This window comes from Kosakonia cowanii JCM 10956 = DSM 18146 (assembly GCF_001975225.1).
Lineage (GTDB): Bacteria > Pseudomonadota > Gammaproteobacteria > Enterobacterales > Enterobacteriaceae > Kosakonia > Kosakonia cowanii.
Genome location: NZ_CP019445.1, coordinates 2,765,238 through 2,821,590, shown reverse-complemented (window position 1 = coordinate 2,821,590; position 56,353 = coordinate 2,765,238). Strand labels below are relative to the sequence as shown.

The window sequence follows — 56,353 nt, the reverse complement described above, 5'->3', positions numbered from 1 at the left end:
CCTTTTTTATTTACACCAACGTTGCGTCGCTAATAGTACCTTTCACGGTGCTTTTCTTTTCAGCCCTTAAAGTGGATTAATATACAAGAATGCTCTCGGATAATTTTTGAATAATCGCATTAAGGCGAAAGGGTAAATAATTTATTTGGATTAGGATAATTCACGTGAATTAATAACTTATTAAATTACATTTTAAATCACTGGTAATTAAGGTTTGTATTGCGCAACAGATAGCTGGGGAATAGCCATATTCGAGACCTGCATCACATTTTTTTACCATAGCGTTAACTGTTTCAAAAAATTGATGCGCTGTCTCCCAGAATGCTTGCCAAATACTTGACGCATTATACGAATTATCTAAATTGTAGAGTCGTGAGTTGGCGAGGTTTTGAACAACCCGCCGCTCCGCCACCGGTTCATTCCATCTTACTTAAATAAGTTTTACGAAGGATGTCGAAGCATGGAAATGGGTACTGTAAAGTGGTTCAACAATGCCAAAGGGTTTGGCTTCATCTGCCCGGAAGGCGGTGGTGAAGATATCTTCGCCCATTACTCCACCATCCAGATGGATGGTTACAGAACGTTAAAAGCCGGGCAGACGGTCCGGTTTGATGTACACCAGGGCCCTAAAGGCAATCATGCCAGTCTTATCGTGCCAGTAGAACTGGAAGCGATAGCCTGACGCCTGTGACTTCGTTGTGTACAAAGTGCAGTGAAATGCCAGCCCGGTGGGCTGGCATTTTTATTACTCGCGCGCCAGCGCATCCACCGGATCGAGCCGCGCGGCATTGCGGGCAGGAAGCCAGCCAAACAGCACGCCGGTAAAGGTGGAGCACAAAAACGCCGTTAACAGCGCAACCGGCGAGAAGCCAATCTCCCAGCCGGGCAGAAAGAGTTGCAGAGTGAAGGCGATCAGCATCGACAGCATCACGCCCAGCGCACCGCCCACCAGGCAGACAAACACCGCTTCAATCAGAAACTGTGACAGCACGTCGCCCGCACGTGCGCCCACCGCCATTCGGATGCCAATCTCCCGGGTACGCTCGGTGACCGACACCAGCATGATATTCATCACGCCAATCCCGCCTACCAGTAGCGAGATCACCGCCACCAGCGTTAAAAAGAGCTGCAGCGTACGAGTCGTTTTCTCTGCCGTTTTCAGCACCCCGTCCATGTTCCAGACAAAGAAATCCTTTTTACCGTGGCGAAGATTTAACAGCTGCGTCAATTGCTGCTCGGCTTGTTCACTGCTGTAGCCCTCATTTACGCGCACGGTAATGGAGTTGAGCCATGACTGGCCCATAATCCGCCCGGCAATGGTGCTGTAAGGCAGCCAGACGCGCAGGATCTTGCTGCTGCCGAACATCGACTGCTTCTCCTCCGCCACACCAATCACCGTCGCCGGCATATTACCGACCAGAATCACTTCACCCACTACGCTGGCTTTATCCGGGAAGAGCTGCCGCCGGGTATTGCTGTCGAGCACCACCACCTGCGCGCGCCTGCCCTGCTGCTCGGCGTTAAACGCGGTGCCTTCGCTAAAGGTCATACCGTAAACATTAAAATATTGCCCGCTGACGCCGTTCGCGCTGGCCGCCACGTCGATATTGCCGTAACGCAGACGCAGGTTTTGCGACACCGATGGCGTAGCTGAGCGCACCCACGGCTGCTTTTGAATGGCAAGCAGATCGTCATACTTCAGCGCCTGCTGGTTTTGTGGCTCATCATCACCAAAATCTTTACCGGGGTAGACATCGATGGTGTTGGTGCCGATGGAGCGGATATCTGCCAGCACCAGTTGCTTGGCCGCATCGCCCACTACCACAATCGACACGACCGAGGCGATACCGATAATAATGCCGAGCATGGTGAGCAAGGTGCGCATTTTGTTGGCCGCCATCGCCCGCCAGGCCATGGTCAGCGCTTCCTGGAAACGGCTGGTGAACTGCCGCCAGCCGCCGACGGAGGTGACAACGCTTTCATGCTTTGCCGCAGAGGCGGCGGTAGTTTTTGCCGGCGGATTGGCAATAATTTCGCCATCGCGGATCTCAATGATCCGCTCAGCCTGCGCGGCAACCTGCGGATCGTGAGTGACGATAATCACCGTGTGGCCGCGATCGCGCAGCTGATGGAGGATCGCCATCACCTCTTCGCCGGAGTGGCTATCCAGCGCGCCGGTTGGCTCATCGGCGAGGATCACCTGCCCGCCGTTCATCAACGCACGGGCAATACTGACGCGCTGCTGCTGGCCGCCGGAGAGCTGCGAGGGTTGATACTCGCTGCGATCGCCAAGCCCGAGGCGCGTCAGCAACTCTTTGGCGCGGGCCAGCCGCGCTTTGCGCTCCGTCCCGGCATAGACTGCTGGCACTTCAACATTCTGTGCGGCGGTCAGATGGGAGAGCAGATGGTAGCGCTGAAAGATAAAACCAAAGTGCTCGCGGCGCAGCTGCGCCAGCGCGTCGCCGCTGAGGGTCGAAACATCCGTTCCCGCCACGCGATAGGTGCCGCGGGTCGGCTTATCGAGACAGCCGAGAATGTTCATCAGCGTCGATTTACCGGAGCCGGACGCGCCCACAATCGCCACCATCTCGCCTGCGTTTATGGTGAGCGTAATGCCTTTCAGCACTTCCACCATGCCGTCGCCAGAGGGGTAGCTGCGGCGAATCTCCTTCAGTTCAAGCAGGGCGGTCATTGCGCCGCGCCCTCTTTCCGCTCGCCGATCACCACTTCATCGCCCGCGTCCAGCCCTTTGACCACCACTACATCGGTATCGTTACGCGCGCCGAGGATCACCTCCCGCTCGCGGGTCTCGCCATTGCGCAGCACTTTGACCTTATAGCGGTTATCGCCAACCGGCTCGCCGAGCGCCGCCAGCGGAATGGTCAGCACGTTTTTCTGCCCGGTGAGCTGGATCTGCACCTGCGCGGTCATCTCCAGACGCAGCACGCCCTGCGGGTTGGGCACTTCAAAACGCGCGTAGTAGAAGATGGCGTCGTTGACCTTCTCCGGGGTCGGCAGAATATCTTTCAGTACCCCTTCATAGCGGGTACCCGGATCGCCCAGCACGGTGAACCACGCTTTTTGCCCCGGTTTGAGATGAATGACATCCGCTTCGGAGACCTGCGCTTTCACCAGCATGGTACTCATGTCGGCGACCGTCAGAATGTTCGGCGCCTGCTGCATGGCAATCACCGTCTGCCCTTCCAGAGTGGTGATTTGCGTCACCTCCCCGTCCATCGGCGCGAGGATGCGGGTGTAATCGAGATTGGTTTTTGCCGTATCGAGCGTCGCTTGGTTACGTTTGATCTGCGCATCGATGGTGCCAATCTGCGCCTGTTTTACGGCGACATCCGTGGCCGAAGTGTCAAGATCCTGGCGCGACACCAGGTGGCTCTGCACCAGCTGCTGCTGACGTCCATAAGTCACCTGCGCCAGCTTCAGCTCGGCCTGCGCCTGGCGGCGCTGCGCCCGCAGCTCCATCAGCGTCGCTTCCACTTCTTTAATCTGGTTTTCCGCCTGCGCCGGGTCAATGATGCCCAGCAGCTGATCTTTCTTCACCTTATCGCCGATGTTGACCGTCAGGCGCTGTAACTCACCGTTGACCTGCGCGCCGACGTCAACTTTGCGAAGCGCGTCGAGTTTGCCGGTTGCCAGCACCATTTGTTGCAGCTCGCCCGGCTTAACAATCAGCGTCTGATACTGCACCACCGGCGCATTTAACTTGCTCCAGAGCCAGAAAGCCGCCAGCACTATGATGACGATCAGCACAAACAACCCTGTCCTGCGTTTTCCCTTCAGTTTCATAAAATTTCCAGATAATCGGACATGCGATGGAGAGAGCAATTTTAACTAAACAGCGGCTCAACGAAACCTCATCTTCGCATTTTCTCCCTTATCCATTGAAGAGGCGTTGAGTCAGCACCTGATGAAATTGAGATCTCTTAATGAAATGTGAGTTGCACCATGTCCGTTATCGCTACTGTTTTTGAACCTCAACGGCCGCTCCCGAAAACGGCCTGGCAGCTATTCGCTTCTCTGCTTACCGGCGATCTGGTGCCGGGCCCCGCCTGGGAGAAAGGCTCCCACCGGCGTAAATTCCTGCTGCGCTCGCTGGCGATGCCTTTTGCCACCGCGCACTTTTTGTCACGTCTCGTTGACCAGCCGCACCTTGCCCGCAAGCTGCATATGCAGCCGGGTCTGCCGTGCCGGTTACACCGCCCCTGGCTCTCCGTCAACCTGACGCGTCAGCAAACCAGCGAGGCGATCTGCTGGCACTACGACACGTTTAATCGTCTGCTGCCCGAAGGGATGGTGAGCAGCTATCTCACAACGTCGGGCTGCACGCTGGCCCGGCTGACCGGAAAAGATGAGCAGAGTTACTCCATCCGTCTCTGGTCAGACGCCGCGCTGGATAAAGAGGGCGAAGCGACGCTCACCTTTTATGACGCGCTGGAGACGCCGCTGGCGCGCCTCACCTTCACCATCTGCCCCTTTAACGGCTTGACCACGCTCTATATTGGTGGGCTGCAAGGGCCAAAATCCCATGTGCCGCACGAAGCGATCCAGGGCGCGACCAAAGCCTGTCACGGGCTGTTCCCGAAGCGGCTACTGGTCGAAGCGGCAATGATGCTGGCGCAGTACCTCGACGTGGAAGCGATCCGCGCGGTAAGCAATGAAACGCACATCTATCAGAGCCTGCGCTATCGCAAGAAAAAACTGCGCCAGCTGCATGCGGATTACAATAGCTTCTGGGAATCACTCGGTGGCGTTGTCGATGGTCAGAGAGACTTCGTGCTGCCACTGATGATGCCACGTAAACCGATTGAGGAGATCGCCAGCAAAAAACGCGCAGAGTATCGCCGCCGTTATGAGCTGCTCGATAGCCTGCAAAGCCAGACTGCCGAACGTTGCCAGCGCTAATCGGCTCTCCCGCGCGCCAGCCACAGCACGCGGGAGAGCATTTTACGCAGCAGCGGCGGGATCGCCTCCACGCCGCGCCTGCCCGCTTCCATCGCCACCTCAATCGCCAGATCTGGTTTTGACGCGCGGTGGATCGCTTTGGTGATCACCCGGTGCGCGTTCATCGGCACGTTTGCCGGCAGCTGCGCCACGCGGTGATAGACATCATCAAACCCTTCGCGATACATAAAGTGCTCCATGTCGCGCGCCGGCAGTTCGGTTAAATGAACCCGCACTTGGTCGGGATGGTTATCGAGTACGCCGCGCACGGTGGCGGCATATTTTTTCCCCGCTTCGTCGCCATCCACCAGCACATGCCACTCAATGCCCATCCGGCGGGCAAATTTGATCAGCGGCTTCAGGCCGCACTGCGCGAACTCAATCACCTTTATCCCTTCAGCATCAAAGTGGTGCCCACACTGGCGCGCAAGATCGTTAATCACCCAGGTTTCCGTCTCCCCTTCGACCAGCAGCCAGCAACGGGCAAACAGTGATGAGGGGCGGTTGACGCGAATATGAAATGCGATGCGCCGCCCATCCTCTGCGCTCAGCCCGCCCGGCCCGAGGCGCCAGGCCGCAACGCGTGACGATTCGCGCACCAGCCGGCAGACATGCTCAACGGGCGTCAGCGACAGCAGTTCACCGGAGTTAGTGGTGGTAATGCGTTGCAGCGGCAGCAGGTTTAACAACTGCCAGGCGACGGAGAGCATAATCGGATGCAGCCGCGTTTCGGGATCTTCCACCAGCAATAGCGGACGCGCATCGCGATCGAGGTGCACAGAGCCTTTGGCCTGCAATAGCGTGGAAAAAAAGCCCAGCAGAATTACCCGGTACATGCGCCCGCCGGGCTTATCAATCATGCGGTTGATGGTGTCGAGATAGCGCCAGCTACGCTGCTCATCATGGGAGCGGCGGCGCATCAGGCGCGGCAGCGACGTACCGCTGCCCTGCTCGGCAAAGTAGTGCTCCAGCAGTTGCACCATCGCCGATAAGCCGTGGCGGATCTGCGCATCGGTCAGGTTTTGCGGCCGTGATACCAGTTCGCGGGAGAGAAAATCGAGCTGGCGCGCGGTGCTCTCCAGCAGCGGTGTTTCCGGCGTGCCGCCGCTGCGCAGCCGGCGCATAAAACGCGCATCGCGCAGGCGCAGCACCGGCGAGAGGCGAATCAGGTGGCGCGCCATCTCATCACTGTCACGCAGCGGCAGCAGCTCGCCTTTGGTGTCGAGAAAACCGCGCAGCGTCCTTACTTCGCCCCCGGCAGAAAGCTCCCCTTCATGGCGGTAAAAGAGGCGGTGATAACCATCGTCACTGGGCACCCAGCAGTCGGCCAGCGGTCGGTAGCGCCGCGTTTTATACCGCCCCGGTTCAGATTCACGAAAGGTGAGAATAATGTGCAGATGGTGCTCGCGGCCGTTGATATCCCCCGGCGGGAACCAGAAGTCATCGCGCACAAAATGGTAGAGATCGTTTTGCGGCGACAGCAGCAGGGTGAGCGCATCCAGCAGGCTTGATTTGCCCCATGCGTTCTCACCAATTAACACGTTGTTCTGTTCAAGCTGCAATGAGAGGCGATTAATACCCCGAAATCCCACAACCTCAACTCGCTCCAGAATCATCTCTCATCCTCCGGGTGTGTTGCCCTCTCCCTGCGCCAACAGCATAACGGCAGGCGGGAAGCGCCATTGAAATCTGCATTTGCATAAAATCGCTCACTTTTCGCAGCTTTACTCACTTTCAGCCTTTCTGTAGTGTGTTTCAGTGCATATAAATTTACGTAAGGATTCGGGCTATTCATGTTTTCAGGATTGTTAATTATTCTTCTGCCGCTGGTGGCGGGCTACCTCATTCCGCTGCGCCACGCCTCCGCGCTCAAACTGATCAATAAACTGCTCAGCTGGATTGTCTACGTGATCCTCTTTTTTATGGGTATCAGCCTCGCCTTCCTTGATAACCTTAGCGCTAACCTGCTGTCGATATTGCATTATTCCGCGGTCAGCGTGGTGATTATTTTACTCTGCAACGCCTGTGCGCTGCTGTGGCTGGAGCGATCCCTGCCGTGGCACCATCACCACCAGCAGGAAGTGCTGCCATCTCGGCTGGCGATGGCGCTGGAGTCGTTGCGCCTGTGCGGCGTGGTGCTGCTCGGTTTTGTGATTGGCCTGAGCGGGCTTGCGTTTTTACAGCACGCGACCGAAGCCAGCGAATACACACTGATCTTCCTGCTGCTGCTGGTCGGTATTCAGTTGCGTAACAGCGGCATGACCCTGAAACAGATTGTGCTGAACCGCCGCGGAATGATTATCGCGGTGGTCGTTTGTGCCAGTTCGCTGGTGGGCGGTGTGATCAACGCGCTACTCCTCGATTTGCCGCTGAGAACCGGGCTGGCGATGGCCTCCGGCTTTGGCTGGTACTCCCTTTCCGGCATTCTGCTTACTGAATCCTTTGGCCCGGTGATTGGCAGCGCGGCGTTCTTTAACGATCTGGCGCGCGAACTGATCGCCATTATGCTGATCCCCGGGCTTGTTGGCCGCAGCCGTTCAACCGCACTCGGGTTATGCGGCGCAACGTCGATGGATTTCACCCTGCCGGTGTTGCAGCGCTCTGGCGGGCTGGAGATGGTGCCCGCCGCCATTGTCCACGGGTTCGTACTCAGCCTGCTGGTGCCGCTGTTAATGGCGCTCTTCTCTGCCTGATCCCCTTCGGCGGTGGGTTTCTGCCGCCAAACTTGCGCTAAATCAATCTCGGCGTAAATAGCCGCTAAAAGACCTTTCACGCCTTCGCCCGCCCTATTAATCTTAAACATGTATTTTAAATATAACTTTAAAGAAGGTGTGACCATGTTTTGTGTGCAATGTGAACAAACCATCCGTACCCCGGCAGGAAATGGCTGTTCTTACGCGCAGGGGATGTGCGGGAAAACCGCTGAAACCTCCGATCTCCAGGATCTGCTGATTGCCGCCCTGCAGGGGCTTTCCGCCTGGGCCTGCAAAGCGCGCGACTACGATCTGATTGACCATGAGATTGATAACTTTGCGCCGCGCGCCTTCTTCTCCACCCTGACCAACGTTAACTTCGATTCCGTGCGCATTATCGGTTACGCCCGCGAAGCGATTGCCAAACGTGAAGCACTAAAAGCCCTCTGCCTGGCGATCGATCCGCAGGCGCAGGTAGATAACCCGATGGCAGATTTACAGCTGGTGAGCGACGATCTCGGTGCGTTGCAGCGCCAGGCGGCAGAATTCACCCCAAATAAAGACAAAGCGGCGATTGGCGAAAACATTCTTGGCCTGCGCCTGCTCTGCCTGTATGGCCTGAAAGGCGCGGCGGCCTACATGGAACATGCCTACGTGCTCGGTCAGTACGATAATGATCTCTACGCGCGCTACCACAACATCATGGCATGGCTCGGCACCTGGCCGGCGGATATGAACGCCCTGCTGGAGTGCGCGATGGAGATCGGCAAGATGAACTTCAGCGTGATGAGCATTCTCGACGCCGGGGAAACCAGCCTCTACGGTCACCCGACGCCAAGCCAGGTGAACGTCAAAGCGGTGGCGGGCAAATGTATTCTTATTTCCGGTCACGACCTGAAAGATCTCTATAACCTGCTGCAACAGACCGAAGGCAGCGGCGTCAACGTCTATACCCATGGCGAAATGCTGCCGGCGCACGGTTACCCGGAGCTGCGTAAATTTAAACATCTGGTCGGTAACTACGGCAGCGGCTGGCAGAACCAGCAGGTCGAGTTCGCCCGTTTCCCCGGCCCGATTGTGATGACCTCCAACTGCATTATCGACCCGACCGTCGGTTCCTATGACGATCGTATCTGGACGCGCAGTATCGTTGGCTGGCCGGGCGTTAACCACCTTGAAGGCGACGACTTTGCCCCGGTGATCCGCCAGGCGCAGCAGATGTCCGGCTTCCCGTTTAGCGAGATCGAACACCTGATCACCGTTGGTTTTGGTCGCCAGACGCTGCTCGGCGCGGTCGATACATTGATCGATCTGGTGAGCCGCGAAAAACTGCGCCACCTCTTCCTGGTCGGCGGCTGTGATGGCGCACGCGGGGAGCGCAGCTACTTCACCGATTTTGCCACCCAGGTGCCGGATGACTGCCTGATCCTGACGCTGGCCTGCGGCAAATACCGCTTTAACAAACTCGACTTTGGCAATATTGAAGGCCTGCCGCGTCTGGTCGATGCCGGGCAGTGTAACGACGCCTACTCGGCGATTATTCTGGCGGTGACGCTGGCCGACAAACTCGGCTGCGGTGTTAACGATCTGCCGCTCTCGCTGGTGCTCTCGTGGTTTGAACAGAAAGCGATTGTCATTTTGCTGACTCTGCTCTCGCTGGGTGTGAAAAATATTGTCACCGGCCCCACCGCACCGGGCTTCCTGACGCCGGATCTGCTGGCGGTGCTGAACGAGAAGTTCGGCCTGCGCCAGGTGACCACCGTCGAGCAGGATATGCAGCAGTTACTGAGCGCATAAGGAGCGAAAAATGAGCATGCCAACCCCTCAATGCCCGTGGCGGATGCAGGTGCACCATATCCACCAGGAGACGCCGGATGTCTGGACGCTTTCGCTGCTGTGCCATGATTACTACCCCTACCGCGCCGGGCAGTATGCGCTGGTGAGTATTGGCAACAGCGCCAACACGCTGCGCGCCTATACCCTCTCCTCGACGCCGGGCGTCAGTGAATACATTACGCTGACCATTCGCCGTATTGATGAGGGCACAGGCTCGCAGTGGCTGACGCGTGAGGTTAAGCGCGGCGATTATCTCTGGCTCTCCGACGCACAGGGAGAATTTACCTGCGATAACGAACCGAACGAAAAGCTGTTGCTGCTGGCAGCAGGCTGCGGCGTGACGCCGATTATGTCGATGCGCCGCTGGCTGGCGAAACACCGTCCGCAGGCGGATGTGCAGGTGATTTTCAGCGTGCGCTCGCCGCAGGATGTGATCTTTGCCGATGAGTGGCAGAACTACCCGGTGACGCTGGTGGCGGAGCACAACGCTACCGATGGCTTTGTGGCGGGGCGTTTAAGCCGCGAGCTGCTGAGCGCAGTGCCGGATCTGAGTGCGCGTACGGTGATGACCTGCGGCCCGGCGCCCTATATGGCATGGGTTGAGCAGGAGGTGAAAGCGCTCGGTGTCACACGCTTCTTTAAAGAGCAGTTCTTTACGCCGGTTGCTGAAGCCGCCACCAGCGGGCTGAAGTTCAGCAAACTGTCGCCGATGAAAACCTTCTATGCGCCGGTGGGCAGCACGCTGCTGGAGGCGCTGGAGAGCAATAAAATGCCGGTCAACGCCGCCTGTCGCGCAGGCGTTTGCGGCTGTTGCAAAACGCAGGTGCTTTCCGGGGAGTATTCGGTCAGCAGCACCATGACGCTGACCGAGAAGGAGATTGCCGACGGGTTTGTGCTCGCCTGCTCCTGTCACCCGCAGGGGGATTTGGTGTTAGCGTAAGGTGCCGATGATGATGCCGGATGGCGCTGAGCTTATCCGGCCTACAAAACAAGCCGTTATGCCTTTGTAGGCCGGATAAGGCGACCGCCGCCATCCGGCAATGCAGAACATGCGCTGAACCTGTAGGCCGGATAAGGCGCTAGCCGCCATCCGGCATTTTTACATCACCATTACTTCCACGCGGGCGCGACGGAATATCGCCCTGCCCCCATAAACGCCACCGCCAGCGCGCCAAGGAAGAAGTAGACAATACTTTCAATCGCCCACGCCCCGGTCACCTCCAGCGAACCGGTTTCGCCGATACCCACCATCAGCCAGGCGACAACCATGGTAAATGCCAGCACCAGCGCCGCCGGGCGGGTAAAAATACCGAGAATAATCAGCACCGGACAGAGCACTTCCCCCACCAGCACGCCGTAAGCGATAAACCCCGGCAGCCCTTTTGCCGCCAGCATCCCGGCTATGCCATCAATCCCGCCAATCAGCTTATGCACGCCGTGAAACAGCATCAGCCCGCCGACCGCGAGACGCAGCAGCACGCGCCCCAAATCCTCATGCGAAAACATCTTATTAACTGAATTTAACAATGATTTAACCATCTGAAAGTATTCCTGTTTTCGTTGTCTGACACCAACCTATGCCTGTTCATGGTCAAAATAAACCCCTGTTTCACTTATGGGTATAATATTCCCGCCTCGTTACCTGTTGATTGTCTAAGCTTGTAAGCGTGATCACAAAAAGGAGCCTCAATATGAAACAGACAGTGGCCGCGTATATCGCCAAAACCCTCGAACAGGCGGGCGTAAAACGGATTTGGGGCGTCACCGGCGACTCCCTCAACGGGCTGAGCGACAGCCTGAACCGCATGGGCACCATCGACTGGATGCCCACCCGCCATGAAGAGGTGGCCGCTTTTGCCGCAGGCGCCGAAGCGCAGGTATCGGGCGAACTTGCGGTGTGCGCAGGCTCCTGCGGGCCGGGCAACCTGCACCTGATCAACGGCCTGTTTGACTGCCAGCGCAACCGCGTGCCGGTGCTTGCCATCGCCGCGCATATTCCGTCGAGCGAAATCGGCAGCGGCTATTTTCAGGAGACGCATCCACAGGAGCTTTTCCGTGAATGCAGCCACTACTGCGAGCTGGTCTCCAACCCGGAACAGATCCCGCAAGTGCTGGCGATTGCCATGCGTAAAGCGATCCTCAACCGTGGCGTCTCCGTCGTGGTGCTGCCCGGCGATGTTGCCCTGCAGGCGGCACCGGAAAGCGCCAGCAGCCACTGGTATCGCGCCCCGCAGCCGGTGGTGGTTCCCGCCGAGGAGGAGCTGCAAAAGCTGGCGCAACTGCTGCGTTACTCCAGCAATGTCGCGCTGATGTGCGGCAGCGGCTGTGCCGGTGCGCATAAAGAGCTGCTGGCCTTCGCCGGTAAGCTGAACGCACCGATTGTTCACGCCCTGCGCGGCAAAGAGTACGTTGAGTATGACAACCCCTTTGATGTTGGCATGACCGGGCTGATCGGCTTCTCATCCGGCTTCCACGCCATGATGAACGCCGACACGCTGGTGCTGCTCGGCACCCAGTTCCCTTACCGCGCCTTCTACCCGAGTGATGCGAAGATCATCCAGATCGATATCAACCCGGCGAGCCTTGGCGCGCACAGTAAAGTCGATATGGCGCTGGTCGGCGATATCAAAGCGACGCTGGCGGCGCTGGTGCCACTACTGGAGCAGAAAACGGATCGCGCCTTCCTCGATAAAGCGCTGGAGAACTACCGCGATGCCCGCAAAGGGCTGGACGATCTGGCGAAGCCGAGCGACAAGGCGATCCACCCGCAATATCTGGCCCAGCGTATCAGTGATTTCGCCGATGATGACGCCATTTTCACCTGCGATGTCGGCACCCCGACCGTCTGGGCCGCGCGCTACCTGAAGATGAACGGCAGACGCCGGTTGATTGGCTCCTTTAACCACGGCTCAATGGCTAACGCCATGCCGCAGGCGATTGGCGCTCAGGCCACCTACCCGCAGCGCCAGGTGGTGGCGATGTGCGGGGATGGCGGTTTTAGCATGTTGATGGGCGATTTCCTCTCCGTGGCGCAGATGAAGCTGCCGCTGAAAATTGTCGTCTTTAACAACAGCGTGCTCGGCTTTGTGGCGATGGAGATGAAAGCGGGCGGCTATCTTACCGATGGCACCGAATTGCAGGCAACAAACTTTGCCCGCATCGCCGAAGCGTGCGGCATCACCGGCATTCGCGTAGAGAAATCCTCCGACGTTGACGAGGCGCTACAGCGTGCCTTCGCCATTGATGGCCCGGTACTGATTGACGTCACCGTCGCCAAGGAGGAGCTGGCCATGCCGCCGCAAATCAAGCTTGAGCAGGCGAAAGGCTTCAGCCTCTATATGCTGCGCGCGATCATTAACGGGCGCGGCGACGAGGTGGTTGAACTGGCGAAAACCAACTGGCTCAGGTAAAACAGAGGGCATTACCCATCGCAAGATAAGGAAATGCCGTGATTGATTTACGCAGTGACACCGTGACCCGACCTGGACGCGCCATGCTGGAGGCAATGATGGCCGCCCCGGTCGGGGATGATGTGTATGGCGATGACCCAACGGTTAACGAACTTCAGGCCTACGCCGCTGAACTGAGCGGCAAAGAGGCCGCCCTCTTTTTACCTACCGGCACACAAGCTAACCTGGTCGCCCTGCTCAGCCACTGCGAACGCGGCGAAGAGTACATCGTCGGCCAGGGCGCGCATAATTATCTCTACGAAGCGGGCGGTGCGGCGGTGCTCGGCAGTATTCAGCCCCAGCCGATTGATGCTGCCGCCGACGGCACGCTGCCGCTGGATAAGGTCGCGGCCAAAATCAAAGCTGACGATATCCACTTTGCCCGCACTAAACTGCTGAGCCTTGAAAACACCCATAACGGCAAAGTGCTGCCGCGCGACTACCTGCAACAGGCCTGGAATTTCACCCGCGAGCACGGGCTGGCGCTGCACATTGACGGCGCGCGCATCTTTAATGCGCTGGTGGAGTATGGCTGCGATTTGAAAGCGATCGCGCAATATTGCGACTCCTTCACCATCTGCCTCTCCAAAGGTCTCGGCACGCCGGTTGGCTCGCTGCTGGTCGGCGATAAAGCCTATATCGCCCGCGCTAACCGCTGGCGCAAGATGACTGGCGGCGGTATGCGCCAGGCGGGCTTTCTTGCCGCAGCCGGGCTCTATGCGCTGAAAAACAACGTTGAGCGGCTGAAAGAGGATCATGAGAACGCCGCCTGGCTGGCGACACAACTGCGCGAACTCGGCGTCGACGTGATGCGCCACGACACCAATATGGTGTTTATCCGCGTCGGGGATAACGCCCAGGCGCTGGGCGCGTTTATGCGCGAGCGCGGGGTGACGATCACCGCAGGCAGCGTGGTGCGGCTGGTGACGCATCTTGATGTCAGCCGCCAGCAGCTTGGCGAGGTGGTTCACCACTGGCAGGCCTTTTTGCAGCGCTAAGGAGAAAATGTGGCGCAGCGGATAGCAGTGCTCGGTGCCAGCGGCTATATCGGGCAGCGGCTGGTAACAGCCCTCAGTGAGCAGGGTCATCAGGTTAAAGCCGCGGCGCGGCGCTTAGGGCGGCTGCGAAAGCTGGCGCTGGCGAATGTCTCGCTGCATGAGATTGACCTCTTCTGGCCGCAGGCGCTGCCCGCGCTGCTGGAGGATGTCGATACCCTCTACTATCTGGTGCACAGCATGGGCGAGAGCGGCGACTTTGTCGCCCATGAGCGGCAGATCGCCCTTAATGTGCGCGATGCGCTACAGGGCTCCGGTGTGAAACAGGTGATCTACCTCAGCTCCCTGCAAGCGCACGAGGGAAGCGACTCCGATCATCTGCTGGCCCGCCAGTACACCGGCGATCTGCTGCGCGCCGCGGGCGTGCCGGTCACCGAGCTGCGCGCCGGGATCATTGTTGGTGCCGGTTCGGCGGCGTTTGAGGTGATGCGCGACATGGTCTTTAACCTGCCGGTGCTGACCCCACCGCGCTGGGTGCGCTCGCGCACTACCCCTATCGCGCTGGAAAATCTGCTGCACTACCTGCTTGAGTTGCTCAACCATCCGGCCAACACGCACCGGGTGTTTGAAGCCGCGGGGCCGGAGGTGCTCACCTATCAGCAGCAGTTTATCCGCTTTATGGCGGTGAGCGGCGTCAAGCGCCCCCTTATCCCGCTACCGCTGCCGACGCGGCTTATCTCGGTGTGGTTTTTACACCTCATCACCTCCGTGCCGCCCTCTATTGCGAAAGCGTTAATCCAGGGGCTGAAACATGACCTGCTGGCGGATGACCGCGCCCTGCGCGCGTTAATTCCGCAAACGCTGATCCCCTTTGATGAAGCGGTGCGCCGGACGCTCAAGGAGGAGGAGAAGCTGGTGAACTCCAGCGACTGGGGCTACGATCCGCAGGCTTTCTCCCGCTGGCGTCCGCAATATGGCTACTACCCGAAGCAGGCCGGTTTCAGCGTCACCACCCAGGCCAGCGCGCAGGCGTTATGGCAGGTGATCAACGGTATCGGCGGCAAAGAGCGCTACTTTTTTGGCAATCCTCTGTGGCAAACCCGCGCCGCGCTCGACAGGCTTATCGGCCATAAACTGGCGCACGGGCGGCCGCAACGCCCTTATTTGCAGGTTGGCGATGCAGTAGACAGCTGGAAGGTGATTATCGTTGAGCCGGAGCAGCAGCTTGCCCTGCTGTTTGGCATGAAAGCGCCGGGGCTTGGGCGGTTAGTTTTTACCGTGACGGATAAGGGTGATTGCCGGGTGCTGGATGTGCGCGCCTGGTGGCATCCGCACGGTATGCCGGGGCTTTTTTACTGGCTGCTGATGTTTCCGGCGCATCTGTTTATTTTTCGCGGTATGGCGCAACGTATCGCCAGCCTTGCGGAAAAAGGCAGTGAAAAAGTCTGAGCCCATCGCCTTTCTTTTAACAATCCCATTGCATCAGGACGTGATTCACGAAAGAATGCGCGCGATAAACGCTTAACACAGTGGATTGCTATGAAGGTTCTGGTCACGGGCGCAACCAGCGGTTTAGGCCGAAACGCGGTCGAATATCTGCGGCAAAAAGGCATTGCAGTCCGGGCGACGGGCCGCAACGAAGCGATGGGCAAGCTGCTCTGCAAGATGGGCGCTGAGTTTGTACCGGCGGATTTAACCCAGCTGGTCTCTTCGCAGGCGAAAGTGATGCTCGCGGGTATCGACACATTGTGGCACTGCTCGAGTTTTACCTCGCCCTGGGGTACTCAGGAAGCGTTTGATCTCGCCAACGTGCGCGCCACGCGCCGTCTCGGCGAATGGGCGGTTGCCTGGGGCGTGCGTAACTTTATCCATATCTCCTCGCCGTCGCTCTATTTCGACTATCACCACCACCGCGACATTGACGAAGCCTTCCGCCCGCGGCGTTTCGCCAACGAGTTTGCCCGCAGTAAAGCCGCCGGTGAGCAGGTTATCGATCTGCTGGCGCAGGCGAACCCGCAAACCCGCTTCACCATTTTGCGCCCGCAGAGCCTGTTTGGCCCGCACGATAAAGTCTTTATCCCGCGGCTGGCGCAGATGATGCAGCACTACCGCAGCGTGCTGCTGCCGCGCGGCGGGGATGCGCTGGTCGATATGACCTATTACGAAAATGCGGTGCATGCGATGTGGCTGGCGAGCCAGCCGGAATGCGACGCTCTTCCCTCCGGGCGCGCTTTTAATATCACCAACGGCGAACCGCGCTCGCTGCGCACCATTGTGCAGACACTGATCGATGAGCTGGGCATCGACTGCCGTATTCGCTCCGTGCCCTATACCATGCTGGATATGGTGGCCCGCAGTATGGAGCGCTTCGGCGACAAGCGCGCGAAAGAGCCCGCCTTTACGCACTATGGCGTCTCGAAGCTCAATTTTGATTTCACCCTGGATATCAAACGCGCGCAGCAGGAGTTGGGCTACACGCCGATTGTGACGCTCGATGAGGGCATCAGACGCACGGCGTTCTGGCTAAAAGATCACGGCAAGCTGCACCGCTAAGGGACTTAAAACGGCCCGGATCTGATCTCGGAAACCCGCTGGCCGTTTTTATTAATGTAAAACCACTCACCGCCGCCCAGCGCCATATGTTCTCCCTCGCGCTGCGGCTTGCAGCCGTTACAGACCAGCGCTTTACCCTCCTGAAACTGCCAGGCGTAATCAAACTGCGGCGCAATATGGTTGCGGAACGAATCGTCCCAGTAACCCACCTTGCCATTCTGCCGGGCGCGTACCAGCCCTTCGACAAACCAGTCCGGCCCGTTATCGAAATGCACTACCGGCAGGTAGCGATCCGGCGCGCGGACATAGTAATCGGCATCCGGCAGCCCGGCCTGGCGGGTGTAGTCATATAAGCCAACCCACGACATGCCATCCACAGCCTGGCTCTTTTCGAACAACTCCGGCAGAAACAGCAACTTGCCCTCCTGCAGGGTGGCGCAGTTAGCGAGGGTCTCGACGTTGTCCGTTTTTTTATCCCAGTAAGCACAGCTAAAGGGCGGTGTCGGCGCACTGTGGGCGGTAAAAGCCGCCATCAGCAGCGCGCCGGTAAGGATGCGTAAACCCATCTCCATTGACCTCGTCATAAGCCGGTCGGCAGAGATCACTCTGCCTGACCATATTTTTCCAGTAAAGCCTCGGCGATCGCTAAGCTTTCGGCGTCAGCTACGCCGTCCCACTTCGCCGGGCGAAAATGCATTTGAAATGCCATGATGACCCGCTTTTGTTGCAGCGGTGTCATATACGATTTGACGTCATACCCGTAACGCGCCAGCAGGTCGAGCAGTGCCGCGTTGCTGACCCGCGTGTACTCCGCGCGGCCATTGAGGTAAAAGGCCACCCGCGCCGGATCGGGCCATGCGCCAATCCCCTGCGCGGCTAGCACCTGCCAGGGAAACTGCGGGCCGGGATCGTCTTTGCGCTGCGGGGCGATGTCCGCATGCGCCACCACATTCTGCGGCGGGATGTTGTAACGCGCGACGATATCTTTTACCAGCGGAATCAACGCATTGATTTGTGCCTGCGCAAAAGGAACGAAGGTTTTGCCGCCCGACGTCTTCTGCCAGCCGCGGTTTTCCAGCTCAATGCCGATTGAAGTGTCGTTAATGCGCGTCGATCCACGCCAGAAGCTGGCCCCCGCATGCCACGCCAGTTTCTGCTCCGGCACCAGCTGCCAGATGCGCGGTTTACCCTTTTCTCGCGGCGGATTGGCCGGGATTAAGTAGTGCGAACTGACATCTTTGCCGAGCAGTGTAGTCAACGAGACATCAAAATCATCTGCCGTATAATGGATCACCAGCACCTTGATGCGGGGATAAGCCGCTTGCGCCTGATAACGGGTCACCAGTTGATAGCCAGGTTTCTCAATAACGCCTTTGTTGTCATCTTTTTTATCGCTGGCACAGCCTGCCAGTATCAGCGCCAGTAGCACTATTCCCCACGTTTTCATGCTTCTCCTTTTAACCATCAATGCGTTACCAGACACATTATGAGAGCAATACACTATTCTTGAAAGGTTGCGACTTCTGAACAGAAATAAGGAAATCATTATGCGCTATTCAGTTTTGACTCTTGTTATGCCGTGCGCGCTGCTGTTAAGCGCTTGTACCACCGTTGAGCCCGCTTTCAAAGATACCGGCGCACGCGTCGGTGCCTGTGTTGAAGGCGGCCCAGACAGTGTGGCACAGCAATTCTATGACTACCGCATTGAACATCCGGGCGCTAACTGGTCTTCGCTGCGTCCTTACCTGAGTGACGACCTGAGCAAAATGCTTACCGCCGCCAGCCGCGACGCGCGCAATAACGTGCTGCTGAAGGGCGACCCCTTCTCCAGCCGTAACCTGGCACCGGAGAAAGCGGATGTTGCCAGCGCCTCAACCATCCCCAACAGCGACGCGCGCAACATCCCGCTGCGCGTGACGTTGACCAAAGGCGATCAGCGCTGGCAGGACGAGGTGCTGATGATCCGCGAAGGCCAGTGCTGGGCGGTCGATGATGTGCGCTACCTCGGCGGCACGGTACATGCCCCGGCCGGCACGCTGCGCCAGTCGGTCGAGCACCGCTAAGTATTGACTAAACTCATCAATAACCCCCGTAAAATGTCTGGCATTCTGTGAGGAATGCCGACATTTATGCCTGGTTCCCACACCGACCAGTGATATGTGCTAACTTTATGTAGTAACTTGGTTTATTTTTAAGTTTTAACGCACAAATATTGCATAACTATTCTGTCAACGTTACTATTTGCGGCCTCAATTGCTATCAGACTGCTTCGATGAGTATTAAATTAAACAGCATCAATTGCTTCTACGGCGCACACCAGGCGCTGTTCGATATCACACTGGAGTGCCCGCAGGGTGAAACGCTGGTGCTGCTCGGCCCAAGCGGCGCGGGGAAAAGCTCGCTGCTGCGCGTGCTTAACCTGCTCGAAATGCCGCGCTCTGGCCAGTTGACCATCGCAGGCAATCATTTCGATTTCGCCAAAACCCCTTCTGATAGTGCGATTCGCGAATTGCGCCAGAATGTGGGCATGGTGTTTCAGCAATATAATCTTTGGCCGCATCTCACCGTGCAGCAGAACCTGATTGAAGCGCCGTGCCGCGTGCTCGGATTACGCAAAGATGAGGCGCTGGCGCGCGCCGAAAAGCTGCTCGAGCGTTTACGCCTGAAGCCCTACAGCGATCGCTATCCGCTGCACCTTTCCGGCGGCCAGCAGCAGCGCGTGGCAATTGCCCGCGCGCTGATGATGGAGCCGCAGGTGTTGCTGTTTGATGAGCCAACCGCCGCGCTCGATCCAGAGATCACCGCACAGATCGTCAGCATCATTCGCGAGCTGTCGCAAACCGGTATTACGCAAGTTATCGTGACCCACGAAGTGGAAGTGGCGCGCAAGACGGCCAGTCGCGTGGTGTATATGGAAAATGGTCACATTGTTGAGCAAGGGGATGCGGGCTGCTTTGCCGCGCCGCAGACCGACGCGTTTAAATACTACCTATCTCACTGAAGACTCGGGAATAATGACAATGAAAAAATTACTGATCGCCGCACTTGTTGCCAGCATCAGCCTTAGCGCTACAGCAGCCCAGACCATCCGTTTCGCCACCGAAGCGAGCTACCCTCCGTTTGAATCGACCGACGCCAATAACAAAATCGTCGGTTTCGATGTCGATCTGGCGAACGCCCTGTGTAAAGAGATCGACGCCACCTGTACCTTTACCAACCAGGCCTTTGACAGCCTGATCCCGAGCCTGAAATTCCGCCGCTTCGACGCGGTAATGGCCGGGATGGATATCACGCCGGAGCGTGAAAAACAGGTGCTGTTCACTACCCCGTATTACGACAACTCTGCGCTGTTCGTTGGCCAGAAGGGTAAATTCACCGGCATCGATCAGCTGAAAGGCAAGCGTGTCGGCGTGCAGAATGGCACCACGCACCAGAAATTCATTACCGATAAGCACCCGGAAATCACCACCGTGCCTTACGACAGCTACCAGAACGCGCGTCTGGATCTGCAAAATGGCCGTATCGATGCTGTCTTCGGCGACACTGCGGTAGTGACCGAGTGGCTGAAATCTGACGCTAAACTTGCGGCGGTCGGCGATAAAGTGACCGACAAAGATTACTTCGGCACCGGCCTCGGTATCGCGGTACGCCAGGGTAACACCGAGCTGCAGCAGAAATTTAACGCCGCGCTGGAAAAAGTGAAGAAAGATGGGACCTACCAGACCATCTACAGCAAATGGTTCCAGAAGTAATACTGAATGAATGAAATGTTTCCATTAGCAAGCGCCGCCGGGATGACCGTCGGCCTTGCCGTCTGCGCGCTGATCATCGGCCTGGTGCTGGCGATGATCTTTGCCGTCTGGGAGTCGGTCAAATGGCGACCGATTGCCTGGATCGGCACCGCGCTGGTGACGATTTTACGCGGCCTGCCAGAGATTCTGGTGGTGCTGTTTATCTATTTCGGCTCCTCACAGCTGCTGCTGTTGCTGTCGGACGGCTTTACCCTCAACCTCGGCGTTGTGCAGATCCCGGTACAGATGCAGATTGAGAATTTCGACGTCAGCCCGTTCCTTTGCGGCGTGATCGCCCTCTCCCTGCTCTACGCGGCTTATGCCTCGCAAACCCTGCGCGGTGCGTTAAAAGCGGTGCCTGAGGGTCAGCGCGAGTCGGGCCAGGCGCTGGGCTTGTCGAAAGGGGCGATCTTCTTTCGCCTGGTGATGCCGCAGATGTGGCGTCACGCGCTGCCGGGGCTCGGTAATCAGTGGCTGGTGCTGCTGAAAGATACCGCGCTGGTGTCGCTGATAAGCGTTAACGATCTGATGCTGCAAACAAAAAGTATCGCCACCCGCACCCAGGAGCCGTTTACCTGGTATATCGTGGCGGCGGCGATCTACCTGGTGATCACCCTGCTCAGCCAGTGGGTGCTGAAACGCATCGATCTGCGCGCGACTCGCTTTGAACGGAGGCCGGGATAATGCTTGAGTTTATGCCCGAGCTGTTCAAGGGGCTGCACACCAGCCTGACGCTGACGGTGGCCTCGCTGATTGTCGCGCTGGTGCTTTCACTGCTCTTCACCATCGTGCTGACGCTGAAAACGCCGGTGCTGACGCAGATTGTCCGCGCCTATATCACGCTCTTTACCGGCACGCCGCTGCTGGTGCAGATCTTCCTGATTTACTACGGGCCGGGGCAGTTCCCCTCTTTGCAGAACTATCCGGCAATCTGGCGTCTGCTCTCTGAACCGTGGCTCTGTGCGCTCATTGCACTGTCGCTTAACAGCGCGGCTTATACCACGCAGCTCTTCTACGGTGCTATTCGCGCCATCCCGGATGGGCAGTGGCAATCCTGCGGCGCGCTTGGGATGAGTAAGAAAGATACGCTGGCGATCCTGCTGCCCTACGCGTTTAAACGTGCCCTCTCCTCCTACTCGAACGAAGTGGTGCTGGTATTTAAAAGTACGTCGCTGGCCTACACCATTACATTGATGGAAGTGATGGGTCACGGGCAGCTGCTGTATGGACGCACCTACGATGTGACGGTGTTTGGCGCAGCCGGTTTAATCTATCTGGTGGTAAACGGCCTGCTGACGCTGATGATGCGCCTGATTGAGCGCAAAGCGCTGGCGTTTGAGCGGCGCAACTAAACTGCATAGGTAATCTGTAGAGGCGAGCTAATGACCCCATTACTCGCCTTTATTTTTACCGCCAATAAAATAAATAAGCATTATAGTTGCATATAAATTCATACACTGGCATTGTTAATCCCATGCCTCCGGGTAACAACAATAAGATAGACAGACAGGAGTTTACTCATGAAAAAAATGATACTGGCCGCCCTTCTCGCTACCGTTTCCGCAGGGAGCTTTGCGGCCGATAAGATCAGCTTCGGCGTGTCGGCGACCTATCCCCCGTTTGAATCCCTGGATGCGGGCAATAAGATTGTCGGCTTCGATATCGACCTGGCGAACGCGCTCTGCAAACAGATGCAGGCCAACTGCACCTTTACCAATCACGCCTTCGACAGCCTGATCCCGGCGCTGAAATTTAAGAAGTATGACGCGGTGATCTCCGGGATGGACATTACCCCTGAGCGTAGCAAACAGGTGGCGTTTACCGACCCCTATTACGCCAACTCCGCGCTGGTGATTGCCAAAAAAGATGCCTTTAAATCCTTCGACGATCTGAAAGGCAAACGCATCGGTATGGAAAATGGCACCACCCATCAGAAATATTTGCAGGATAAGCACCCGGAAGTGACCACCGTGGCATATGACAGCTACCAGAACGCGATTATCGACCTGAAAAATGGCCGTATCGACGGGGTGTTTGGTGATACCGCGGTGGTAAATGAGTGGCTGAAAACCAACCCGCAGCTGGGTGTGGCGGCGCCAAAAGTGACCGACCCGCAATATTTCGGCACCGGTCTTGGCATCGCTGTGCGCCCGGATAACAAAGCGCTGCTGGAGAAGCTGAACGCTGCGCTGAAAGCGATTAAAGCCGACGGCACCTACCAGAAAATCAGCGATCAGTGGTTCCCGCAGTAAGCCGTTCTTTGTAGGCCGGATAAGGCGCCAGCCGCCATCCGGCAATTAACTCGGCACCAATGCCTGATGGCGCTGCGCTTATCAGACCTACGGACTTCTAAGCCGTTGGTCTGATTCTTTCGTAGGCCGGATAAGGCGTAAGCCGCCATCCGGCAATTAACTCGGCACAAATGCCTGATGGCGCTGCGCTTATCAGGCCTACAGGTTTGGCTTATCGGGCCTACGGGTTTTACGTTTAACGCCGTGCGCCCGAGGTGGCGATCGGCGTTTCGACGCGCTCCATCGCTATCGGGATGCTTTTATACGCCGGGATGCCGCTTTTGGTGTCGTGGCTGTCCAGCGGCACCAGAATATTGGCCTCCGGGTAATAGGCCCCAACCGAGCCGGGTGCCATATCGATCACCACAACCGTCAGGTTATCCATCCGTCGCGAGGTGGGATTCCCCTCGGGATCGAGCGCCACCACATTCACCTGATCGCCGACGCGCAGCTCGCGTCGCTCCGCCTCATCGGCATTGATAAACAACACATCCCGTCGCCCGGTCACACCGCGATAACGATCATTCAGCCCGTAAAGGGTGGTGTTGTACTGATCGTGGCTACGCAAAGTGGTGAGCACCAGGTCATGGCACTTGAGCGAGCGTGGATCCTCATTAATCCCCTGCATCACTTTAAACTCGGCAAAGCCCGACGGTGTGTTCCACTCCCGCTCCGAGGCAGCGTTACGCAGGCGGAAGCCGCCCGGTTGTTTGACCCGTTCATTAAAATTAGCAAACGCCGGGAAGACCGCTTCGATGGCGTCGCGAATATTGCTGTAGTCGTTAATCATCCGGTCCCAGTTCACCACCGTCTGCGGCAGCGTCGCTTTGGCAAGAGCCGCCACCAGCGCGGGCTCCGACTTCAGGTGCGGTGAAGCAGGGTTCAACGATCCACGCGAAGCGTGCACCATCGACATTGAATCCTCCACCGTCACGCTCTGCGCCCCGGATGCCTGCTCATCGGTTTCGGTCCGCCCAATCACCGGGAAGAGGTAGTTGTGTTTGCCGAGCAGCAGATGGGAACGGTTCAGTTTGGTCGCCATATGCACCACCAGATCGAGCTTGCGCATCGCCGGGAAGGTGACTTGCGGATCGGAGATCGCTTCAGCCAGATTACCGCCCAGGCAGAGCAGCGCATTCACTTTGCCGTCGCGCATCGCCTGAATGGCAGCCACCGCGCCGTGCCCATGCTCACGCGGTGGTTTAAAACCAAACACCCGTTCGAGGTTATCGAGAAACTCGGCAGAGGGAATTTCAGTGATGCCAACGGTGCGGTCGCCCTGCACATTGGAGTGGCCGCGCAGTGGGCAGATGCCCGCCCCTTTCTTACCAATATTGCCGCGCAGCAGTAGCAGGTTGGCAATCTGTTGCACGTTTTGCGTGCCGTACTGATGCTGGGTGATGCCCATGCCGTAGCAGATAATGGTGCGCTCAGAGTCGGCGTAAAGCCGGGCGATATTCTGGATCTCCTCGCGCTCCATACCGGAGACTTTCAGGATATGGTCCCAGTCGGTGGCGTCGAGATCGGCTTTCAGCTCCGCAAAACCCTGCGTGTGCTGGCGGATAAACACCTCATCGATTACGCCCGGTTCACCGTTCGCCAGCGCCTGCTCGTGCATCGACAGCAGGATCTTCATCACCCCTTTCAGCATCGCCGCATCACCGCCGACGCGCACTTTGTAGTAGGTCGAGGCGAGTTTGGTTGAGCTAAGGGCCAGCATCTCTATCGGGCTTTGCGGTGAGGTAAAGCGCTCAAGGCCGCGCTCGCGCAGCGGGTTGATGGCGACAATGGTCGCGCCGCGTTTTGAGACCTCCCGCAGCGTACCGAGCATGCGCGGATGGTTAGTGCCAGGGTTGTGGCCGATGCAGAGCACCAGGTCGCAGTGGTCAAAATCCTCCAGTTCGACGGTGCCTTTACCGACGCCAATCGACTCTGGCAGCCCGACGCTGGTCGGCTCATGACACATATTCGAGCAGTCGGGGAAGTTGTTGGTGCCATATTCGCGGGCAAAGAGTTGCCAGAGAAACGCCGCTTCGTTGGAGGCACGACCGGAGGTGTAAAACTCCACGCTATTTGGGTCATCATAGCTTTGCAGCAGCGCGCCAATCTCCTGAAATGCAGTCTCCCACTCAATCGCCTGATAGGTGTCGCTCTCAGCGTCATATTTCATCGGGTGGGTTAAGCGCCCCTCGCCTTCCAGCTCAAAAGCGTTGCGCTGCCACAGCTCGCTAACGGTGTGCGCGGCGAAGAACTCCGGCGTCGCGCGTTTGCTGGTCGCCTCCCAGGAGACGGCTTTGGCACCGTTTTCACAAAACTCAAATGAGGAGGTGTGCTGCGGATCTGGCCACGCGCAGCCGGGGCAGTCAAAGCCCTGCGGCTGGTTTACTTTAAATAGCGCAATCACATCCTGCTTAACGGACATCTGCCCACGCAGCGCATCGGCCACCGCTTTTAACGCGCCCCAGCCGCCCGCCGAGCCGCCGTATGGCGCGATCCCTACCGTTGATTGTTTCTGCTCTTTCATATTGCCCCACACTGTTCGCGTCGCTTTTGGCTTAAGCCTGGTACAAAAAACGCGCCTGTGGGGCAAAAAAATCAGTATTTCGTCGCGCCAAATGGCTTTTAAGCGGAAGAATTAACGCCTGATAAGCAGGGTAAGTACTTCGTAATGGGCAGTATGGGGAAACATATCAAACAGTTGCACGCGCGCGACGCGGTAATCCGCAAGCGCGGCAACATCCTTCGCCATCGTCTGCGCATTACAGCTGGAGTAGATGATCCACGGCGGCGCCATGCGGCTCAGGTAGTCACACAGCTCTGCGCCAATGCCGCGGCGCGGCGGGTTGACCAGCACCAGATCCGGCACCGACTCTTGCGCAGTGGCAAAACGGGTTGAATCGAGTGCCTGGAAGTGAAGATTGTGCAGCCCCAGCGCCTCGGCGGATTGCGTCGCACAGGCGATCGCTTCCGGCGCGATCTCAATCCCGGTCAGCTTCATCTCGGGCGTGGCACAGTGCAGGCCAAAACCGCCGACGCCGCAGAAGAGATCCCACATATGGTTGACCGGAAGTTGGCGCACCCAGTCTCGCGCCGTGGCGTAGAGCTGGCTGGCGACCGCCGGGTTGGTCTGGAAAAAACTCTGCGGGCGGATAGCGAGCGGCACACCGTTGAAATTCTCCGCCAGCGCCTGCTGGTCGGTAAGAAAGATCTCCCTCTCCCCTTCCATGATCGCCATATGCACCGGCTGTATATTTACCGAAATCACCTTCAGCTGCGGCAATTGCGCCTGTAACGCTGGCAGCGCGGCGCGCAGCTGCTCAACTTTCGCCTCTGAGCGCAGCACAAAGCGCAGCATCATGCCGCCGTCGAGCAGGCTTTCGGTCAATAAGAGGTATTTCAGTTCACCGCGTTTGCGCGCCACGTTATAGGGCGTTAACCCGGCGCGGGCGATAAAGGGTTTCAGGGCGGCAAACACCGGGGCGAAGGTCTCCGGGTAGAGCGGGCAGGCGGTGAGATCTTCCGGCGTCCCGTCGCGGTGCAGCATGCCGAGCAGCGGTTTTTCAACGCTGCCGCTGACCACCATTTTGGCTTTATTACGAAAGCCCTGCTCCGGGCCGCGCACCGGCTCGCACCATGACTCCACCGCAAAGGGGGCGAGCAATGCGCGAAGATGATCCATCTTGGCGGAGAGTTGCAACGGGAGCGGCTGGTCGATCCACTCACAGGAGCGGCAGCGACCGGCGTCGAAGAGAGCGCACTGCATAGATAAAGCCTTTCAATTTGCGGGGGCGGGATTGTACCACCGTTATTGCAGGCGGAAAAAGCGTCGGCTCGGCGTCGGCACAAAGAGCAGGAACAGCACCAGCAGATCGGGGAGTTTTTGCATCATCAGGGAGTGGAAGATCTCCCGGCGCGAACTGCCGGCGATGCTGAAGAGTTCCGGATAGCCATAGCCCAGTGACGCGGCCCACAGGTAGGCGGTCGAGGTGAGTTGCGTTACCAGATAGAGCCAGCGCGCCCAGCGCCGCCCTCTTATCACCGAGAAGGCGCAGAGGATCTCGACAAAGACCAGCATCAGGCTGCCAAGGAAAATCAGCGTCAGGCTCCAGGTCTGGGCGCTGCGGTGCACGAAGTCGAGCAGCCCGCGCCAGCCGAGCAGGTTCATGATCATCAGCACGTCGACACAGCGAATGGTAATGATGGCGATAGCCGCCACCTGAACCAGCGCCGGTATATTTGGCGTCGCGTGGTGCGTGGTTTTGTTGAAGAACCCCAATTCCATGATTTCCCTGTGAAAAATGCCGCGCAAGCGCGGCATCAACGACACAATTTCCAGATTCTAATGAGTTCAGCCCTGTCTTGCACGCTGGATATCACGCTGGCGCTGTTTTTCCGCTCTTGCCATCAGGAACCAGGCGATCAGACCGACAATCCCCACCACGCCGAGAATAATCGAAGCCAGCGCGTTGATCTCCGGGTTAACCCCCATGCGCACGCTGGAGAAGACCAGCATCGGCAGCGTAGTGGCACCAGGACCGGAAACAAAACTGGCGATCACCAGGTCATCCAGTGACAGGGTAAAGGCCAGCAGCCAGCCGGAGACAATCGCCGGCATGATCATCGGCAGCGTAATCACAAAGAAGACCTTCAGCGGCGTTGCGCCAAGATCCATCGCCGCCTCTTCAATCGAGCGATCCAGCTCGCGCAGCCGCGAGGAGATCACCACCGCCACATAAGCGGTACAGAAAGTAACGTGCGCCAGCCAGATGGTGAGCATGCCGCGATCCGCTGGCCAGCCGATGGCGTGTGCCAGCGCCACAAACAGCAGCAGCAGCGACAGGCCGGTGATCACATCCGGCATTACCAGCGGCGCGGTGATCATAAAGGCGAAACCGTTCGCGCCGCGAAAGCGCCCAAAGCGCACCATTACTACCGCCGCAATGGTGCCTAAAATCACCGCCATCGTCGCCGCGCAGGCGGCAATCGTCAGGCTTAAGCCCACCGCGCTCATCATCGCGTCATCGTGGAACAACTCGCTATACCAGCGCGTTGACCACCCTGCCCACACCGTCACCAGCTTCGAGCTGTTAAAAGAGTAGACCACCAGCATCAACATGGGGGCATAAAGGAAGGTGAAACCTATCACCAGGATAAGGATGCGCCAGGGCGAACGCACTACCGGTAAATTGCTCATGCCTTCTCCCCCGTCTGTTTCTGCTGATGCTTGTGGAACCACATGATCGGCACAATCAACAGCAGCAGCATGATTACCGCCACCGCCGAGGCCACCGGCCAGTCGCGGTTATTAAAGAACTCCTGCCACAGCACGCGGCCAATCATAATGCTGTCCGGCCCGCCGAGCAGCTCTGGGATCACGAACTCGCCGACCGCCGGAATAAACACCAGCATCGAACCGGCGATAATTCCCCCTTTGGTCAGCGGCACAATCACGCTGAAGAAGGTTTTCAGCGGACGCGCACCAAGATCGAGGGAAGCTTCCACCAGCGAGTAGTCAATACGTGTCAGCGCGGTGTAGATCGGCAGCACCATAAAGGGCAGATAGGCATAGACAATGCCGATATAGACCGCGAGATTGGTGTGCAGAATAGTCAGCGGCTGATCGATAACCCCCAGCCAGAGCAGAAAGTTGTTCAGCACGCCGTTGTTTTTCAGGATCCCCATCCAGGCGTAAACGCGGATCAGAAACGAGGTCCACGACGGCAGAATCACCAGTAGCAGCAGGATATTGCGCGTCGACGGCTTACTGTGCGCCACTGCCCACGCCAGCGGATAGCCGAGCAGCAGACAGCAGATGGTCGAGATGCCCGCTACCTGCAACGACTGTAAATAAGCCTCGATATAGAGCGGATCGTCGGTCAGTTGCAGGAAGTTGCCGAGATTAAGCGTAATCGTCAGCTGCCCGTCGGCCCACTCCAGCAGATCCGTATAGGGCGGGATTTGACGCGCCATCTCCGCAAGGCTGATTTTGAAGACGATCAAAAACGGCAGCAGAAACAGCAGCGTCAGCCAGATATAGGGCAGCGCAATCACCAGCTTGCGCCCATGGCGCATTTGCAGGCGCGCCAGCCACAGCTTTACACCGCCCGGTTTTGTTACGCGGGCCGGTGGCTCAAGTGTACTCATCGCAGCTCCTTAAACCGTCAGAACCACACAACTGTCGGCATCCCAGCAGAGACGTACTTCATCGCCCCATGTTGGCGCGCCTTTGCGGTAGCGATGCGCGTTTTGCAGCTGGGCGCTGATCATCTGCCCGCTCTGCAACCGCACGTGATAAATAGAGAGATCGCCAAGGTAGGCGATATGCACAACTTCGCCGACGGCAAAGTTGTAGCCATCGGCTGGCGGATCGTCGCACAGCATGATCTTCTCCGGGCGCAGCGCCACGTAGACCGGCACGTTATCCACCACCGAGGCATCGGGGTCGACTTTCAGCGGATGCACCAGCCCCGGCGACTCAATTACCAGACCATCTTCCTGACGATCCTTCAGCAACCCTTCGAAGACATTGACCGAGCCGATAAACTCGGCGCTATAACGGGTAGTCGGATGCTCGTAAATCTCTTCCGGCTCGCCAATCTGCACAAATTTGCCGCGGTTCATAATGGCGATACGCCCGGCCATGGTCATCGCCTCCTCCTGATCGTGGGTCACCATTACGCAGGTGACGCCGACGCGTTCAAGAATATCGACCACTTCCAGCTGCATACGGTCGCGCAGCTTTTTATCCAGCGCCCCCATCGGTTCATCTAGCAGCAGCAGTTTCGGCCGCTTGGCGAGGCTGCGCGCCAGCGCCACGCGCTGACGCTGTCCGCCAGAGAGCTGGTGCGGCTTGCGTTTGGCAAACTCACTCATGTGTACCAGGTGCAGCATTTCGGCGACGCGGCTGGCGATCTCCGCTTTCGGCAGCTTGTCCTGCTTGAGGCCAAAAGCGATATTCTGCTCAACGGTCATGTGCGGGAAGAGCGCGTAGGACTGGAACATCATATTGATCGGGCGCAGGTAGGGCGGCACGTGGGCGAGGTCGACGCCGTCGAGCATAATCTGCCCGTGGGTCGGCTGCTCAAAGCCTGCCAGCATGCGCAGCAGCGTCGATTTACCGCAGCCCGATGCGCCGAGCAGGGCAAAGATTTCGCCTTTATAGATAGTCAGGCTGACATCATCCACGGCGTGCTGGCCGTCGAAGGATTTGGTCAGGTTACGGATCTCCAGCAGCGGCGTCAGAACCTTGCGGCTCTTCGCCTGCGGGCGGGGAATAGCGTCATTCACTACGGTGCTCTCCGGCATAAGCATCACCCTGCTTCAACAGGTTGTCATACAGATGACGGGACAGCAGGTGCGCCCGCTGTCCCGTTTTGGGGCGGCTGCACCGGCGCGGTGCAGCGCTTTCACCAGTCAGGTGATTGATTTATTTGCCGCTTTTGACTTTTGTCCAGGCGCGGGTACGTACGCGGTCGATTTTCGGCTCCTGCACTTTCAGCGTGAAGAGTTTGGCGAAGACATCCGGCGGCGGGAAGATGGCCGGGTTGTTACGCACCTCTTCGCTGATCAGCGGTACAGAAGCTTTGTTGCCGTTCGCGTAGTAGACGTGGTCACTGATGTGCGCCATCACGTCGGGACGCATCAGGTAGTTAAGGAACTGGTAGGCTTCATCGGTATTTTTGGCATCTTTCGGCATGGCGAAGACGTCAAAGAAGGCCAGCGCCCCTTCCTTCGGAATGATGTAGTTGATGTTAACGCCGTTCTTCGCCTCTTTCGCACGGTTAGCCGCCTGCCAGACGTCGCCTGCCCAGCCGATAGCCACGCAGATATCGCCGTTAGCGAGATCGTTAATGTATTGCGAAGAGTGGAAGTAGCGGATATTCGGACGCAGCTTCAGCAGCAGATCCGTCGCCGGGCCGGTGTAATCATCCGCTTTGGTGCTGTTGGGATCTTTGCCGAGGTAGTTCAGCACGGTGGCGAAAATCTCTTCCGGCGCATCAAGGAAGGAGACGCCGCAGCTCTTCAGCTTCTCAAGATTTTCCGGCTTCAGCACGACATCCCAGCTATCGATCGGCACATCTTTGCCGAGCACCGCTTTGACTTTATCGACGTTGTAGCCAATACCGGTGGTCGCCCACAGGTAGGGGAAAGCGTATTTGTTATCCGGGTCGTGTTTCGCGACCATCTTCAACACTTCCGGATCGAGGTTTTTCCAGTTCGGCAGCTTGCTCTTATCGAGCGGCTGGAAGACCCCCGCCGAGAGCTGGCGCTCAAGGAAACTGGCGGACGGCACGACGAGATCGAACCCGGTGCTGCCGGCCATTAATTTGCCTTCCAGCACTTCGTTGGAGTCGAAGACGTCGTAAACCACTTTAATGCCGGTCTCTTTCTCAAAATTTGCGACGGTGTCCGGCGCAATATAGTCAGACCAGTTGTACACATGCAGCGTCTTTTGCCCGGCGGCGAGCGTGCCGGCAGAGAGAGCCATTAACGCACCCGCAACAACACCCGATACCCATTTTTTTCTTGAGGCACTCATATCTCATTCCTTCTGGAAAGCTCGTTAAGCTACGAACTAAATCTACGCTTTCTGGGATATGCAAGATTCATGCATAGTTTGTCACTCTGCTCTGCGCCGAAGAGTAAAATCGCTCCGGCAGACGCCGCATGCTTTTAAAGCAGCGCAAGAATAACTGTAGCCAGGGTTTGAGGCTATAGGGCAGATAAAAAACCGCCTTTTATCAATTTTTTATGCAATAAGTCTCTATGGGATAAGCCAGAAGGCGAGGAATGATGGTGAATCATTCTTTAAAGAAAGGTTAAAAGCAGAATAAAAAATGTGGCAGCGCAACCCCCGTGGTAGTGGCTGCGCTAATCGATGCGGGAATCAGTGGAGAAAATTGTTCGGTTCTTCGTCGCCGGCCAGCAGATCCTCTTCGCCCGGCGTGAAAAGCAGCTGGTGCGCATTAGCTTCCATAATCACCATCGAGACCTGCTCTTCGCTCTGGCGCATAAACCACGCGAACTGCTCAAAGGCGATGCCGGGGCCGATGCTGAGCGTCTGACACACCACCAGCTTCGGCAGATTATCATCCTGCATATCGAGGAAGGCTTTGACCGTCAGCGAGCTGGCGTTGATCGCCGAAAGATCCGCCGCCAGCGCCAGCAGCGCAGAGGGTTTTACTTCCGCCATGGCGGTAAAAAGCAGAACATCATTGACCAGGTCGACTTTCGCATCGAACACGCCGTCAAAATTCTGCATATGTGGCAGGTGCAGCGCCTGGCAGGTATCGCACTCAAAGAAGTTAATGCTGAGTTGATCAAGCCATTGACGAAGCGTGTCCAGACCGGGGACGACCAGTGAATCCATAGAAAACGTGCTCTGTTGGGGAAAAAATTGCCCATAGCTTACGCAAAAAGCCGTGGGCGCACCATGCTCAGGCAGGAAAATCCTCTTAGCCGCCGGTTTTCAGGCAGAATCCCGGCATCGCCTGGCGCTCGATCCAGTGGATCATTCGCCCGGCAATATCCAGCCCGGTGGCTTTTTCGATCCCTTCAAGCCCCGGTGAGGCGTTGACTTCCATCACCAGCGGGCCGCGGTTGGCACGCAAAATATCGACCCCGGCGACATCCAGCCCCAGCGTCTGCGCCGCTGCCAGGGCGATCTCCCGCTCGCGCGGCGTGATCTCGACCACCGTCGCCTGCCCGCCGCGGTGCAAATTGGAGCGGAAATCCCCCGCTTTCGCCCGCCGCTCAATTGCTGCCACCACTTCGTTGCCGATCACCAGGCAGCGGATGTCGCACCCTTTCGCTTCCGCAATAAACTCCTGCACCAGAATATGGGCGTTGAGGCCGCGAAAGGCGTCAATCACGCTCTCTGCTGCCTGGCGGGTCTCCGCCAGCACCACGCCGATCCCCTGAGTTCCTTCCACCAGCTTCACCACCAGCGGCGCGCCGCCGACCATATCGATCAGATCGCTGGTGTCATCGGGCGAATGGGCAATGCCGGTAACCGGCAGATCGATCCCCTGGCGCGCCAGCAGTTGCAGGGAGCGCAGCTTGTCGCGCGCGCGGGTGATGGCAACGGATTCGTTGAGCGGATAGCTGCCGAGGATCTCAAACTGGCGCAGCGCGGCGGTGCCATAAAAGGTGATGGCCGAGCCGATACGCGGGATCACCGCGTCATAATGGGGAAGCTGACGGCCTTTGTAGTGAATTGAGGAGGCGGCCGGGGTGATGTTCATATAACAGGAGAGCGGATCGAGTATCTCAATCTGGTGCCCGCGCTGCACAGCGGCTTCACGCAGGCGTTTACAGGAGTAAAGCGTTCCATCCCGGGATAATACGGCTATTTTCACCCTGCACCTCGCGCAGAAGACCAGTTAAAAGCCTGCGTATCATACACGCAGCGCGGGGCAGGATGAACGGGTATTAGCGCGTTGCCCAGCCCTGTTTATGCAAATAGTCGAGAATAAACGGACGGCTCTCTTTAATGATGGTGCGACGGATATGATCGCTCCAGTTATCGCGGCGCTTATTGCTGTCGCGCGTCATATAGTAGTGCTCCAGCTCCGCGTCATACTCCGCCAGTTTCTTTTCATCGAGCGGCTGGTAGTGGTTTTCATGCACCAGCATCGAAGCCGGCATACGCGGTTTGATATCCGGGTTATCGGCAGGCCAGCCGAGGCAGAGACCAAACAGCGGCAGCACCTGCTTCGGAATACGCAGCAGTTCGCCGACCGCTTCGATATTGTTACGGATACCACCAATATAGACGCCGCCCAGCCCGAGCGACTCCGCGGCGGTAAAGGCGTTTTGCCCCATGATTGCCGTATCGACCACGCCAAGCAGCAGTTGCTCCGCGAGACCCGGTTTTGCTTCCGGGCAGATCTCAAAGTTGCGGTGGAAATCGGCGCAGAAGATCCAGAACTCGGCCGCCTGCGCGATATGCGGTTGTCCGCCCGCTAACGTCACCAGCTGCTCGCGCATGGCCGGATCGGTGATGCGGATAATGGAGCTGCACTGCAAAAAGCTGGAGGTCGATGCCGCCTGTGCGCTGGCGATAATCGCCTCGCGCTGTGCGTCCGTAATAGGCTCATCGGTAAAGTGGCGAATGGAACGATGGGCGCACAGCAATTCAATAGTAGGTGTCATGTTGAATAATCCCCCAGTTAAACAAGTCGTTCAGTATAGGCTAAGCCGCTGCGCTCGTTGTAAGCGGAAGTTGCGGAGAACCTATCAGATGCGCCGTCGCGCGCGCGCAATCCGGTAAACGAAATCGCAGCCAAGGCCGCCGAGAGCGCACCAGAACATGGCGCTAAAGAGCCAGGCCACCTCCTGCCAGAAGGTGCGTACCGGGGTGAATAAAATGTGAATCAAAATATAACAAAGGGGTGCGGCGAGCAGCGCGCCCACCAGCGGCACGATGGCGCGGCGTCTACGGGAGACCAGACCGCCGAGGATGCCTGGCAGGGTAAAGAGCAGCAAACCGGTCGCCGGATCGCCAGGCGCGGGCAGTTTGCCCTGCATATTCATCACCAGAGAGAGGCAAATTGCGATAAAAAGGAGACCACAGCAGATAACGCCGAACCAACTACGCCTGTTCTTCAAACACGCCTCCTGACTTTTTCTCTATCGACGTTTACACCGTTTTAAAGAATGTCGGACGGATAAAGCGTTGCGGCAATTATTGCCTGAATGGCACCCGTGCAAACAGACGATTGTCACTAGCCGTTGTTATGCAATGAGATTAAACTAACGGCCAGTTTATGTTTTGTGCGGGGTGTCTGGTGTTGCACGGCTTTAATTTATCCGCCAGCGCATAGGCAAAACACTAGCTCAAATCACCATTTCTATCAACAGCTTACAAGTAAACAAGAAGTTAGACTCCGTGAATATAAACGTCGCAGATTTGTTAAATGGGAATTACATACTGTTATTGTTTGTGGTTCTGGCGCTTGGGCTTTGCCTTGGAAAATTACGACTGGGATCTATCCAACTGGGTAATTCTATTGGCGTTTTAGTCGTTTCTTTATTATTAGGCCAGCAACATTTCAGCATTAACACCGATGCCCTGAACCTCGGCTTTATGCTGTTTATTTTCTGCGTTGGCGTCGAAGCCGGACCTAACTTTTTCTCAATTTTTTTCCGCGACGGTAAGAATTACCTGATGCTGGCGCTGGTATTAGTCGGTAGCGCGCTGTTGATTGCGCTCGGTCTCGGCAAACTCTTTGGCTGGGATATCGGCTTAACCGCCGGGATGCTCGCCGGCTCGATGACCTCGACGCCGGTTCTGGTTGGCGCGGGCGATACGCTGCGCCACTCGGGCATGGAGAGCAGCCAGCTTGCCAGCGCGCTGGACAACCTCAGCCTCGGCTACGCCTTAACGTATCTGATTGGTCTGGTGAGCCTGATCTTTGGCGCGCGCTACTTACCGAAGTTACAGCACCAGGATTTGCAGACCAGCGCCCAGCAGATCGCCCGCGAGCGCGGGCTGGATACCGATGCTCACCGCAAAGTCTATCTGCCGGTGATCCGCGCCTATCGCGTCGGGCCGGAACTGGTGGCCTGGGCAGATGGCAAAAATCTGCGCGAGCTGGGGATCTACCGCCAGACCGGCTGCTATATCGAGCGTATTCGCCGCAACGGTATTCTCGCCAACCCGGACGGGGACGCGGTGTTGCAGATGGGCGATGAGATCTCGCTGGTCGGCTACCCGGATGCCCATGCGCGCCTCGACCCGAGCTTCCGTAACGGTAAAGAGGTGTTTGACCGCGACCTGCTGGATATGCGCATCGTCACCGAAGAGGTGGTGGTGAAAAACCACAATGTGGTCGGCCGCCGCCTGGCGCAGCTGAAGCTGACCGATCACGGCTGCTTCCTTAACCGCGTGATCCGCAGCCAGATTGAGATGCCCATCGACGACAATATCGTGCTCAACAAAGGGGACGTGTTGCAGGTAAGCGGCGATGCGCGACGCGTGAAAACTATCGCTGACCGCATCGGCTTTATCTCCATTCACAGCCAAGTGACCGACCTGCTCGCCTTCTGCGCCTTCTTTATCGTCGGCCTGATGATCGGCATGATCACCTTCCAGTTCAGCTCCTTCAGCTTCGGCGTCGGTAACGCCGCCGGTCTGCTCTTCGCTGGCATCATGCTCGGCTTCCTGCGCGCGAACCACCCGACGTTTGGTTACATTCCGCAGGGTGCGCTAATGATGGTGAAAGAGTTCGGCCTGATGGTGTTTATGGCCGGGGTCGGTTTAAGCGCCGGGAGCGGCATCGGCAACGGCCTTGGTGTTGTGGGCGGACAGATGCTGATCGCCGGATTACTTGTTAGTCTGGTGCCGGTGCTGATCTGCTTCCTGTTCGGTGCCTACGTGCTGAAAATGAACCGCGCCCTGCTCTTCGGCGCGATGATGGGCGCACGCACCTGCGCACCGGCAATGGAGATCATCAGCGATACCGCGCGCAGCAACATCCCCGCGCTGGGCTATGCTGGCACCTACGCCATCGCCAACGTGCTGCTTACCCTCGCCGGGACATTGATCATCATTATCTGGCCAGGGCTCGGATAACTCCGAAGCTAAGAAATATTTCGCTTATACGCAGAACTTTTTTGTGGGGTGTCAGTCATAACTAGTGCCACTGCTTTTCTTTGATGTCCCCCGATTGTGGAGCCCATCAACCCCGCCGCTTAGGTTCAAGGTTGATGGGTTTTTTGTTGCCTGAAATTTACTGCCACATTAAATCAAACGCTTTCATAGCATCGCACAAACGGTTTACAGATTTCTGCTCATCTTCAGCACCATTACATGCTCATCCGGTGACGGTCACCACCATGTGCGCCCACCACTGGCGCGCAGCGTCAGCCAGGTAAGCCAGGTAAGCCAGGTAAGCCAGGTAAGCCAGGTACCAGTTAGTTTCGAGTAGCCCGGCACAACCTATTTTGCCGGTCCATATCGTTCACGGTGCTGGTGCGAATCAGATTGGTATTAGGGCGCATGATTTTGATACTTTGTGCATTCATATTAAAAACAGTGCATTATTATCAAGTCAGCATACCTGCCCTTTTATTTTATGAATGACACAAACCTTAATAAACAGGAGTAACTTGATGAGCTATCGTTTCAATCTTCCAAAGAGATTTTATTTTTCTCTTATACTTGTTCTTCTTGTCATAATTTATGCATGTAACCAGACTGATGATAAAACATTTAAGTTCACCATCAAGTTAATATCCGGGGTGTTCTTCCTCTGCTGCATTTTTAGCGCACTTAAGTTAAGAAATAAGAAAGACGAACCATATAAAAATATATTAAATACAATATGGAATATTGAAACTGCATTCGTATTCATATATGCAATATCTTTAATTTACAACAACATAATACATGGCACAGAGCCAGTTAAAAATTTTACATCATGGGCAAGCAGTCATCCATTATCATTTGTTTTACTAACCCATGTATTAGGTTTGGTAGCCATTGCAAGAGCTGCTTTTTCATTTACTGATATTTTCAAAAAACCAATTTTGAAGCTGCATGAAACAAAACCAGAGATACAACCTCCTGCTCCTGGATGCCAAACCGACGCTAACTCCTGAATTAATATATCTTGTGTCAATTTTTTAAATTCATGGCTTATACCTAATAACAAAGGCGTTATGGATATTGACCATTACGCCTTTGTTATTCATACACTCTTGCAGCCCGTAATTATGACCCCTTGCAATGCGTTACGCACACATTGCTTTTGTTATTCTTGAAGCCGCGCTGCATCTCAATATATTTATCAAGATGAATAACGAATAAATATAATATTAGTATGAATATGATAAAGATAAATGATAACATGTGTGTATATTCCGACTTAGCAGCGTCAATGTTATTTTTTATTGGTATTTATGATGCAAATGTTAAAAACAAAGACTCTCAGTTATTTAATCCTAATATTTTCGGCTTTGTTCTCCCTTTGTGCATATCCCAAAGGGGGAGGCGTTCATGTTAATGGATACTTTCGAAGTAATGGAACCTACGTACAGCCTCATTACCGCTCTGCACCGGACCATAATTTTTATAATAACTGGAGTACGAGAGGGAATATCAATCCCTATACAGGAAAAATGGGGACAAAGGAATACCCTAAAAATTCAAATAGTTACAAATATACCACCAAACCATCTCGCCGTTTCAGCACATCTATTCCCACTGCCACCGCACCTGCTTTTGTGGGTTCAAACTCGCCTACTAAACAATACGCGTATCCGGGCGAAGACTTTATGGAAATTCAAAAAAAGAAGGACATTCAGCGCGCTTTGTACTGGAAACGGAAGGGTTACAATTTTGATCCCAACTATACAACTAGCTTTATGATGGATCAGAAAGTCAAAGATATTGAGAGAGCTAGGTATTGGAAATCAAAAGGTTACGATTTTGATCCAAACTCTACGACGAGCTTTATGATGGATCAAAAAGTCGAGGATATACAAAGAGCAAATTATTGGAAGACAAAAGGTTACAACTTCAATCCTGATTACATGACTGGTTTTATGATGGATCAAAAAGTCAGTGATATTCAGAGGGCTGCGTACTGGAAAGCTAAGGGTATGGATTTCAATCCAGACTACATGACCAGTTTTATGATGGATATGGAAGCCAGCAATAAAGGTATCCACTAACAATACTCAATGGCGGCAAAAGTCGGCATTGACCCTTAATTGCCGCCCTAAACTTCAAAAACTCATCCTAAACCACATCGCCCACAGCATATAAACCCCACCTATCAGGAAGAACCCTCGGTAGACGTTAACAAGCCCTGACTGGTTGCGCAGGTAAAACTTGAGCGGGTTACGGTGCAGGTTGGCTGCATTATGGGTGGTGTGAAACTGCGTCATTTTCTCTGCGCCTTTGCCCGCGAGTGCGATAAAAAAGCTCAGGGCCATAATCGCCATCAGCACCATATAGCTTTTCAACAGGATCGTCATGGCTGTGACCGTCATCGCGCTGGAGTGGTGTTTAACCAGCACAACCCCATGCTTGCTCAGCGCCATCGCACCGATATTAAGCGCCAGATGCACCACAATAAATATCCCGAAGTATTTCGCATTGGTTTTAAAGGTGTTTTTGAGGGTAACGTTGAATACCCACGCAAAAAGCGCTGCCGTCGACGCTAACCACATGACTGTGTTGATAATCATCCCTTCCCTGCCTGCATCACTTGCTCAATTCATAAAAAAGGGCCGTAGCGGCCCGGGAAGCGGGTATCCTGCCATCAATCGCGCAGCGTGTTAAAAACTTTTTCGTCTACGCCTCTGTCACGGCATAACAACATCCCCTCGTGTGAGGTTCGGCTGAGACTGAAGTGTTGACCATCAAAGTAGAGCCCGAAGCCTTTTGTGCCGCAGGTTGATGCGTCTTTAACTCGCCAGATCTTCTGCTCATCCGCCGTAAGCGGGTTGCCGAGAATGATAAACAGCGCCTTAATGCCGTCTCGCGGATAGGCGAAATGTTTAGGTTGCGTTCCCGCGCCGTACAGGAAGTAGCATGGCGAACGGAGGTCAAGCCCGTAACGCTTTATCGCCCCATCGGGTGAAGTGACGCTTAACTGGCACTTTTCACCCTCGTTCTGCAACGCCAGGGCGTGCGCTTCATAGGTGAAGCTGTCGGTGGTAGTGGATTGCGCATAACTCACATTGCTTGCCAGCAACAATGCAACTGCGGTTTGCATGATAAATTTCACTTTTATTGCTCCCTCAATAAACTATTACCCCAATGTATCATTAACATAACCGTATGCATTTTCTTAATTATATTGATTAACCTCATGGCTGTTATTCACCTCCTGCCACCGTAACCACGCAAAAAATGCTAGTGTTACTTCACCTTACTTTTTTTGATGTGAATCTATGACTGAAAACGCCTCCCGAAAAGCCCTGCGCCATCGCTTATGGGCGCTGTTCACCTTCTTCTTTCTCCCCGGATTATTAATGGCCTCATGGGCATCGCGCACGCCAGCGATCCGCGATGTGCTCTCGGTCTCGACGGCTGAAATGGGCGCGGTGCTGTTTGGCCTGTCGGTCGGGTCGATGAGCGGCATTCTCTCATCGGCCTGGCTGGTGAAGCGCTTCGGGGCGCGCAAAGTGATCCGCGCCAGCATGTCCTTCTCGGTGCTCGGGATGGTGATTTTAAGTATCGCCCTGTGGTTCGCCTCGCCGCTGCTCTTTGCCGTTGGTCTGGCTTGCTTTGGCGGCAGCCTGGGCGCGGGCGAAGTGGCGATGAATATCGAAGGCGCGGTGGTTGAGCAGGAGATGAACAAAACCGTTCTGCCGATGATGCACGGCTTTTACAGCCTTGGCACGCTGGTTGGCGCAGGCGTCGGCATGTCGTTAACTGCCCTGGGCATCAGCGCGAATCTGCACATTCTGCTGGCGGCGCTGGTGGCGATTGTGCCGATTATTCTGGCGATCTCCGCCGTGCCGGAGGGGACCGGGCAAAACAGCGCCGAAGAGCACGCCAACCGTCAAAAAGGGATGCCCTTCTGGCGCGATACGCAGCTGCTGTTAATTGGCGTGGTGGTGCTGGCGATGGCGTTCGCTGAAGGCTCGGCTAACGACTGGCTACCGCTGCTGATGGTGGATGGTCACGGCTTCAGCCCTACTTCCGGCTCGCTGATCTACACCGGTTTTACGCTCGGCATGACCACCGGGCGCTTCTGCGGCGGCTGGTTTATCGACCGCTACAGCCGCGTCGCCGTGGTGCGCGCCAGCGCGATAATGGGCGCGCTGGGTATCGGCCTGATTATTTTTGTCGACAGCGCCTGGGTGGCGGGCTTCTCGGTCATTTTATGGGGCTTAGGCGCATCGCTCGGCTTCCCGCTGACCATTTCGGCGGCCAGCGATACCGGGCCGGATGCCGCGACGCGCGTCAGCGTGGTGGCAACAACGGGTTACCTTGCTTTCCTCGTTGGCCCGCCGCTGCTCGGCTTCCTCGGCGAGCACTACGGATTGCGCAGCGCGATGCTGGTGGTGCTTGGCCTGGTGCTGATTGCCGCGCTGGTGGCGCGCGCGGTGGCAAAACCGGAACCGCAAGCCCAGGCGGAACTGGGTTAACAGTGCGGCGGCGGCCTGCGGGCTGCCGCCCTATCCCTCCAGCGAATTTCCCATGCGCTTATCGCGCAGAAACACCACCATCAGCCCCAGCCAGATAATACCGTTCAGCAGGTTGAACAGGCTGAACAACCCGTTGCCGCCGATCAGCCAGGCATGTTTACTCACCTCAATGCCGACGGTGAAGATAAACATCTGCAACATGCCCATCGCCGCTGACACCGTGCCCTTGCTCATCTCGCTGGCGAACAGTGTCAGGCGCACCAGCCCGGCGTTGGCAAGGCCAATGCCGAAGGCGTAAACGCTTAACCCGGCCGTCATCCACAAATAGGCGTGGGAAGAGGCAAACGTGGCAACCGCCGCCAGTAGCAGACCGGCCACAATCGGCCAGCCGCCAAGAATGATCAGCGCGCGCACGGTGCGCCGCGAAGTCAGCCGCGCCAGCACCAGGTTGCCCACAATCAGCGCGCCGAAAATCGGCACCTGCAACAGGCCGTACTCATAGCTGCTGAGCTGCTCGCCGCTGATGATAATAATCGGCGACTGGGCAATCCACGCCAGCAGCGGCAGGCTGACAAAGCCGATAGCCAGCGCGCCCGCGACAAAGCGCACGTTTTTCAGCACCTCGGCGTAATCGCGCCACAGGGATTTAAACGACAGCTTCTCGCCGAGTCGCGTGGCGGTCTCCGGCATCGCCCGCTGCAGCCCGAAGAAGGAGAAGGCCGCCAGCAGCGCAAAGAGGACGAACATCCCCTCCCACGGCGCGGCATGCACCCAGGCGGCGCCCACCAGCGGGCCAAGCAGGGGCGCAATTAACGCGACATTCGCCATCAGGGCGGTGATCTTGATACAGACCGCCTCCTCAAACGACTCCTGAATCGCCGCGTACCCCACAGCGCCAATAAAGCAGAGGCTAATGCCCTGTAAAAAGCGCAGCAGCGTAAACTGCTCAATGTTCTGCGCCAGCAGTGTCGCCAGGCAGGTGACAATAAACCACACCACGCCGGTAAGCATCACCGGGCGACGGCCGATGCGGTCGGAGAGCGGCCCTAACAGCCACTGTAAGAACATGCCGCCCGCCAGGTAGGCGGTCATCGAGGTCGGAACCCACTCAATGCCTGCGTTATATTGCTCGACCACCGTTAGCATACCGGGCTGAATCATATCGTTGCCGATATAGGTGGAGAATTCGTAAAGCACCAGACAGAGGGGGAATAACAGCGCCCGTCGTCCCAGACGTTGGCCGGAAAGGGTATGGTTTTGCATGCAATCTCTTCCTTTGAAAAATCGCGCAGAGTGTAATCAAAGCCATCGCGCGACGGTAGTGAATTCTCCCGCAAAAACAGATAAAGCACGTATTCACTCGTTTAAGGTTTGCTTAAGTGACAGGGCGTACTCTGAGACCAGGAATCGTCTAACTCTCTACGGAGTAAGACAAAACCCCTTTACCCTGTGCCGCACCGCTTTTATGGTGAGCGCTTTGATCAATCCGGACTGTCATCAAAGAGTAATCTGTCTATGTTAGAGAGCCTGAATCACACCCTGTTCTACTGGATTAACGCCACGCCCGACTCGCCCGCCTGGCTCCTGACCGTCGCCCACGTTGTTGCCAAAGATCTGATCAATATCGTGCCGCTGCTGGCGGTTGGTCTCTGGCTATGGGGGCCGCGCAGCCAGGTCAGCGCTCAGCGTCAGTTGGTGATCAAAGTGGCGCTGGCGATCGTCGTCAGCCTCTCGCTCTCATGGATTTTAGGCCATACCTTTCCGCACGACAGGCCTTTTGTCGATCATGTGGGTTATAACTTCCTGCCACACGCAGCGGATGACTCCTTCCCGAGCGATCACGGTACGGTGATCTTCACCTTTGCCGTTGCGTTTCTTGCCTGGCACCGTTTCTGGTCCGGCGCAGCGCTGATGGTGACGGCGTTCGCTATCGCTTGGTCGCGCGTTTATCTTGGCGTCCACTGGCCGCTGGATATGCTCGGCGGTTTGCTGGTCGGCATCTGCGGCTGCCTGAGCGCACAAATTCTGTGGCAGGCGTTCGGCGAGAAGATTTATCACGCCGCGCAGCAGATTTATCGCCTCTGTTTTGCCTTCCCGATCCGTCGCGGCTGGATGCGTGACTAAGCGCCAGGGCGCAGGTAAGATAAAGGCCCCGCTTATGCGGGGCTTTCTTTTATTCGGGTGAATTATGGAAACAAGACGTGACGAGCGGATCAACCAGCTGCTGGCGGCGCTCAAGCGCAGCGATAAGCTGCATCTGAAAGAGGCGGCCGCCCTGCTTGGCGTTTCTGAAATGACCATTCGTCGCGATCTCAGCACCAACAGCGCTCCGGTAGTGCTGCTCGGCGGCTATATTGTGCTCGAACCGCGCTCTGCCAGCCACTATCTGTTAAGCGATCAGAAAAACCGCCTCGTCGAGGAGAAGCGCCGCGCGGCAAAGCTCGCCGCTGCCCTGCTGCAACCGCACCAGATGGCCTTTTTTGACTGCGGCACCACCACGCCGTGGATCATCGACGCGCTGCCTCAGGATCTGCCCTTCACCGCCGTCTGCTACTCGCTGAACACCTTTCTGGCGCTGCAGGAGAAACCGTTGTGCCGCGCCATTCTTAGCGGTGGGGAGTTTCACGCCAGCAACGCCATTTTTAAGCCGCTGAACTTTAATGAAACCCTGAGCAACCTGCGCCCGGACATCGCTTTCTACTCGGCGGCGGGCGTACACACGGAACAGGGCGCGACCTGCTTTAACCTTGAAGAGCTGCCGGTAAAACACTGGGCGATGAACAGCGCGCAGCGTCATGTGCTGGTGGTCGATCACAGCAAGTTCGGCAAAGTGCGCCCGGCCTGCATGGGCGCGTTAAACCGTTTCGATGTGATTGTCAGCGACCGCCGGCCGGATGATGGCCTGGTCAGCGCGGCGAAAAAAGAGCAGATCACCCTTCTCTACTGACCGCGCCCGCCGGGCACGGTCACCACGGCTACGAGAACCAGCTACCAAACCACTGGTGGAACTTCAGCAGGACAAAATCCCACATCCGGCCAACGAAGCCCGCTTCATTCACCGCTTCCATCACCACCAGCGGGCGCTGCTCAATGGTTTTGTCATTGAGCTGGAAGTTGATGGTGCCCACCACCTGGCCCTTCTTCAGCGGCGCTTCAAGCTCCGGCTGGTTGAGGGTGAAGCTCGCTTTCAGGTTTTTAAACTGCCCTTTGGGGATGGTGATTGAGCCTGCTTCGCCCGCGCCAAGCTTCGCTTCGCTGCTGTCGCCAAACCAGACGCGCTGGCTGACAAAGGTGGCGTCAGATTTCACCGGCGTCACCGTTTCGAAAAAGCGGAAACCCCAGGTGAGCAGTTTTTCTGACTCATTAAAGCGGATGCGGTCGGTTTTCGCCCCCAGCACCACGGAGATCAAGCGCATGTCGCCCTGAGTTGCCGAGGCGACGAGATTGTAACCCGCCCCCTCGGTGGTGCCGGTTTTCATGCCGTCCACGTTCATGCTGGTGCTCCACAGCAGCCGGTTGCGGTTGGGCTGGCGGATCTTATTGAAGGTGAACTCTTTCTCTTTATGGATCGCGTACTCGTCCGGCACGTCGTGGATCAGCGCTTTGCCGAGCAGCGCCATATCGCGCGCGGTGCTGAACTGCCCCGGCGCATCAAGCCCGTGGACGGTTTTGAAGGTGGTATTGGTCAGGCCGAGCTTTTGCGCATAGCTGTTCATCAGGCTGACGAAGGAGTCCTGGCTCCCAGCAACATAATCGGCAATGGCGATGCTGGCGTCATTGCCGGACTGAATAATGACCCCTTTATTCAGGTCCGCCACAGATACATGGTCGCCCGGCTTCAGGAACATCAGCGACGAGCCGCGCAGCGCCGGGTTGCCGGTCGCCCACGCATCTTTGCCAACGGTGACGGTATCGGTCAGGTGAATTTTTCCCGCTTTCAGCGCCTGGCCGACCACATAGCTGGTCATCAGTTTGGTCAGGCTGGCAGGGTCGAGTTTTTCGTCGGCGTTGCCCTCGGCCAGCACTTTGCCGCTGGCGTAATCCATCAGGATCCACGCACGGGCATCGACCGGGGGCGCGGCAGGCGTTTGTTCCACTGCATATAACGAAGGGGAGAAGAGAAACAACAGCGCGGATCCTGCTGCCAGGCCGCGAAGGGATAGAGAGAACTGCGTCATATAAGCCACCCGAGTATCCTTTCAATAAAACGTCACATCACCGTGCCGTAACAAACGGTGAGTAATAACGCACAAACGAAACGAAAAAAACCGCTACTGGGTAAAGTTTTTAAAGTTTACGCAATAACAGCCTGTTGCGCGCCTGTTGTGCATTATTTTTCTAAGTCGTTGCCAGAACGTTAAGTTTCGCCCACGATAGATTCACTGAAACACACTTTTGCACGGGGGTAAAAATGATCACGCTGTGGGGACGGAATAATTCGACGAATGTCAAAAAAGTGCGCTGGCTGCTGGATGAACTGGAGCTGCCATATGAGCACATTCTGGCGGGCCGGGAGTTCGGCGTTAATCACGATCCTGAATATCTGGCGATGAACCCTAACGGACTGGTGCCGCTGCTGCGCGACGACGAAACCGGTGCCGTGCTGTGGGAATCGAACACCATTGTTCGTTACCTGGTCGCGCAGTATGGTCAGAGCCGCCTGTGGCTGGAGTCACCAGCCGCGCGGGCGCAGGGTGATAAGTGGATGGACTGGTCGCTGAGTATGCTGGCACCCAAGCACAGCCCACTGCTGATGAACCTGGTACGAACGGCACCAGAAAAGCGCGATCAGGCGGTGATTGCGTCGTCAAAAGAGGCGCTCGATGGTGCGTTACAGCTGCTTGATAATGAACTGGCCAATACGCCATGGCTCTCGGGCGAAGCGTTTGGCTGTGGCGATATCGCCGTCGCCCCGTTTATCTATAACCTGTTTAATATTCCCGGCCTGAGCTGGGCGCCGCACCCGCATTTGCAGCGCTGGTACGCGCAGCTTTGCGAGCGCCCGGCGTTTCGCCATAACGTGATGATCCCGGTAACGTGACGGCTTGATTGCCGGATGGCGGCTCCGCCTTATCCGGCCTACGCGTGCACCATGCTTTCGTAGGCCGGATAAGCGTTAGCGCCATCCGGCACTCACCCGGCGCGATTACGATGCCGGACTCACCTTCCACAACTCGCCATTGCTCTCATCGGTTAAGACATACAAATACCCATCCGGGCCATCGCGCACATCGCGAATACGGTGATTGCGATCGCGTAGGCCGGATAAGCGCCAGCGCCATCCGGCAAAACAAACCGCACCAGGCCTACACCGGATAACTGCGCGCCATCCGGCAATAACACGCGCGATTACGATGCCGGACTCACCTTCCACAACTCGCCGTTGCTCTCGTCGGTTAAGACATACAAATACCCATCCGGGCCAACGCGCACATCGCGGATACGGTGATTGCGATCGCGTAGGCCGGATAAGCGCCAGCGCCATCCGGCAAGACAAACCGCACCTGGCCTACACCGGATAACTGCGCGCCATCCGGCAATAACACGGCGCGATTACGATGCCGGACTCATCTTCCACAACTCGCCGTTGCTCTCGTCGGTTAAGACATATAAATACCCATCCGGGCCAACGCGCACATCGCGGATACGGTGGTTACGATCGCCGAGAATGCGGCCATCTTCGCTCACCTTGTTGCCATCGACGCTCATCACAATGACATCCTTATCCTTCAGCGCGCCGATAAAGAGTTTGTTCTTCCACTGCTTGAAGGTGTCCGAATTATAAAAAGCCATGCCGCTGACGGCCGGGGATTCCTTCCAGTAGAAAATTGGCTGTTCGGTCCCCTCGACAATGCCGCCTTTCGCTTCCGGGATCTTCAGCCCGCTGTAGTTGATGCCCCAGGTGGCAATCGGCCAGCCGTAATTTTTACCCTTTTCAGGCACGTTGATCTCATCCCCGCCGCGCGGGCCGTGCTCATTCAGCCACAGCGCCTGGCTCCACGGGTTGATCGCCATCCCCTGTGGATTACGAATGCCGTAAGACCAGATCTCTGCCCGAGCACCCTGCTTGCCTGCAAACGGGTTATCCTCCAGCACCTTGCCCTGATCCGTCAGCCGCACCAGCTTGCCCTGCAGCTTATCCAGCTCCTGCGCCGTCGGCCGCTGATTGTTCTCACCCAGCGCTATCCACAGATAGCCTTTGCCATCAAACACCATGCGGCCACCAAAGTGATTACCGGTCGAGAGTTTTGGCTGCTGGCGGAAAACGGTCTGGAAGTGCTCAAGCTGTTTACCATCGTCGCTCAGGCGACCAAAGCCGACGGCGGTACCCGCTTTGCCATCCTGTCCCGCTTCGGCATAGCTCAGCCATACGCGCCTTGATGAGGCAAAATCAGGTGCCAGCGCCACATCCAGCAAGCCCCCCTGACCCTGCGCCCACACTTTTGGCACGCCGCTTATCGGATCGGAAAGCCCCTTGCCCGCCTGCCAGTGGCGCAGCTCGCCGCCGCGCAGGGTGATGAGCATTCCGCCGTCATTGGGTAAAAAGGCCAGGGCCCAGGGGTGCTCGAGTTTTGTTTGCAGGACATCGACGTTGACCACAGCCGGGGCGGCGAGCACAGAGGTTGAGAGAAAAAGTAATGACAGGGGAAGATGGCGCATACGGCACTCCTTTATTAAGCGGTAAGCCTGGATAAAGGTTAGCCATCGATTTCGCGGCTGGGTTTGCTTTTACAAAAGCTTAAGCATAAAGGGGAGCGGGCTCCCCTTATGATTCTGGGTGCGGAAGCGGCTCACGCTTCAGCCAGCGGAGAGTGCTCATTCAGGTATTGAAGACTGTAATCGAGAATGTTGAGCGAACGCTCCAGCTTGTCGACGTTCACGGAGATGAAATTGGCGCAATCTCTTCGCCCGGTCATCAGTGAAACGGCGGCGGAAGAGAGCGCCTCTTCAGCACTGTACATGGCGCTGCGCGTATCGCGATCCTGTATCTCTTGCAGTCTTTCGCTTTTATCGCGGATCTCCAGCGCCAGGGCAAAAAACATCTCACGCAGACGATCGTTTTCGTTGACCGACATATACCCTTTCGCTTTGCGCATCTGGATATAGGCCGCAAGGTCTGTTCTGGCAGTCATCAACTTCATTAATAAACGACGAGCGAGTTCATCAGCGGTCATACTTTTACCTCCCTTGTCAGCCATTGGGCAGATCAATAGTATGGCCGCTTTTTGACCAAAAGCATGGCTTTGGTCAATAATATTATTCTTTTGACGATCTTTTACACAGGCCGCGCCAGCACTGGGCTGGGCTGCCGTTTCGCTTGTTATAAAAGCGCTTCGCGACGTCAGGAGATAAGGAGAATGAAAGCAGTCTCTTACCCGCTGCAAACCACCGTAAAAGTAATCCGTGACTATCGCTCGGCCTATCCCGATCCGCTGACTATCCGCGAGGGGGAAAGAGCACAAATTAGTCACTGCGATTTGCAATGGCGCGGCTGGATTTGGGTGACATTAGAGTCGGGAAAAGCGGGCTGGGCGCCGCAGCAGCTCTTTACGCCAGTCAGCGCCCATCAAGGTGTCTGCCAGCAGCCCTACTGCGCACACGAACTCACCGTGCAAACCGGTGAGCAACTTACGGTGCATCAGAGCCTTAACGGCTGGTATCTGGCAGAAAAAGCGGACGGCGACCTCGGCTGGGTACCGCAGGAGCACGTCGCGCCTGTGTAAAGCTGGCGGTTTACCAGCGCGTAGCCTGCATATCGATAACAAAGCGGTATTTCACATCGCCTTTCAACATGCGGGCGAAAGCGCTTTCGATCGCTTCACCGCCAATCATCTCCACATCCGCCGTGATGCCGTGCTGGCCGCAGAAATCGAGCATCTCCTGCGTCTCACGGATGCTGCCAATCGACGAGCCGCTGATGCTTAAGCGGCGAAACACCATCGGCGTGATGTTGGGTGACGCATGGGGCTGATCGGGAATACCCACCAGCACCAGGCGGCCGTTGGTTTTCAGCGTCGCCAGGTAGGGGTCGAGATCGTGCGGTGCCGCGACGCAATCGATAATGAAATCCAGCGAGGTGTGGCAGGCAGCCATTTGCGCGGCATCGCGCGAAACAACCACGCGTTTTGCGCCGAGACGGCGGGCATCTTCGCCCTTCTCCGGCGAGGTGGTAAACAGCGTTACTTCGGCACCCATCGCGCTCGCCAGCTTAACGGCCATATGCCCTAACCCGCCGAGGCCGACAACGCCCACCGCATCACCCGCTTTAACGTTGAAGTGGCGCAGCGGCGACCAGACGGTAACGCCTGCGCAGAGCAGCGGCGCAACGCCCGCCAGCGGTAGGTTGTGCGGCACCGAGACGACAAAATCCTGATCGACAATGACGCTCTCGGCGTAACCGCCCCAGGTGCTCTCGCCGGTGTATTTATCAATCCCGTTATAGGTGGCGGTAAAGCCCGCTTCGCAATACTGCTCTTCATGCTGTTTGCAGAAGTGGCATTCACGGCAGGAATCCACCATCACCCCGACACCCACAATATCGCCGACCTGAAAGGCCGACACGCCCGTGCCGGTGGCGCTGACGCGGCCGACTATCTCATGCCCCGGCACCAGCGGATAGCGGCTTACCGCCCACTCATTGCGCGCCATATGCAGATCGGAGTGGCAGACGCCGCAGTAAAGAATGTCGATTTTGACATCCTGGTTTTGCAGCGGGCGAAGGGTAATGTCGCCGGACGTCAGCGGTTTTGCGGCATCGACCGCGACCAGTGCATTGATTTTCATAAGGCCTCCAGGTTGGGCTGGCGTTAATAGCGTGAAGGCGGCAGACTATAGTCCGCAAGGTTCACAATTGATAGTAGTTACCATTTGGTGACCACAGATGAGGGCTTTTTATGCCAGCCTGGGTTGACGGCAAACTCTTTTTCTACGCGGATTCGCCGCCGCGCCGCCTGATGGACCTCTTCTCGGTCAAGTGGAGCACGATGGTGCTGCATGCACTCTACCACTGGCCTGATGAGCGCGCCCGCACCGGCGAGTTGCAGCGTAGCCTGCAGGGGATCTCCAAAAAAATGCTCTTCCAGACGCTAAAAGAGCTGGAGCAGCGCGGCCTGATCGCCCGCCACGTTTATGACATTGTCCCGCCGAAAGTCGATTACCGCCTCACGCCGCTTGGCAAAACCTTCGCCGGGCCGATTGAGCAGATGTACCAGTGGGGGCTGGAGAACCAGGCCGCGCTGGATGAGATGGAAGCCCATTACCGTAAAGCACAGGGCTAAAACGCACAGGAGCGTAAATGGAGATAGTTTTAATGCGTCATGGCGAGCCTGAATTCAGCGCTCAGCAGGGTTCCGCACGGGTCAAAGCCACGGACATGTCCGGCTGGATTGCAGGCTATGATGCCTCGGGCGTCACTGGCGAACCCGATTGCCACGCCGTTCTGGCGGATAAACGCCACGCTTTTGTTATCAGCAGCCCGCTGCCGCGCGCCCGTGCGTCGCTACAGGCGATGAACCTCACCCCCGATCTGATTGCCGACGATCTGCGTGAAGCGCCCTTGCCGGTATTTAACCTCCCCTGGCTTCGCCTCTCGCCGCAGGCGTGGCTGGTGCTGTTTCGCCTCTGCTGGCTCAGCGGCGCGCTGGCCGGGCCGGAATCCAAAAAGCAGACGATGCAGCGGGCAGAGAAAATGGCGCTTACGCTGATCGCCCATGCGCAGCAGCATGAGCGCGTGCTCAGCATGGGGCACGGGGTGATCAACCGGCTGATTGCGCGCGAGCTGGAAAAGGCAGGCTGGGCAAAACGCGAGCACACCGGAAACGGCTACTGGTCATCAGTAACGTTCACTGCCGCCGGGCGCGATAACCCGGCGGCATAATCAGAGCGGCTGTTTCTCCGCCTGCGAGAGCTGAAGTAACGCCGCCTGTAGCGAGGTGGCGAACATCGCCCCGTGCGTCAGGCCGGGGAATAAGCGGTAAGTAGCCGGGACGCCATGCTGATCAAGCTGCGCAAGGGTGCTGCGAACGCGCGGCAGCACGCCAGACTCGCTGTTCTCATCCTGCGCGCGGCGATCCCCGTCCCCCTCCATCAGGTAAAGGTGCTTGCCCACCGCCTGCTGCGGCGAGACCGCTTCCATCGTTTTCAGCAACTGAAAATCATTGCGCGCCAGCGAAGGCACGGCGGAAAAAGTAGTGGTGAAAAAGGAGGAGGAGAGCCAGCTCTCCAGCACGAACAGCCCGCCGTAGGAGTGCCCCCACAACCCGCGCTGCGCCGGGTTAATAGCAATCCCCTTTTCAACCGCTGGCGCGATGCTCTTTTCCAGAAGCTGGCGAAAGGCGTTACTGCCACCGCCTGCTCTGCCGCGCAGCTGCTGCGTGTCGGTGCCCGGCGGCGTGTAATCATACGCCCGGCTATCGAGATCGAATGGCAGATCGGTTTGATACCCGACCGCCACCAGCACCGGCGGATTGGCAGCGAAGAGTTGTTGTAAAAACGCCTCCGAAAGCTTATCCATCGCCGCGTTGCCATCCAGCATATAGAGCACCGGGAACCCGCCGGGCGGTGCGCTTTTATTGGGTACGCCTGTCCACACGTTGTAGTGACGTTTACCATCCCGGGAATCGAACTGTTTTTGCGTAAAGTGATAGTAAGCAGAGCCGCGATCGGCGATGTTGGGCCCGAGCGGCGCCATATCCGGCCTCGCATAAGCTGTTTGCCAGGCAAGCAGCAGAAGCAGCGCCGCCAGGCGCACGGCGTGAAAACGGTAAAGCATGAACCCATTCTCCCTGTACATCAGCCGCGCGGGCTGAAGATAACATCAGGGGTGAGACGTTAATGGGAATCATTATTGATTGCAACAGGGAAGCGGCAGCGGATGTTGCTGCCCTGCCCTTTTACGACTCCGGGTGGCTCCCTGCCACCTCCTGTGCGAGCCGCCACTGCTCCTCAATCGGCGTCACCGTACGTTTGCGTTCATTAACCGAAAGCGTTGGCTCGGTCCAGAGGAAAGGAAAGAAGGCGTAAACCTGCTCGCCGCCGAGCGTTCGCACCTCTTCCCGCCAGTTGGGCCAGCGCACCGTCTGGTAGAAGAGCGCTAGATCGCCGCACAGCGCCCACTCAACAAACGCGGAGTAGCCCACTTCCAGCCCTTCCCAGGCCAGCGCATCCGGCGCGAAGTAGTAGACGTTGCCGATATCCTCTCCAAGCCCGCCGCCGTTGAGGGCAAAAAAGCCACCCGACGCATCATCGGCAATCAGTAAGGCAGCGAAAGATCCCGCGTCTGTCGCCGTTTGTGTCCAGCTCATCGGGTCACGCGCCAGCCGCGCACTGCCGGAGCCGAGGATACGCAGCCAGCCATCATCAATCAGCAGCCCGCCGGTTTCATACACCAGCGCTCCCAGCGGCGAGCGGGTGGTGACCTGCAGTTGCAGCAGCGCCTGTTCGGCGCGGGCCTCATCTTTCGCCAGCACCTCGTAAGGGTTGCTGGCCGCGTTAAGCCACTCCTGCACCACCACCCAGCCGGGATCGTGCACATCGATAAGTTCAGTTAAGGTCTTCATCCGCTCTCCTGCAGGCGAGGTAAAAATCTCTGCCATCATACCGGAAAGCGACGCGCCAATAAGGCTGCGAGGCCGCTTTGCACCCTACCAAAATCTGCCTTGCCGCGGCGCATTTTGAACAGAAGCTCTACGTTCAGTGCAGCAGTGAAAGGGCGGAGAAGATGAGTAACAGCGCGCCGCCCACCACATTTACCCCTTTTTTGAGCCGTGCCGGATTGGCTTTTTTCGCCGAGAAGACCAGCATGTTGCTCAACGCAATCAGCCATGCGCCCATCACCAGCACATGCACGGTGGCCAGCAGCAGATAGTGGCTGACATCGCCGCGGCTGCCGGCAAATTGTGACACCACGGTGAGATAAAAAACGATCGCTTTCGGGTTGAGCACGTTTGCCAGCCACGCCTCTTTCAGCGTCACCGTCGGTCCGTCCGCGCGTAGTGTCATCTCACTCGTCTTTAACCCGCTGCGGATCAGTTGCACGCCAAGCCACATCAGATACGCCGCCCCCGCATATTTCAGGACGTTAAACAGCGCAGGAGAGGAGACAAGGATCGCCGTCACCCCAAGGCCAATCAGCAGCGCATGGGTGTAAATGCCGAGCGCGGTGCCCGCCAGCGTGCGCAGCAACCCACCCCGCCCGCCGGCCAGCGCGCTGTTCATCGCGAGGGTAAAACTCGCGCCCGGAGAGAGCGCGACGGGTAAAAGCACGGGGATAAACCCCATGATGTTGATTTCCATTACATCCCGTTTCGTTAAGCCGGAGATGACTCCCGCGTTTCGCCAGCAGGGATCTCATCAACGGCGCTGTAAATGGTAAGACCCCGCTCGCGCCCGATGCGCACATCGTTATCGGCACCCGCTGAGTCGCCGGGCAGGCGTAAAATGGCATCGCAGTGTTGAATCAGGCGATGGGCGACGGGGTACAAAAAGGTCTGGCTAATCTCATCGCCAATCTTCTTCGACCCTGCAGCTTCCGCCAGCGGCATCGCCAGCCATTCGCCAATCACCGGCGTATGGCCTTTTTCGAACACCTTCGCGGCAACTCGCGTCATGGCATCCAGATTCTGTTTGATTAACGCATCATCACCGTTGGTGCCGCTGCGTACGGGTCCGGCAATTAAAATAAGCATGGCGTGCATGGTTTCCCCTGTAAACTGCGTAAAATTAGGATCGTCAGGCTGACAACCGGCACGCTAACATGCATAATCGTGCAAGATCAAGATCAACCGTGTAAGGGGAAAACGTGTTATCCAGTCAACGTAAGCAGAAGATACTTGAGATGCTGGCGCGTGATAAGCAGGTCTTGTCCCGTGAATTAAGCCAGCACTTTGCTATCTCTGAAGACTCTATTCGCCGCGATTTAAGGGAGTTAGCGGCAGATGGCCTGCTGCAACGGGTGCACGGCGGCGCGCTGGCGGTGTCGGCGGCGATTGCGCCATTTGAAGTACGCAAAAGCGTGAACATTCATGCAAAACGCGTCATCGCGCAGAAAGCAGTCAATCTTATTCAGCCGGGCAATATCGTCATCATCGACGGCGGTACCACCTCGGAAGAGATGGTCACCCTGCTGCCACCGGATCTGGCCTTTACCGTGGTCACCCATAGCCCGACCATTGCTGCCGGATTGATTAACCTGCCAAATGTGGACGTGATCGTTATCGGCGGTCAGTTATATAAACACTCGATGGTCACCGTGGGCGCATCGATGATTGAGTCCATTCGCCGCATCAATGCTGACCTCTTTTTTATGGGCGTCACCGGTGTGCATGAGCAGGCAGGCTTTACCACCGGCAACTATGAAGAGGCCTGCGTGAAGCGCGCACTTTCGGAGCGCGCGGCGGAAACCGTGGTGCTGGCGTCGCCGGAGAAGATCAACTCCGCTTCGGCTTTTGGCATCGGTGATCTGACGCTCGCCAGCACGCTGCTGGTCGATGAGCCGCTCGATGAGAAGATGAGCGCTCTGTTCAAACAGTTGCAGATCAGCGTGCTGTAGCGGAGGCGCTTTCGATGGTTGATGCCGACGGCTTTATCGCCTGTTTACCCGACACCCCGCTGCAACCGGCGTTTCGCCCGGTGGTCGATGAGGTGATCGGCCTGCTCCACGCCCGGTTCGACGCGCAGGTGCACAGCATTTACCTCTACGGCAGCGTGGCGAAAGGTGCGGCGGTGGCAGGGGTCTCGGATCTCGACGTCTGCCTGATTACCCGGCGCGCGCTGAACGCGGCGGAACGCGATAGCCTTCGGGCGATTGCGGAGCATGTGCAGACGCAGCATCCGGTTATCAGCAAAGTCGATTTTGATTGCGGCACGCTGGCAGAGGCGCTGGCCGACGAAAACCGCTTCAGCTGGGGTTACTGGCTTAAGCACCACTGCCGCTGCGTGTCAGGGGAGGATCTCGCGAGCCGTTTTTCACCGTTTACCCCCTCGCGCGAGATTGCCGTGGCGGTAAACGGTGATTTCATTCCCGTCCTGCAAGGCTACCTTCAGCAGCTGGCAGCGGCGAGCGATGCACGGCTGCTTCAGCGGGCGGCGGCGCGTAAACTGCTGCGCGCAACCAATCTGTTACGCCGCGCAGAGGATAACGGCTGGCCCGAGACGCTGGAGGAGTATGCCAGCCGTGTTGTACAGCGCTTTCCGCAGCAGCAGCAGGCCATCGGCTGGCTGCTGCAACAGTGCCATACGCCAGAGGATGACACGGCGCACTTCACCGCCAAGCTTAACGCGCTGATGCGCTGGCTGGAGGAGAGTCGCCGCTAGCGGCTCGCTTCATACTCTATCGCTTCGCGGATGGTCAGCAGCGCTCCGCGCAGGGTGTCGATAGCGACCGAACCGAGGGCTACGCGCAGCGCCTGCGGCGTCGATGCCGCCGTGCAAAAGGGTTCCGCAGTCGAGAGGGAGATGTTGTTATCCATCAGCTGCTTGACTACCCGATCGGCGCGCGACTCCTCAGAGAGCGGCAGCCAGGCAAAGTAAGAGTCGGGGTGGGTTACGCACGGCAGACCGGCCAGCGTTTCTCGCAGCATGCGCTGGCGCAACCGGGCATCTTCCCGCTTACGTTTTTCGAGATCGCCCACCGTCCCCTCCTCTATCCAGTGGCTGACCAGTGAGGTCATGAGCGACGGCGCATTCCACGTCGTAGCACGGATCGCCCGTTCCAGCGCAGGCCGCAGTTCAGGCGGGCAGATCACCGCTCCGACCCGCAGGCCGGTCGCTACATTTTTTGAAAATCCGCTGACATAAACCGTCCTTTCCGGCGCAAAACAGGCGAGCGGCGGCGGCGCGCGGCGAACCAGCCAGGCGTAGGCGGCATCTTCAATGAGCAACAGATCGTGAGCACGGGCAATAGCGGCGAGCGTTTTGCGCGACGGGCTGTTCATCACCCAGCCCAGCGGGTTATGCATTGTCGGCATGGTATACACTGCGCGAATACGCCGCTGCTGGCAGAGCTGGTGCAATGCGGCCAGATCCGGGCCATCCTGCGCTGCCGGAATTGCCACCAGCTCCAGATGATAAAGCGCGGCCAGCGCCTTAAAACCGGGATAGGTCAGCGCGTCCACCGCCACCACATCGCCCGGTTTAAGCAGCCCCATAACCGTAATGGTCAAGCCGTGCTGCGCGCCATTCACCAGCAGTAGATTTTCAGCCATCGGGCGAAACGCGCCCTGCGTGAAGTGCGCGGCGAAGACCTCTCGTTCGGTGATCCGCCCGCCATGAGGCTGATAACGCAGATGCGCCTCAATATTGCCCTCCACTGCCGTGCGTTTGAGAGCCTCGCGCAGCAGCTCGCCCTGCCCGCTCACCGCCGGGTAGTTGAAGTTGAGATCCAGCACGTCGCTGGCGACGGCAAGCTGATCGATACCGTGACCGGGAGGAAGGGCAATCTCTCTGACAAAGGTGCCGCGGCCGGTTTCACCGCTGACCAGCCCCATCGCTTCCAGCTCGCGATAGACGCGGGTGGCGGTCGCCAGCGAAATATGTTCCTGCCCGGCGAGGCAGCGGTGCGTTGGTAAACGCGTGCCGGGCGGCAGCTCGCCGGTACGGATCTGCACAGCGAAGCGATCAACCAGCTGTTTGTAGCGCGCTTTCATCGAATGTATCCATGACAATAATTTGATTGTCGTA

At 57.2% G+C, this 56,353-nt stretch carries 58 protein-coding genes; 27 read left to right on the top strand and 31 right to left on the bottom strand.

Features of this window, described 5'->3' with window-relative positions; all coding sequences use genetic code 11:
* The first annotated feature begins 460 nt into the window (after positions 1-460).
* Positions 461-682 carry a cold shock-like protein CspD gene (gene cspD, locus BWI95_RS13305; protein WP_023481381.1) on the top strand — a complete coding sequence of 74 codons (222 nt, stop codon included), beginning with the start codon at positions 461-463 and terminating at the stop codon, positions 680-682.
* Positions 683-745: 63 nt separating this feature from the next.
* On the opposite strand, the gene macB is transcribed toward cspD, so the two are convergent.
* Both macB and macA read right to left on the bottom strand, forming a co-directional pair.
* Positions 746-2,692 carry a macrolide ABC transporter ATP-binding protein/permease MacB gene (macB, locus tag BWI95_RS13300; RefSeq protein ID WP_076769631.1) on the bottom strand — a complete coding sequence of 649 codons (1,947 nt, stop codon included), beginning with the start codon at positions 2,690-2,692 and terminating at the stop codon, positions 746-748.
* On the bottom strand, positions 2,689-3,804 hold the full coding sequence (gene macA, locus BWI95_RS13295; protein WP_054804028.1) for a macrolide transporter subunit MacA: 1,116 nt from the start codon (positions 3,802-3,804) through the stop codon (positions 2,689-2,691). Before macA ends, macB begins: the two co-directional genes overlap by 4 nt.
* 159 nt (positions 3,805-3,963) lie before the next feature.
* Here macA and BWI95_RS13290 point away from each other — a divergent pair, with 159 nt between their 5' ends.
* Entirely contained in the window at positions 3,964-4,920 is a 957-nt protein-coding gene (locus BWI95_RS13290; RefSeq protein ID WP_076769630.1) for a VirK/YbjX family protein, read from the top strand.
* Here BWI95_RS13290 and BWI95_RS13285 read toward each other — a convergent pair.
* Positions 4,917-6,575, bottom strand: coding sequence for an ATP-dependent endonuclease (locus tag BWI95_RS13285; protein ID WP_076769629.1), 1,659 nt, complete (start codon positions 6,573-6,575; stop codon positions 4,917-4,919). The two genes, BWI95_RS13290 and BWI95_RS13285, sit on opposite strands and share 4 nt — an antisense overlap.
* A 177-nt stretch (positions 6,576-6,752) precedes the next feature.
* Between BWI95_RS13285 and BWI95_RS13280 the strand changes: the two genes are divergently transcribed.
* The 3 genes from BWI95_RS13280 (at position 6,753) to hcr (ending at position 10,428) form a co-directional block, all read left to right on the top strand.
* On the top strand, positions 6,753-7,652 hold the full coding sequence (locus BWI95_RS13280; RefSeq protein ID WP_054804029.1) for a LysO family transporter: 900 nt from the start codon (positions 6,753-6,755) through the stop codon (positions 7,650-7,652).
* Between the two features lie 144 nt (positions 7,653-7,796).
* Positions 7,797-9,449, top strand: a complete 1,653-nt coding sequence (gene hcp, locus BWI95_RS13275) for a hydroxylamine reductase (RefSeq protein WP_076770313.1) — start codon at positions 7,797-7,799, stop codon at positions 9,447-9,449.
* Between the two features lie 10 nt (positions 9,450-9,459).
* Positions 9,460-10,428, top strand: a complete 969-nt coding sequence (gene hcr, locus BWI95_RS13270) for an NADH oxidoreductase (protein WP_054804030.1) — start codon at positions 9,460-9,462, stop codon at positions 10,426-10,428.
* 170 nt (positions 10,429-10,598) lie between these two features.
* On the opposite strand, the gene BWI95_RS13265 is transcribed toward hcr, so the two are convergent.
* Entirely contained in the window at positions 10,599-11,027 is a 429-nt protein-coding gene (locus BWI95_RS13265; RefSeq protein ID WP_076769628.1) for a DoxX family protein, read from the bottom strand.
* A gap of 152 nt (positions 11,028-11,179) precedes the next feature.
* On the opposite strand from BWI95_RS13265, the gene poxB reads away from it, so the two are divergent.
* From poxB to BWI95_RS13245, 4 genes are all read left to right on the top strand, one after another.
* A complete protein-coding gene (gene poxB, locus BWI95_RS13260; protein ID WP_076769627.1) occupies positions 11,180-12,898 on the top strand; it encodes a ubiquinone-dependent pyruvate dehydrogenase in 1,719 nt (572 codons plus the stop codon).
* Positions 12,899-12,936: 38 nt separating this feature from the next.
* A complete protein-coding gene (gene ltaE, locus BWI95_RS13255; RefSeq protein WP_054804031.1) occupies positions 12,937-13,935 on the top strand; it encodes a low-specificity L-threonine aldolase in 999 nt (332 codons plus the stop codon).
* A 9-nt stretch (positions 13,936-13,944) separates the two neighbouring features.
* Positions 13,945-15,381, top strand: coding sequence for a DUF2867 domain-containing protein (locus BWI95_RS13250; protein ID WP_076769626.1), 1,437 nt, complete (start codon positions 13,945-13,947; stop codon positions 15,379-15,381).
* Positions 15,382-15,471: 90 nt separating this feature from the next.
* Entirely contained in the window at positions 15,472-16,485 is a 1,014-nt protein-coding gene (locus BWI95_RS13245) for an NAD-dependent epimerase/dehydratase family protein (protein ID WP_054804032.1), read from the top strand.
* Between the two features lie 5 nt (positions 16,486-16,490).
* Here BWI95_RS13245 and BWI95_RS13240 read toward each other — a convergent pair whose 3' ends face one another.
* Together BWI95_RS13240 and BWI95_RS13235 are read right to left on the bottom strand one after the other, a co-directional pair.
* Positions 16,491-17,051 carry a WG repeat-containing protein gene (locus BWI95_RS13240; RefSeq protein ID WP_232374356.1) on the bottom strand — a complete coding sequence of 187 codons (561 nt, stop codon included), beginning with the start codon at positions 17,049-17,051 and terminating at the stop codon, positions 16,491-16,493.
* Positions 17,052-17,086: 35 nt separating this feature from the next.
* Complete coding sequence (locus tag BWI95_RS13235) at positions 17,087-17,932, bottom strand: N-acetylmuramoyl-L-alanine amidase (RefSeq protein ID WP_076769624.1); 846 nt, start codon at positions 17,930-17,932, stop codon at positions 17,087-17,089.
* A gap of 100 nt (positions 17,933-18,032) precedes the next feature.
* On the opposite strand from BWI95_RS13235, the gene BWI95_RS13230 reads away from it, so the two are divergent.
* The 6 genes from BWI95_RS13230 to artJ all read left to right on the top strand — a co-directional run bounded on the left by BWI95_RS13230 (position 18,033) and on the right by artJ (position 22,528).
* Positions 18,033-18,548: a lipoprotein gene (locus BWI95_RS13230; RefSeq protein ID WP_054804033.1), complete on the top strand. Its 516-nt coding sequence runs from the start codon at positions 18,033-18,035 to the stop codon at positions 18,546-18,548.
* A gap of 209 nt (positions 18,549-18,757) precedes the next feature.
* Positions 18,758-19,486 carry an arginine ABC transporter ATP-binding protein ArtP gene (artP, locus tag BWI95_RS13225; protein ID WP_054804034.1) on the top strand — a complete coding sequence of 243 codons (729 nt, stop codon included), beginning with the start codon at positions 18,758-18,760 and terminating at the stop codon, positions 19,484-19,486.
* Positions 19,487-19,505: 19 nt separating this feature from the next.
* Positions 19,506-20,237: an arginine ABC transporter substrate-binding protein ArtI gene (gene artI, locus BWI95_RS13220; protein ID WP_023481785.1), complete on the top strand. Its 732-nt coding sequence runs from the start codon at positions 19,506-19,508 to the stop codon at positions 20,235-20,237.
* A gap of 6 nt (positions 20,238-20,243) precedes the next feature.
* Positions 20,244-20,960, top strand: a complete 717-nt coding sequence (gene artQ, locus BWI95_RS13215) for an arginine ABC transporter permease ArtQ (RefSeq protein WP_023481425.1) — start codon at positions 20,244-20,246, stop codon at positions 20,958-20,960.
* Positions 20,960-21,628, top strand: coding sequence for an arginine ABC transporter permease ArtM (gene artM / locus BWI95_RS13210; protein ID WP_023481628.1), 669 nt, complete (start codon positions 20,960-20,962; stop codon positions 21,626-21,628). The genes artQ and artM overlap by 1 nt, the downstream gene beginning before the upstream one ends.
* A gap of 168 nt (positions 21,629-21,796) precedes the next feature.
* The gene (artJ, locus tag BWI95_RS13205) at positions 21,797-22,528 is read left to right on the top strand and encodes an arginine ABC transporter substrate-binding protein ArtJ (RefSeq protein WP_076769623.1); all 732 of its coding nucleotides are present in this window, start codon (positions 21,797-21,799) and stop codon (positions 22,526-22,528) included.
* A 235-nt stretch (positions 22,529-22,763) separates the two neighbouring features.
* Here artJ and BWI95_RS13200 read toward each other — a convergent pair whose 3' ends face one another.
* From BWI95_RS13200 to ybjM, 11 genes are all read right to left on the bottom strand, one after another.
* Positions 22,764-25,091, bottom strand: coding sequence for an FdhF/YdeP family oxidoreductase (locus BWI95_RS13200; RefSeq protein ID WP_076769622.1), 2,328 nt, complete (start codon positions 25,089-25,091; stop codon positions 22,764-22,766).
* 111 nt (positions 25,092-25,202) lie between these two features.
* The gene (rlmC, locus tag BWI95_RS13195; protein WP_054804036.1) at positions 25,203-26,330 is read right to left on the bottom strand and encodes a 23S rRNA (uracil(747)-C(5))-methyltransferase RlmC; all 1,128 of its coding nucleotides are present in this window, start codon (positions 26,328-26,330) and stop codon (positions 25,203-25,205) included.
* A 42-nt stretch (positions 26,331-26,372) separates the two neighbouring features.
* The gene (locus tag BWI95_RS13190) at positions 26,373-26,849 is read right to left on the bottom strand and encodes a YbjO family protein (protein WP_054804046.1); all 477 of its coding nucleotides are present in this window, start codon (positions 26,847-26,849) and stop codon (positions 26,373-26,375) included.
* Between the two features lie 66 nt (positions 26,850-26,915).
* Positions 26,916-27,761, bottom strand: a complete 846-nt coding sequence (potI, locus tag BWI95_RS13185; protein WP_023481845.1) for a putrescine ABC transporter permease PotI — start codon at positions 27,759-27,761, stop codon at positions 26,916-26,918.
* Positions 27,758-28,711 (bottom strand): putrescine ABC transporter permease PotH, encoded by a 954-nt coding sequence (gene potH / locus BWI95_RS13180; RefSeq protein ID WP_023481728.1) that lies wholly within the window; start codon positions 28,709-28,711, stop codon positions 27,758-27,760. Before potH ends, potI begins: the two co-directional genes overlap by 4 nt.
* Positions 28,712-28,720: 9 nt before the next feature.
* On the bottom strand, positions 28,721-29,854 hold the full coding sequence (potG, locus tag BWI95_RS13175) for a putrescine ABC transporter ATP-binding subunit PotG (RefSeq protein ID WP_023481693.1): 1,134 nt from the start codon (positions 29,852-29,854) through the stop codon (positions 28,721-28,723).
* A 139-nt stretch (positions 29,855-29,993) separates the two neighbouring features.
* Positions 29,994-31,106, bottom strand: a complete 1,113-nt coding sequence (gene potF / locus BWI95_RS13170) for a spermidine/putrescine ABC transporter substrate-binding protein PotF (RefSeq protein ID WP_076769621.1) — start codon at positions 31,104-31,106, stop codon at positions 29,994-29,996.
* A gap of 348 nt (positions 31,107-31,454) precedes the next feature.
* Positions 31,455-31,937 (bottom strand): type III secretion system chaperone family protein, encoded by a 483-nt coding sequence (locus BWI95_RS13165; RefSeq protein WP_054804038.1) that lies wholly within the window; start codon positions 31,935-31,937, stop codon positions 31,455-31,457.
* 85 nt (positions 31,938-32,022) lie between these two features.
* On the bottom strand, positions 32,023-32,925 hold the full coding sequence (gene rimK, locus BWI95_RS13160; RefSeq protein ID WP_054804039.1) for a 30S ribosomal protein S6--L-glutamate ligase: 903 nt from the start codon (positions 32,923-32,925) through the stop codon (positions 32,023-32,025).
* Positions 32,926-32,998: 73 nt separating this feature from the next.
* The gene (nfsA, locus tag BWI95_RS13155; RefSeq protein ID WP_023481527.1) at positions 32,999-33,721 is read right to left on the bottom strand and encodes an oxygen-insensitive NADPH nitroreductase; all 723 of its coding nucleotides are present in this window, start codon (positions 33,719-33,721) and stop codon (positions 32,999-33,001) included.
* A gap of 84 nt (positions 33,722-33,805) precedes the next feature.
* Positions 33,806-34,177, bottom strand: a complete 372-nt coding sequence (ybjM, locus tag BWI95_RS13150; protein ID WP_054804040.1) for an inner membrane protein YbjM — start codon at positions 34,175-34,177, stop codon at positions 33,806-33,808.
* 280 nt (positions 34,178-34,457) lie between these two features.
* Here ybjM and BWI95_RS13145 point away from each other — a divergent pair, with 280 nt between their 5' ends.
* The 3 genes from BWI95_RS13145 (at position 34,458) to BWI95_RS23615 (ending at position 38,245) form a co-directional block, all read left to right on the top strand.
* Entirely contained in the window at positions 34,458-36,143 is a 1,686-nt protein-coding gene (locus BWI95_RS13145; RefSeq protein ID WP_023481407.1) for an aspartate:alanine antiporter, read from the top strand.
* A gap of 539 nt (positions 36,144-36,682) precedes the next feature.
* Positions 36,683-37,171: a hypothetical protein gene (locus BWI95_RS23320; protein ID WP_156884912.1), complete on the top strand. Its 489-nt coding sequence runs from the start codon at positions 36,683-36,685 to the stop codon at positions 37,169-37,171.
* A 519-nt stretch (positions 37,172-37,690) separates the two neighbouring features.
* Entirely contained in the window at positions 37,691-38,245 is a 555-nt protein-coding gene (locus BWI95_RS23615; protein ID WP_076769620.1) for a hypothetical protein, read from the top strand.
* Positions 38,246-38,299: 54 nt separating this feature from the next.
* Here BWI95_RS23615 and BWI95_RS13135 read toward each other — a convergent pair whose 3' ends face one another.
* Both BWI95_RS13135 and BWI95_RS13130 read right to left on the bottom strand, forming a co-directional pair.
* Complete coding sequence (locus BWI95_RS13135) at positions 38,300-38,764, bottom strand: hypothetical protein (protein ID WP_054804043.1); 465 nt, start codon at positions 38,762-38,764, stop codon at positions 38,300-38,302.
* A gap of 74 nt (positions 38,765-38,838) precedes the next feature.
* Complete coding sequence (locus BWI95_RS13130) at positions 38,839-39,294, bottom strand: hypothetical protein (RefSeq protein WP_156884911.1); 456 nt, start codon at positions 39,292-39,294, stop codon at positions 38,839-38,841.
* Between the two features lie 178 nt (positions 39,295-39,472).
* Between BWI95_RS13130 and BWI95_RS13125 the strand changes: the two genes are divergently transcribed.
* Complete coding sequence (locus BWI95_RS13125; protein WP_076769619.1) at positions 39,473-40,675, top strand: MFS transporter; 1,203 nt, start codon at positions 39,473-39,475, stop codon at positions 40,673-40,675.
* 30 nt (positions 40,676-40,705) lie between these two features.
* Here BWI95_RS13125 and BWI95_RS13120 read toward each other — a convergent pair whose 3' ends face one another.
* Positions 40,706-41,938 carry an MFS transporter gene (locus BWI95_RS13120; protein WP_054804045.1) on the bottom strand — a complete coding sequence of 411 codons (1,233 nt, stop codon included), beginning with the start codon at positions 41,936-41,938 and terminating at the stop codon, positions 40,706-40,708.
* A 252-nt stretch (positions 41,939-42,190) separates the two neighbouring features.
* Here BWI95_RS13120 and ybjG point away from each other — a divergent pair, with 252 nt between their 5' ends.
* Positions 42,191-42,799, top strand: coding sequence for an undecaprenyl-diphosphate phosphatase (gene ybjG / locus BWI95_RS13115; protein WP_054804048.1), 609 nt, complete (start codon positions 42,191-42,193; stop codon positions 42,797-42,799).
* A 64-nt stretch (positions 42,800-42,863) separates the two neighbouring features.
* On the top strand, positions 42,864-43,622 hold the full coding sequence (deoR, locus tag BWI95_RS13110) for a DNA-binding transcriptional repressor DeoR (RefSeq protein ID WP_076769618.1): 759 nt from the start codon (positions 42,864-42,866) through the stop codon (positions 43,620-43,622).
* 28 nt (positions 43,623-43,650) lie between these two features.
* On the opposite strand, the gene dacC is transcribed toward deoR, so the two are convergent.
* Entirely contained in the window at positions 43,651-44,853 is a 1,203-nt protein-coding gene (dacC, locus tag BWI95_RS13105; protein WP_076770312.1) for a serine-type D-Ala-D-Ala carboxypeptidase, read from the bottom strand.
* 233 nt (positions 44,854-45,086) lie between these two features.
* Here dacC and BWI95_RS13100 point away from each other — a divergent pair, with 233 nt between their 5' ends.
* Positions 45,087-45,716, top strand: a complete 630-nt coding sequence (locus BWI95_RS13100; protein ID WP_076769617.1) for a glutathione S-transferase family protein — start codon at positions 45,087-45,089, stop codon at positions 45,714-45,716.
* Positions 45,717-45,821: 105 nt separating this feature from the next.
* Here the strand turns inward: BWI95_RS13100 and BWI95_RS23730 are convergent, their stop codons facing one another.
* The 4 genes from BWI95_RS23730 to BWI95_RS13080 form a co-directional block, all read right to left on the bottom strand.
* Positions 45,822-45,905 carry a hypothetical protein gene (locus tag BWI95_RS23730; RefSeq protein WP_415859159.1) on the bottom strand — a complete coding sequence of 28 codons (84 nt, stop codon included), beginning with the start codon at positions 45,903-45,905 and terminating at the stop codon, positions 45,822-45,824.
* A 119-nt stretch (positions 45,906-46,024) separates the two neighbouring features.
* Positions 46,025-46,108: a hypothetical protein gene (locus BWI95_RS23310; RefSeq protein WP_415859158.1), complete on the bottom strand. Its 84-nt coding sequence runs from the start codon at positions 46,106-46,108 to the stop codon at positions 46,025-46,027.
* A gap of 120 nt (positions 46,109-46,228) precedes the next feature.
* Positions 46,229-47,335 carry a PQQ-dependent sugar dehydrogenase gene (locus BWI95_RS13085; RefSeq protein WP_076769615.1) on the bottom strand — a complete coding sequence of 369 codons (1,107 nt, stop codon included), beginning with the start codon at positions 47,333-47,335 and terminating at the stop codon, positions 46,229-46,231.
* Positions 47,336-47,466: 131 nt separating this feature from the next.
* Complete coding sequence (locus tag BWI95_RS13080) at positions 47,467-47,850, bottom strand: biofilm formation regulator BssR (protein ID WP_076769614.1); 384 nt, start codon at positions 47,848-47,850, stop codon at positions 47,467-47,469.
* A 183-nt stretch (positions 47,851-48,033) separates the two neighbouring features.
* Here BWI95_RS13080 and BWI95_RS13075 point away from each other — a divergent pair, with 183 nt between their 5' ends.
* Positions 48,034-48,399, top strand: a complete 366-nt coding sequence (locus BWI95_RS13075; protein WP_054804102.1) for an SH3 domain-containing protein — start codon at positions 48,034-48,036, stop codon at positions 48,397-48,399.
* 10 nt (positions 48,400-48,409) lie between these two features.
* Here the strand turns inward: BWI95_RS13075 and BWI95_RS13070 are convergent, their stop codons facing one another.
* A complete protein-coding gene (locus BWI95_RS13070; protein WP_054804101.1) occupies positions 48,410-49,459 on the bottom strand; it encodes an NAD(P)-dependent alcohol dehydrogenase in 1,050 nt (349 codons plus the stop codon).
* A gap of 110 nt (positions 49,460-49,569) precedes the next feature.
* Between BWI95_RS13070 and BWI95_RS13065 the strand changes: the two genes are divergently transcribed.
* Both BWI95_RS13065 and BWI95_RS13060 read left to right on the top strand, forming a co-directional pair.
* On the top strand, positions 49,570-49,953 hold the full coding sequence (locus tag BWI95_RS13065) for a winged helix-turn-helix transcriptional regulator (RefSeq protein WP_054804100.1): 384 nt from the start codon (positions 49,570-49,572) through the stop codon (positions 49,951-49,953).
* A 17-nt stretch (positions 49,954-49,970) separates the two neighbouring features.
* On the top strand, positions 49,971-50,552 hold the full coding sequence (locus BWI95_RS13060; RefSeq protein ID WP_076769613.1) for a histidine phosphatase family protein: 582 nt from the start codon (positions 49,971-49,973) through the stop codon (positions 50,550-50,552).
* On the opposite strand, the gene BWI95_RS13055 is transcribed toward BWI95_RS13060, so the two are convergent.
* The 4 genes from BWI95_RS13055 to BWI95_RS13040 form a co-directional block, all read right to left on the bottom strand.
* Entirely contained in the window at positions 50,553-51,446 is an 894-nt protein-coding gene (locus BWI95_RS13055) for an alpha/beta hydrolase (RefSeq protein ID WP_156884909.1), read from the bottom strand.
* 121 nt (positions 51,447-51,567) lie between these two features.
* Positions 51,568-52,233 (bottom strand): DUF2625 domain-containing protein, encoded by a 666-nt coding sequence (locus BWI95_RS13050; RefSeq protein WP_076769611.1) that lies wholly within the window; start codon positions 52,231-52,233, stop codon positions 51,568-51,570.
* Positions 52,234-52,366: 133 nt separating this feature from the next.
* Complete coding sequence (locus BWI95_RS13045; protein ID WP_076769610.1) at positions 52,367-52,969, bottom strand: LysE family translocator; 603 nt, start codon at positions 52,967-52,969, stop codon at positions 52,367-52,369.
* Positions 52,970-52,983: 14 nt separating this feature from the next.
* Positions 52,984-53,370, bottom strand: a complete 387-nt coding sequence (locus tag BWI95_RS13040) for an NUDIX hydrolase (RefSeq protein ID WP_054804097.1) — start codon at positions 53,368-53,370, stop codon at positions 52,984-52,986.
* 104 nt (positions 53,371-53,474) lie between these two features.
* Here BWI95_RS13040 and BWI95_RS13035 point away from each other — a divergent pair, with 104 nt between their 5' ends.
* Together BWI95_RS13035 and BWI95_RS13030 are read left to right on the top strand one after the other, a co-directional pair.
* Entirely contained in the window at positions 53,475-54,224 is a 750-nt protein-coding gene (locus BWI95_RS13035; RefSeq protein ID WP_076769609.1) for a DeoR/GlpR family DNA-binding transcription regulator, read from the top strand.
* A 14-nt stretch (positions 54,225-54,238) separates the two neighbouring features.
* Positions 54,239-54,988: a nucleotidyltransferase domain-containing protein gene (locus BWI95_RS13030; protein ID WP_054804096.1), complete on the top strand. Its 750-nt coding sequence runs from the start codon at positions 54,239-54,241 to the stop codon at positions 54,986-54,988.
* Here BWI95_RS13030 and BWI95_RS13025 read toward each other — a convergent pair.
* Positions 54,985-56,319: an aminotransferase-like domain-containing protein gene (locus BWI95_RS13025; RefSeq protein WP_054804095.1), complete on the bottom strand. Its 1,335-nt coding sequence runs from the start codon at positions 56,317-56,319 to the stop codon at positions 54,985-54,987. The two genes, BWI95_RS13030 and BWI95_RS13025, sit on opposite strands and share 4 nt — an antisense overlap.
* Positions 56,320-56,353 lie beyond the last annotated feature (34 nt).

Coding starts and splice junctions, on each gene's coding strand:
- potI (WP_023481845.1), bottom strand. CDS start 27,761: ATGAGCAATTTACCGGTAGTGCGTTCGCCCTGGCGCATCCTTATCCTG.
- nfsA (WP_023481527.1), bottom strand. CDS start 33,721: ATGACACCTACTATTGAATTGCTGTGCGCCCATCGTTCCATTCGCCAC.
- BWI95_RS13100 (WP_076769617.1), top strand. CDS start 45,087: ATGATCACGCTGTGGGGACGGAATAATTCGACGAATGTCAAAAAAGTG.
- BWI95_RS23615 (WP_076769620.1), top strand. CDS start 37,691: ATGGGGACAAAGGAATACCCTAAAAATTCAAATAGTTACAAATATACC.
- BWI95_RS13065 (WP_054804100.1), top strand. CDS start 49,570: ATGCCAGCCTGGGTTGACGGCAAACTCTTTTTCTACGCGGATTCGCCG.
- potF (WP_076769621.1), bottom strand. CDS start 31,106: ATGAGTGCCTCAAGAAAAAAATGGGTATCGGGTGTTGTTGCGGGTGCG.
- hcr (WP_054804030.1), top strand. CDS start 9,460: ATGAGCATGCCAACCCCTCAATGCCCGTGGCGGATGCAGGTGCACCAT.
- BWI95_RS13165 (WP_054804038.1), bottom strand. CDS start 31,937: ATGGATTCACTGGTCGTCCCCGGTCTGGACACGCTTCGTCAATGGCTT.
- BWI95_RS13085 (WP_076769615.1), bottom strand. CDS start 47,335: ATGCGCCATCTTCCCCTGTCATTACTTTTTCTCTCAACCTCTGTGCTC.
- BWI95_RS13190 (WP_054804046.1), bottom strand. CDS start 26,849: ATGGAATTGGGGTTCTTCAACAAAACCACGCACCACGCGACGCCAAAT.
- BWI95_RS13050 (WP_076769611.1), bottom strand. CDS start 52,233: ATGAAGACCTTAACTGAACTTATCGATGTGCACGATCCCGGCTGGGTG.
- macB (WP_076769631.1), bottom strand. CDS start 2,692: ATGACCGCCCTGCTTGAACTGAAGGAGATTCGCCGCAGCTACCCCTCT.
- BWI95_RS13040 (WP_054804097.1), bottom strand. CDS start 53,370: ATGCACGCCATGCTTATTTTAATTGCCGGACCCGTACGCAGCGGCACC.
- BWI95_RS23320 (WP_156884912.1), top strand. CDS start 36,683: ATGAGCTATCGTTTCAATCTTCCAAAGAGATTTTATTTTTCTCTTATA.
- BWI95_RS13080 (WP_076769614.1), bottom strand. CDS start 47,850: ATGACCGCTGATGAACTCGCTCGTCGTTTATTAATGAAGTTGATGACT.
- BWI95_RS13075 (WP_054804102.1), top strand. CDS start 48,034: ATGAAAGCAGTCTCTTACCCGCTGCAAACCACCGTAAAAGTAATCCGT.
- BWI95_RS13240 (WP_232374356.1), bottom strand. CDS start 17,051: ATGGGTTTACGCATCCTTACCGGCGCGCTGCTGATGGCGGCTTTTACC.
- dacC (WP_076770312.1), bottom strand. CDS start 44,853: ATGACGCAGTTCTCTCTATCCCTTCGCGGCCTGGCAGCAGGATCCGCG.
- potH (WP_023481728.1), bottom strand. CDS start 28,711: ATGAGTACACTTGAGCCACCGGCCCGCGTAACAAAACCGGGCGGTGTA.
- artP (WP_054804034.1), top strand. CDS start 18,758: ATGAGTATTAAATTAAACAGCATCAATTGCTTCTACGGCGCACACCAG.
- BWI95_RS13130 (WP_156884911.1), bottom strand. CDS start 39,294: ATGCAAACCGCAGTTGCATTGTTGCTGGCAAGCAATGTGAGTTATGCG.
- poxB (WP_076769627.1), top strand. CDS start 11,180: ATGAAACAGACAGTGGCCGCGTATATCGCCAAAACCCTCGAACAGGCG.
- BWI95_RS13120 (WP_054804045.1), bottom strand. CDS start 41,938: ATGCAAAACCATACCCTTTCCGGCCAACGTCTGGGACGACGGGCGCTG.
- BWI95_RS13200 (WP_076769622.1), bottom strand. CDS start 25,091: ATGAAAGAGCAGAAACAATCAACGGTAGGGATCGCGCCATACGGCGGC.
- BWI95_RS13060 (WP_076769613.1), top strand. CDS start 49,971: ATGGAGATAGTTTTAATGCGTCATGGCGAGCCTGAATTCAGCGCTCAG.
- BWI95_RS13045 (WP_076769610.1), bottom strand. CDS start 52,969: ATGGAAATCAACATCATGGGGTTTATCCCCGTGCTTTTACCCGTCGCG.
- BWI95_RS13070 (WP_054804101.1), bottom strand. CDS start 49,459: ATGAAAATCAATGCACTGGTCGCGGTCGATGCCGCAAAACCGCTGACG.
- BWI95_RS13135 (WP_054804043.1), bottom strand. CDS start 38,764: ATGATTATCAACACAGTCATGTGGTTAGCGTCGACGGCAGCGCTTTTT.
- BWI95_RS13025 (WP_054804095.1), bottom strand. CDS start 56,319: ATGAAAGCGCGCTACAAACAGCTGGTTGATCGCTTCGCTGTGCAGATC.
- artJ (WP_076769623.1), top strand. CDS start 21,797: ATGAAAAAAATGATACTGGCCGCCCTTCTCGCTACCGTTTCCGCAGGG.
- hcp (WP_076770313.1), top strand. CDS start 7,797: ATGTTTTGTGTGCAATGTGAACAAACCATCCGTACCCCGGCAGGAAAT.
- BWI95_RS13280 (WP_054804029.1), top strand. CDS start 6,753: ATGTTTTCAGGATTGTTAATTATTCTTCTGCCGCTGGTGGCGGGCTAC.
- BWI95_RS13265 (WP_076769628.1), bottom strand. CDS start 11,027: ATGGTTAAATCATTGTTAAATTCAGTTAATAAGATGTTTTCGCATGAG.
- BWI95_RS13230 (WP_054804033.1), top strand. CDS start 18,033: ATGCGCTATTCAGTTTTGACTCTTGTTATGCCGTGCGCGCTGCTGTTA.
- BWI95_RS13285 (WP_076769629.1), bottom strand. CDS start 6,575: ATGATTCTGGAGCGAGTTGAGGTTGTGGGATTTCGGGGTATTAATCGC.
- BWI95_RS13235 (WP_076769624.1), bottom strand. CDS start 17,932: ATGAAAACGTGGGGAATAGTGCTACTGGCGCTGATACTGGCAGGCTGT.
- artM (WP_023481628.1), top strand. CDS start 20,960: ATGCTTGAGTTTATGCCCGAGCTGTTCAAGGGGCTGCACACCAGCCTG.
- ybjG (WP_054804048.1), top strand. CDS start 42,191: ATGTTAGAGAGCCTGAATCACACCCTGTTCTACTGGATTAACGCCACG.
- artI (WP_023481785.1), top strand. CDS start 19,506: ATGAAAAAATTACTGATCGCCGCACTTGTTGCCAGCATCAGCCTTAGC.
- BWI95_RS13030 (WP_054804096.1), top strand. CDS start 54,239: ATGGTTGATGCCGACGGCTTTATCGCCTGTTTACCCGACACCCCGCTG.
- BWI95_RS13245 (WP_054804032.1), top strand. CDS start 15,472: ATGAAGGTTCTGGTCACGGGCGCAACCAGCGGTTTAGGCCGAAACGCG.
- artQ (WP_023481425.1), top strand. CDS start 20,244: ATGAATGAAATGTTTCCATTAGCAAGCGCCGCCGGGATGACCGTCGGC.
- cspD (WP_023481381.1), top strand. CDS start 461: ATGGAAATGGGTACTGTAAAGTGGTTCAACAATGCCAAAGGGTTTGGC.
- BWI95_RS13055 (WP_156884909.1), bottom strand. CDS start 51,446: ATGCTTTACCGTTTTCACGCCGTGCGCCTGGCGGCGCTGCTTCTGCTG.
- BWI95_RS13290 (WP_076769630.1), top strand. CDS start 3,964: ATGTCCGTTATCGCTACTGTTTTTGAACCTCAACGGCCGCTCCCGAAA.
- macA (WP_054804028.1), bottom strand. CDS start 3,804: ATGAAACTGAAGGGAAAACGCAGGACAGGGTTGTTTGTGCTGATCGTC.
- rlmC (WP_054804036.1), bottom strand. CDS start 26,330: ATGCAGTGCGCTCTCTTCGACGCCGGTCGCTGCCGCTCCTGTGAGTGG.
- BWI95_RS13125 (WP_076769619.1), top strand. CDS start 39,473: ATGACTGAAAACGCCTCCCGAAAAGCCCTGCGCCATCGCTTATGGGCG.
- deoR (WP_076769618.1), top strand. CDS start 42,864: ATGGAAACAAGACGTGACGAGCGGATCAACCAGCTGCTGGCGGCGCTC.